Annotated in this window: 40 protein-coding genes and 3 pseudogenes; 21 read left to right on the forward strand and 22 right to left on the reverse strand. The window is 41.3% G+C overall.

Going from position 1 to position 47,961, the window contains the following annotated elements:
• Positions 1-218: pseudogene (locus UYK_RS0114860) on the reverse strand (filamentous hemagglutinin); the annotation flags it as partial.
• Between the two features lie 466 nt (positions 219-684).
• On the opposite strand from UYK_RS0114860, the gene UYK_RS0114865 reads away from it, so the two are divergent.
• The gene (locus tag UYK_RS0114865; RefSeq protein WP_009454550.1) at positions 685-1,032 is read left to right on the forward strand and encodes a helix-turn-helix transcriptional regulator; all 348 of its coding nucleotides are present in this window, start codon (positions 685-687) and stop codon (positions 1,030-1,032) included.
• A gap of 119 nt (positions 1,033-1,151) precedes the next feature.
• Here UYK_RS0114865 and UYK_RS0114870 read toward each other — a convergent pair whose 3' ends face one another.
• Positions 1,152-1,829: a polysaccharide deacetylase family protein gene (locus tag UYK_RS0114870; RefSeq protein WP_009454552.1), complete on the reverse strand. Its 678-nt coding sequence runs from the start codon at positions 1,827-1,829 to the stop codon at positions 1,152-1,154.
• 241 nt (positions 1,830-2,070) lie between these two features.
• Between UYK_RS0114870 and UYK_RS24285 the strand changes: the two are divergent.
• A pseudogene (locus UYK_RS24285) lies at positions 2,071-2,907 on the forward strand (RnfABCDGE type electron transport complex subunit D).
• Between the two features lie 28 nt (positions 2,908-2,935).
• Here UYK_RS24285 and UYK_RS0114880 read toward each other — a convergent pair.
• The 4 genes from UYK_RS0114880 to UYK_RS0114895 form a co-directional block, all read right to left on the reverse strand.
• Entirely contained in the window at positions 2,936-5,323 is a 2,388-nt protein-coding gene (locus UYK_RS0114880; protein WP_009454558.1) for a hypothetical protein, read from the reverse strand.
• 316 nt (positions 5,324-5,639) lie between these two features.
• Complete coding sequence (locus tag UYK_RS0114885; protein ID WP_009454560.1) at positions 5,640-5,879, reverse strand: hypothetical protein; 240 nt, start codon at positions 5,877-5,879, stop codon at positions 5,640-5,642.
• A gap of 215 nt (positions 5,880-6,094) precedes the next feature.
• Positions 6,095-6,937, reverse strand: a complete 843-nt coding sequence (locus UYK_RS0114890) for a carbohydrate ABC transporter permease (RefSeq protein ID WP_373278478.1) — start codon at positions 6,935-6,937, stop codon at positions 6,095-6,097.
• Positions 6,938-7,233: 296 nt separating this feature from the next.
• Positions 7,234-7,650 carry a KGK domain-containing protein gene (locus UYK_RS0114895; protein ID WP_009454564.1) on the reverse strand — a complete coding sequence of 139 codons (417 nt, stop codon included), beginning with the start codon at positions 7,648-7,650 and terminating at the stop codon, positions 7,234-7,236.
• Positions 7,651-7,757: 107 nt separating this feature from the next.
• Here UYK_RS0114895 and UYK_RS0114900 point away from each other — a divergent pair, with 107 nt between their 5' ends.
• Entirely contained in the window at positions 7,758-8,675 is a 918-nt protein-coding gene (locus UYK_RS0114900; RefSeq protein WP_009454567.1) for a glutaminase, read from the forward strand.
• Positions 8,676-8,902: 227 nt separating this feature from the next.
• Here the strand turns inward: UYK_RS0114900 and UYK_RS0114905 are convergent, their stop codons facing one another.
• Positions 8,903-10,093: a hypothetical protein gene (locus UYK_RS0114905; RefSeq protein ID WP_009454569.1), complete on the reverse strand. Its 1,191-nt coding sequence runs from the start codon at positions 10,091-10,093 to the stop codon at positions 8,903-8,905.
• Positions 10,094-10,228: 135 nt separating this feature from the next.
• Between UYK_RS0114905 and UYK_RS26195 the strand changes: the two genes are divergently transcribed.
• The 7 genes from UYK_RS26195 (at position 10,229) to UYK_RS0114935 (ending at position 18,837) form a co-directional block, all read left to right on the forward strand.
• Positions 10,229-10,396, forward strand: coding sequence for a hypothetical protein (locus tag UYK_RS26195; RefSeq protein WP_157221828.1), 168 nt, complete (start codon positions 10,229-10,231; stop codon positions 10,394-10,396).
• A 437-nt stretch (positions 10,397-10,833) separates the two neighbouring features.
• A complete protein-coding gene (gene psaA / locus UYK_RS0114910; RefSeq protein ID WP_009454571.1) occupies positions 10,834-13,092 on the forward strand; it encodes a photosystem I core protein PsaA in 2,259 nt (752 codons plus the stop codon).
• Positions 13,093-13,249: 157 nt separating this feature from the next.
• Positions 13,250-15,475 (forward strand): photosystem I core protein PsaB, encoded by a 2,226-nt coding sequence (psaB, locus tag UYK_RS0114915; protein WP_009454573.1) that lies wholly within the window; start codon positions 13,250-13,252, stop codon positions 15,473-15,475.
• Positions 15,476-15,687: 212 nt separating this feature from the next.
• Positions 15,688-15,909 (forward strand): hypothetical protein, encoded by a 222-nt coding sequence (locus tag UYK_RS0114920; protein ID WP_009454575.1) that lies wholly within the window; start codon positions 15,688-15,690, stop codon positions 15,907-15,909.
• Positions 15,910-15,987: 78 nt separating this feature from the next.
• The gene (gene cynS, locus UYK_RS0114925) at positions 15,988-16,428 is read left to right on the forward strand and encodes a cyanase (RefSeq protein WP_009454577.1); all 441 of its coding nucleotides are present in this window, start codon (positions 15,988-15,990) and stop codon (positions 16,426-16,428) included.
• 160 nt (positions 16,429-16,588) lie between these two features.
• Positions 16,589-17,494, forward strand: coding sequence for a DNA-methyltransferase (locus tag UYK_RS0114930; protein ID WP_009454579.1), 906 nt, complete (start codon positions 16,589-16,591; stop codon positions 17,492-17,494).
• Positions 17,495-17,868: 374 nt separating this feature from the next.
• On the forward strand, positions 17,869-18,837 hold the full coding sequence (locus UYK_RS0114935; protein WP_009454581.1) for an SGNH/GDSL hydrolase family protein: 969 nt from the start codon (positions 17,869-17,871) through the stop codon (positions 18,835-18,837).
• 227 nt (positions 18,838-19,064) lie between these two features.
• On the opposite strand, the gene UYK_RS0114940 is transcribed toward UYK_RS0114935, so the two are convergent.
• Positions 19,065-19,730: a response regulator transcription factor gene (locus tag UYK_RS0114940; RefSeq protein ID WP_016871674.1), complete on the reverse strand. Its 666-nt coding sequence runs from the start codon at positions 19,728-19,730 to the stop codon at positions 19,065-19,067.
• 542 nt (positions 19,731-20,272) lie between these two features.
• Here UYK_RS0114940 and UYK_RS0114945 point away from each other — a divergent pair.
• Positions 20,273-20,989, forward strand: a complete 717-nt coding sequence (locus UYK_RS0114945; protein WP_009454585.1) for a rhomboid family intramembrane serine protease — start codon at positions 20,273-20,275, stop codon at positions 20,987-20,989.
• Between the two features lie 47 nt (positions 20,990-21,036).
• Here UYK_RS0114945 and smpB read toward each other — a convergent pair whose 3' ends face one another.
• Positions 21,037-21,504 (reverse strand): SsrA-binding protein SmpB, encoded by a 468-nt coding sequence (gene smpB, locus UYK_RS0114950; protein ID WP_009454587.1) that lies wholly within the window; start codon positions 21,502-21,504, stop codon positions 21,037-21,039.
• A gap of 256 nt (positions 21,505-21,760) precedes the next feature.
• On the opposite strand from smpB, the gene UYK_RS0114955 reads away from it, so the two are divergent.
• Positions 21,761-22,045 carry a WGxxGxxG family protein gene (locus UYK_RS0114955; protein WP_026086480.1) on the forward strand — a complete coding sequence of 95 codons (285 nt, stop codon included), beginning with the start codon at positions 21,761-21,763 and terminating at the stop codon, positions 22,043-22,045.
• Between the two features lie 122 nt (positions 22,046-22,167).
• Here UYK_RS0114955 and UYK_RS0114960 read toward each other — a convergent pair whose 3' ends face one another.
• A complete protein-coding gene (locus tag UYK_RS0114960; RefSeq protein WP_039990672.1) occupies positions 22,168-23,601 on the reverse strand; it encodes an IctB family putative bicarbonate transporter in 1,434 nt (477 codons plus the stop codon).
• Between the two features lie 148 nt (positions 23,602-23,749).
• The gene (locus tag UYK_RS0114965; protein ID WP_009454592.1) at positions 23,750-25,318 is read right to left on the reverse strand and encodes a GAF domain-containing sensor histidine kinase; all 1,569 of its coding nucleotides are present in this window, start codon (positions 25,316-25,318) and stop codon (positions 23,750-23,752) included.
• A gap of 464 nt (positions 25,319-25,782) precedes the next feature.
• Here UYK_RS0114965 and UYK_RS0114970 point away from each other — a divergent pair, with 464 nt between their 5' ends.
• The 4 genes from UYK_RS0114970 to UYK_RS0114985 all read left to right on the forward strand — a co-directional run bounded on the left by UYK_RS0114970 (position 25,783) and on the right by UYK_RS0114985 (position 30,217).
• Positions 25,783-26,952 carry a DegT/DnrJ/EryC1/StrS family aminotransferase gene (locus tag UYK_RS0114970; RefSeq protein ID WP_016871676.1) on the forward strand — a complete coding sequence of 390 codons (1,170 nt, stop codon included), beginning with the start codon at positions 25,783-25,785 and terminating at the stop codon, positions 26,950-26,952.
• A gap of 121 nt (positions 26,953-27,073) precedes the next feature.
• A complete protein-coding gene (gene crtB / locus UYK_RS0114975) occupies positions 27,074-27,970 on the forward strand; it encodes a cyanoexosortase B (RefSeq protein ID WP_016871678.1) in 897 nt (298 codons plus the stop codon).
• A gap of 55 nt (positions 27,971-28,025) precedes the next feature.
• Entirely contained in the window at positions 28,026-28,682 is a 657-nt protein-coding gene (gene msrA, locus UYK_RS0114980; protein ID WP_016871679.1) for a peptide-methionine (S)-S-oxide reductase MsrA, read from the forward strand.
• 659 nt (positions 28,683-29,341) lie between these two features.
• Positions 29,342-30,217, forward strand: a complete 876-nt coding sequence (locus UYK_RS0114985; RefSeq protein ID WP_009454600.1) for an SDR family NAD(P)-dependent oxidoreductase — start codon at positions 29,342-29,344, stop codon at positions 30,215-30,217.
• Between the two features lie 120 nt (positions 30,218-30,337).
• Here UYK_RS0114985 and UYK_RS26200 read toward each other — a convergent pair whose 3' ends face one another.
• The 4 genes from UYK_RS26200 to UYK_RS0115005 form a co-directional block, all read right to left on the reverse strand.
• On the reverse strand, positions 30,338-30,559 hold the full coding sequence (locus UYK_RS26200; RefSeq protein WP_016871680.1) for a hypothetical protein: 222 nt from the start codon (positions 30,557-30,559) through the stop codon (positions 30,338-30,340).
• A gap of 157 nt (positions 30,560-30,716) precedes the next feature.
• Positions 30,717-31,778, reverse strand: coding sequence for a dTDP-glucose 4,6-dehydratase (rfbB, locus tag UYK_RS0114995; RefSeq protein WP_016871681.1), 1,062 nt, complete (start codon positions 31,776-31,778; stop codon positions 30,717-30,719).
• A gap of 226 nt (positions 31,779-32,004) precedes the next feature.
• Positions 32,005-34,341: a WD40 repeat domain-containing protein gene (locus UYK_RS0115000; protein WP_009454605.1), complete on the reverse strand. Its 2,337-nt coding sequence runs from the start codon at positions 34,339-34,341 to the stop codon at positions 32,005-32,007.
• Positions 34,342-35,028: 687 nt separating this feature from the next.
• Positions 35,029-35,418, reverse strand: coding sequence for a hypothetical protein (locus tag UYK_RS0115005; protein ID WP_009454607.1), 390 nt, complete (start codon positions 35,416-35,418; stop codon positions 35,029-35,031).
• A gap of 310 nt (positions 35,419-35,728) precedes the next feature.
• On the opposite strand from UYK_RS0115005, the pseudogene UYK_RS0115010 reads away from it, so the two are divergent.
• Positions 35,729-36,067, forward strand: a pseudogene (locus UYK_RS0115010) (formate dehydrogenase accessory sulfurtransferase FdhD); the annotation flags it as partial.
• On the opposite strand, the gene UYK_RS27790 reads toward UYK_RS0115010, so the two are convergent.
• Positions 36,030-36,125 carry a potassium-transporting ATPase subunit F gene (locus UYK_RS27790; protein ID WP_200860994.1) on the reverse strand — a complete coding sequence of 32 codons (96 nt, stop codon included), beginning with the start codon at positions 36,123-36,125 and terminating at the stop codon, positions 36,030-36,032. The pseudogene UYK_RS0115010 and the gene UYK_RS27790 sit on opposite strands and share 38 nt — an antisense overlap.
• 205 nt (positions 36,126-36,330) lie before the next feature.
• On the opposite strand from UYK_RS27790, the gene UYK_RS0115015 reads away from it, so the two are divergent.
• On the forward strand, positions 36,331-37,437 hold the full coding sequence (locus UYK_RS0115015) for a DMT family transporter (RefSeq protein ID WP_009454611.1): 1,107 nt from the start codon (positions 36,331-36,333) through the stop codon (positions 37,435-37,437).
• 32 nt (positions 37,438-37,469) lie between these two features.
• On the opposite strand, the gene patD is transcribed toward UYK_RS0115015, so the two are convergent.
• Positions 37,470-37,820, reverse strand: a complete 351-nt coding sequence (gene patD, locus UYK_RS0115020) for a heterocyst frequency control protein PatD (RefSeq protein ID WP_009454613.1) — start codon at positions 37,818-37,820, stop codon at positions 37,470-37,472.
• 315 nt (positions 37,821-38,135) lie between these two features.
• On the opposite strand from patD, the gene UYK_RS0115025 reads away from it, so the two are divergent.
• Positions 38,136-40,409, forward strand: a complete 2,274-nt coding sequence (locus UYK_RS0115025) for a RelA/SpoT family protein (RefSeq protein WP_016871682.1) — start codon at positions 38,136-38,138, stop codon at positions 40,407-40,409.
• A gap of 79 nt (positions 40,410-40,488) precedes the next feature.
• Here UYK_RS0115025 and UYK_RS0115030 read toward each other — a convergent pair whose 3' ends face one another.
• The 5 genes from UYK_RS0115030 to UYK_RS0115050 all read right to left on the reverse strand — a co-directional run bounded on the left by UYK_RS0115030 (position 40,489) and on the right by UYK_RS0115050 (position 44,318).
• Positions 40,489-40,815, reverse strand: coding sequence for a hypothetical protein (locus tag UYK_RS0115030; protein WP_009454618.1), 327 nt, complete (start codon positions 40,813-40,815; stop codon positions 40,489-40,491).
• A 9-nt stretch (positions 40,816-40,824) separates the two neighbouring features.
• Positions 40,825-42,255, reverse strand: a complete 1,431-nt coding sequence (locus tag UYK_RS0115035) for a radical SAM protein (RefSeq protein ID WP_009454620.1) — start codon at positions 42,253-42,255, stop codon at positions 40,825-40,827.
• Positions 42,256-42,385: 130 nt separating this feature from the next.
• Positions 42,386-42,661, reverse strand: coding sequence for a DUF3611 family protein (locus UYK_RS0115040; RefSeq protein ID WP_009454622.1), 276 nt, complete (start codon positions 42,659-42,661; stop codon positions 42,386-42,388).
• Positions 42,662-43,248: 587 nt separating this feature from the next.
• Positions 43,249-43,767 (reverse strand): GNAT family N-acetyltransferase, encoded by a 519-nt coding sequence (locus UYK_RS0115045; protein WP_016871684.1) that lies wholly within the window; start codon positions 43,765-43,767, stop codon positions 43,249-43,251.
• Positions 43,767-44,318, reverse strand: a complete 552-nt coding sequence (locus tag UYK_RS0115050; RefSeq protein ID WP_016871685.1) for a GNAT family N-acetyltransferase — start codon at positions 44,316-44,318, stop codon at positions 43,767-43,769. Before UYK_RS0115050 ends, UYK_RS0115045 begins: the two co-directional genes overlap by 1 nt.
• 78 nt (positions 44,319-44,396) lie before the next feature.
• Between UYK_RS0115050 and UYK_RS0115055 the strand changes: the two genes are divergently transcribed.
• Both UYK_RS0115055 and UYK_RS0115065 read left to right on the forward strand, forming a co-directional pair.
• Entirely contained in the window at positions 44,397-46,277 is a 1,881-nt protein-coding gene (locus UYK_RS0115055; RefSeq protein WP_016871686.1) for an ABC transporter ATP-binding protein, read from the forward strand.
• 112 nt (positions 46,278-46,389) lie between these two features.
• Positions 46,390-47,658 carry a DNA double-strand break repair nuclease NurA gene (locus UYK_RS0115065; RefSeq protein WP_016871688.1) on the forward strand — a complete coding sequence of 423 codons (1,269 nt, stop codon included), beginning with the start codon at positions 46,390-46,392 and terminating at the stop codon, positions 47,656-47,658.
• The last annotated feature ends 303 nt before the right edge of the window (positions 47,659-47,961 follow it).

The following is a 47,961-nucleotide window of genomic DNA, read 5'->3' on the forward strand; positions in this document are numbered from 1 at the left end:
GCGTTGTAGCTACCATGACAAGAAATACCATTTTTGATCTTGGTGATATCTTGGATAGCTGTTTGGTCAGCTTGGTTAACTACTGTGTTACCAACACCGACAGCAGCACCATTTTGAGTTGCATTTTGTTGGCTGCTTTGCACATCAGCCAGAGCCGCACCAGGAGCAATCATCAAACCAGCAGCTAGTAAACCGAAAGCAAAAGACTTCTTCAACATTGTTTTAGACCTCATTTAGTTTTGTGTTGTTTGTGTGTTTTTGGCTAGAGGGTTTACACCTTTGACTCCTTGAGGAGTTGTTTTCGGTGTCTCTGTTGTGTTTTTGTTTTGTTAATGAGAGCTACAAAGTCCAATTTATTCATTCCGGATTAGTCTGAAAGATTTTTGGAAAAAACTTTGTTTTTGTTTTGTCTACCCTCAGATATAAGGAGATAAAGGCTAGGGAATAAGGGCTTTCCAAATTCCTAACGACCTAATTACCGAAGCAAGCTTTCGTCCTTGAACCTCTACCTCATCTCTTGTAAAAATTTTCTTGCAAGAGATTTAGGATGTTAGTACACTTCACACTTAATATTCTTAACCAAAATTCTTAGGTGTAGTCAAGAGCTGGGTTAAGTTTTTAAGGCGCTAATTTTTTTTTGATGCTACGATCTACGACTATAGGTAGATCAAAAGTGCTGTAGCTGTGAAACGGAAGGCAAAACCAAACATCGCTTTTCTGCGTGAAAAAGCAGGGCTAACTCAGCTGGAGTTATCGCGTCTTGTAGGCGTGACAGAAAGCACTATTCAAAATTGGGAAAGTGGCAGGACTGGAACAGAACAAATAGAAAGAATCATTAAGTTTTGCAAAGCACTGAATTGTCAAGTAGAAGACTTAATTGAGTATGTAAACATCCCACAGGAGCCAGCTACAAAACCTAGTTCCCTTAGCGATATACACAATATGTTGGGGACAGACGAACCTTCATCAACTTCCAGCCTTGACACACAAGCTGATACAACACTGCAAGAGTCAAGACTCAAGGGTCGATAGTCAAGGGTTTGTTAGTGGTTGGTTGTTGGTTGTTAGTGGGTAGGAATCAGTGAACAGTACCAGTCGCAGTTAACATTGAGAAATAGAATTTGATAACTGATAACTCAACCACACCCTCCTCATCTCTTCAGACTTTGCTGCCACAGTGTATCTATGGTTACAAAGTAAAAGCCTTGTTGGAGTAATTGGGGTATTAGTATGTTAGTTATTTCAGCTACATCTTCTCCACCACAAGCACCATCATGCAAAACGATAATAGAGCCATTATTTACGTGTTGTAGGACTCGCTGTACAACGGTGGTAACTCCCGGTCTTACCCAATCTTCTGGTACAACACTCCACATGACAGAACGATAATTCCACCGTTGTAATAGGTTTAGAGTTTGAGGTGTAAATAAACCATTAGGTGGTCTGACGTCACGTACTTGCTCTGGTTGCAGTTCGCAGGTATCATAAATTGCAGCTTGGGTTCTTTCTAGGCTGTCTTTGAGTTCGCTAGGGGAGAGCAAAGGAAAATTATGGTGATAGTAACCGTGCAGTCCAATCCAATGTCCACGATCGCACACTTGTTTCGCTAAGCTGGGTGAACGGTTGACACAAGCACCCAACCAAAAGAAATTTGCTGTAATTTGATAATGATCTAAAACTTTTAATAATCTCGGTGTATGTTGCGGATGGGGACCATCGTCAAACGATAAAGCGATCGCTTTAGAATTGCAGTCGCCTCCCCACAAACATGTGGGAAACGTTGGTTTGAGAATTGGGTGTAAAACCGGAAATAAAGGATAAAGCTGCATTATTATTAGACATGCTGTTAATTTCTATTTTACAAAAATTAATTTATCCAAAGATAATGATACGCGTATATTTGCCATATAAAGTATCATCTTCATTTCTCCCTTTTCTCCCTTCCCTTGTCCTTTGTTGTTGATCCCACCTATTTATGTAACAAATTCTGTAACAACGACACAGTTCCAGCCTTTACCCGTTTAGATTAGATTAGAACAAACTTAAGGGAAATCCCTTAATTAACGGGTAATGAAGTTCAAAATTATACGCGATATCCGCGATTATCAAATTCTTTTTCTCTCTTTGTTCCTAATATTAGGAATTGCTACAGTGGATTGCACTCATAATAGTCACCTGTCTATCAACACAATGGTTGTTGTCACAATTGTTGATAGTTGATTGTTGGTGGTTAGTGGGAAAGATTAACAATCAACAACCAACAACCAACAAAACATCAATCTTCGCAGTTCCTTAATTACTGCTTTGGGGCTTAGCTTATTGTTGCGGGCTGACCACTGGACGACAATGGTGTTTGCAGCAGTAATAGCGATCGCCAGTAAATTTGTCTTCAAAATTGGCGACAAACATTTCTTCAATCCTGCCAATTTTGGGATTATCTCTGCTTTAATACTTACCCCTGATGCTTGGGTTTCTCCGGGACAGTGGGGTGAGGACTGGTGGTATGGGCTGTTATTTGCTGGAACTGGTGGGATGATTCTCAAGCGAGTGGGACGTTGGGATACTACAGCTGCCTTTTTGGGGGCATATGCTGCTTTAGAAGCCGTGCGTAATTTTTATCTGGGTTGGACTTGGGATGTTTACTGGCATCGTTTGATGAGTGGATCTTTGCTGCTGTTTGCTTTGTTCATGGTGACTGATCCCCGGTCAATTCCCAATGCTCGCATCGCCCGTGTAGTTTGGGCAGTGTGCATCGCTGTGTTGACTTTTATTTTGCGGAATTATTTCTTTGTTTCCACTGCCGTTTTCTGGGCATTATTTGCTTTAGCCCCATTGACTGTGCTGCTAGATGTGATTTGGCAAGCATCTCGGTTTAGGTGGGAGTTTGGGGAGGTTGGGGATGGATAGGGTCTCCACTCCCACCCTTCCTTGCCTTCTAAATACCCAGTAGTTCATCTAGTTGCAAAGTTGGTAAATCTTCTGGAATTACAGTTCTAACAACAGTGGCTTTGTGGCTTTCTTGTTGGTTGGCTGTATCTACGGCGATCGCTTCTATACGAACTTCTAAACAACCCAAAGGAATATGGATTTGAGTAGTCACCTCTAATCCTGAGGTTGTGGGTAGTAAATTGGTAAGCAAACATGGACCGTCTAGTATCCGACGGGTTTGGCAATCTTCAACCCATAGCTTGATCGCAGTCTTAGGGTGTACACAATCCAACTCCACACGTACTCTTACAAATTTCCCACAGATGAGTTCGCCTTCAGGTACATACAGTTGTGGAGTCGGCAAGGGTTCAGTAATTGCCGATGCGATCGCCACAGGAATTTCTTCTTGCTGTGAGGAACTACCGAGTTCTTCTTGTCCATCAGTATCATCTACGACAATTTCTTGAGCTAACCAAGCTGGTTTGTTAAATTGTCGGATTTTTAATAGAGGAGGTGGGGGAGGAAGGGGAAGTGGGGAAGAAGGGGTGATGGGGTGATGGGGTGATGGGGGGAATGAGAATTCTTGTGTGGTTTCCTGTTCTTTTGTTGCTTCTAATTTTGTTTCTGATTCTAGAGTTTCAGTATCAACGGGGGACGCAGACTGTTGTTGTGATATTTCTTCGTGAGTGGGTAAAGAGGTATCGTAGTCTTCATACTCGACATCGATAGGTTCAGGCAAAGAGTAGCCATGACTGTGCATCCACTTCCTAATCAAAGGTGACATGTTGGAAGCTTCTACTGTTAACAATTCCGAACTGCGTTGAACAACTACTGCTACAGAGTCATTAAAAGAATCATCTGGATTTTGTTTATCATTTGTTATTAGTTGAGGTTGATCAGCTTCTGCCAGCAAAGGCGATTTTAATTTTTCTGGTAGAATGCTTGTGATATTTTCGCGATCGCCTGGTAAGCTTTTGATTCTTCTCAAAAATGGAAAAATACTGTTATTTCTGCCTTTGTGCTTGACAATGGCAAAAGAAATATTTTTGGGCAATGGCTGCAACTGTTTGGGAGTTGCACAAGCAAGGATAATAGCAGTAGTATCCGTAGTTGCCCTTTGCTCAAGATGAGTAACAGGATCTGCTTTTTCCAAAGATTCTATTGGTTTTGGGAGTTCGCAAACAGCAACAGGAGTTTGCTTTTGGGGAAGTTTGGGTAGTTGTGGCGAACGGAGATTAGTAGATTTATAAGAGTGTGTAACTAATGGTGGCAGAATATTTGTAGCAGACTGGGTAAATGAAGACTGAGCTATTTTTTGAGATTTAACAATATTAAAAAGTTCCAAATCCAGCTTGACAGATGGTTTTGGTGCTGGTTCTGGTTCACTGGCTGCTGGAGTATTAATTGCTAGTAATTGAGTAATATCGGCTGTGATTGTGAAAGATTGGCTAGCTAACAGCGTAGTTTCACCAGCAGGTGCAAGTTTACCATGCAAACTCATCTCACCCAAAATTAGTTTCGATTCGCACTCAACAGGAATTTCGATTGAAGAGTTGATTGCAAATGGCAGTAACTTTTCTGACAAGGGTTGGCGTGTTTGGGCTAATATTTCTAAGCTTTGAGGCGATCGCAATTCAAGGCGTAGTTCTCCAGCGACTAACTTTTGGAGAGTGGATGTTTCTGGAGACTGCACGCAGCCGTTAATACTGAGAATTTGCCCCCAACGGGCGATATAAATTTCTTGTTCTAAATTCAGTAACAGCGGTAGTTCTGGGATGTCTAGAGGTAAATCTTCTAAAACTTCATCTTCTGTAAACTTTTCACAAGCAGGTAAGGCTAACTCCACTAAATGTTGTAATATTTGCTCTGCTGTTTCGCCTTGTAGCCAAACTGGGCTGACAGGCTGATCAATAGTTGCATCTTCATCGTCAATTGTACTCGTTTGGGCGATTGTGGAGATTTCTTCGTATTCACTCTCCCCATCCCCAAATTTCCCCATCAACCCATCTGTTCCTTGGGGCAAAACTTGTAGTTGTAAACTACGTAGCCAGGGTTTACCGAAAATATCCGACATTAAATTGCCAGAACATTGTAACTCCCAAAAACCAGGCTTGAGATAAGTGAAAGGAATGACCGCCATTAAGCCTTCAGCATTAGTACGACGCGATCGCTTATAAACACGCCGCTTTTTTGGTCCTTCCAGAGTTGAATAGTGAATTACCCGCACTTCCACATCAATATTAGCAAGGTTGGAGCGAGCTACAACTCTATATCTACCTTCCGATATTTCTACCTTTGGCGATTCTAGGGTATGCCACGAGCGATCGCCCTGTTTCTGTATCAGAAATTGCCAGTGTTCCATTGTCACAGATGCCGAGAACGCAGAGCTACGCATGTAATCATAGCTTTAGTTTGTTTGCCAGTTTACACGATTATCAGGAGATATCCACATGTTCTGGTTGTGGGTGGAGAAAGTATTTTAGCTGTAGATGAGTGCCACAGCTTAATCGAGCTTTTGAAAAGCTTTGAGCGCCGGTAGCCCTGGCTCAAACTTTTTGTTGCGTCCTCTGTTGTGCGTAAGTCCAGTTTCATTTTTCACACTACAACAACTTGCAGGGGCGCAAAGCATTGCGCCCCTAACTAGTTATTTTGTTGAAACTTCCTATAAAAGCCGAAAATTGAAGTTTGAAATTTTAAAAATTTATAAATAACTAGTCTTCATGACGATGCTGCCATGCCACACCAAAAGCTGCCGCTGCTCCAGCAGCTAATCCAGTACCCATTCCTTCTATAGTTTTAGTAATCGGATCTTTAGTTAAACACTCACTAGTGACTGTACTTGCTTGCAAACAGGAATTGCTTTCTGCCCAGCTAGTGGTACCACCTAGAACTACACCAGCTAAACTACAGGAAACAACGAGCAGTAAAAGGCGCTTAGTTTTTCTATCCATAGATAGTTGTTAGAAATTAAATAAGTTGCAAAGATTCCTCACCTACTTTACACAACAGGCGGGTTGTCCAGCAAATTAAATCCGTAGGAAGTGAGTTGAATGATTACACTAGCAAATAGTGTTATTCCTTTAATCCAGCTATATTCCTTTAATTTCAAGTTCGCGCGCGGTGTGATTATGATACTCATCGCCTGAATACAACAGCGTTGATTAAATTATCTTCCCATCTCACTACCGCCAAAAATCCGCCTTTGCACCAACGTAATTATAATGATGACCATTGCTAGCAGAAAAGCGATCGCAGCTCCATACCCCATTTGTAAGTTACGAAATACAGCCTGATATATCAGTAAAACTACGGTCAAAGTAGCATTGTTGGGGCCACCATTACCATTGGAGAATATATAAGATTGATCAAAAAGCTGGAATGTCCCAATTATGCCCATCGCCACCACAAAGAAGGTAACAGGTTTGAGCATAGGAATTGTTACGTAAATAAACTTTTGCCAGTCATTAGCACCATCCAACTCCGCCGCTTCGTAGAGTGATTGGGGGATATCCTGCAACGCTGCCAAATAGATGACCATGTAAAAAGGTGCTGTTGACCAGATATTCATGATCATAATACCTTTGAGTGCTACAGCTGGATCACCTAACCAGTTATAGGTGGGTAGTCCCACAAAAGCAAAAAAATCATTGAGTAACCCATCAGTGTTGTAAATCCACATAAAGATTAGCGTCAACACAGCAGAAGAAGTAACTGTGGGTAAAAAGAAAAGGATACGCCACCAGTTTTTCCCACGAATGCCAGAATTGAGAGTCACAGCCAAGACTAACGCCAAAATAGTTTGTATTGGCACGACAATGGCAACGTATTCCACTGTATTCTTGAGAGCAATCCAAACTCGTTCATCTTCTACTAGGCGCGTAAAGTTCCGAAAACCGATGAACTCATACTTAATCCCACCAAGAAGTTGGACTTTGTGCAGCGATAGAAAAACTGCCCAAACAATTGGCAAGATGACAAAAGTAATTAAAACTAAAATAGCAGGCATCATAAATAGATACCCCGCTAAGTTTTCTGCTATATTCCCTCTGGTTTTGCGCCGCCGCTTTCTGGCTTGCAACACGAGAAAACCTCCACCAATCTCGCACCTAGTTAAATGTAGCGATCGCTGGTGCATGATTACCTATACTACTATCTTCAGTGTAGTACAGGCTAAAACTATATTCATATTTCCTTCTTCGTGTTCTTTGCGTCTTCGTGGTTCAATAATTATTTTTGAACCGCAAAGACGCGAAGATACGAAGGTAAATCAAAAGCGAATCTTAAAAAAGTTACAGATTGATGTAATTAATTTTCAGCGATGATTTTACAAATATCATCTAAAAGTGAGTCATATTCAATAAACTCTTCTGGATAAAATTCCAAGTAAATTTGATTGAGATTTGGGTTAAGAGATAATATGCATACTTCAATATTAAGTTTTCCTTTCTGCCATCCTTCACTACCAATTCTCAATATCTGGCAATTAATAGCATAATTAAATTGAATCTCGCTTAGCTTGATATGATGTTCACCTAAAGATATTAAGTTAAATAGCTCTAGCATGGAAACACCGGGTTCCAGACTATTAGACTCATATACACGTCGCTGTAATCTGTGTCTAATTAGTTTCTCTACTAATTCTTTTAGTCTACTTACTTTAAATGTATCTTTCCCTAAAAGTATAACGTCATCACAATCTAGAGGTATAATTTTATTGTTCATATCAGGTAAATAGACAAAGTTGATTTATGATGGATACCAACCACCATAATTTAAATACAACTTCTAAGATATTCTGCTAATTAGCTGACATCAATTTAGTTAAAGATTTGAGAAAACTAGAAACACTCACTACCAGCGAGTTACTAACTTGGATACAACAAGCCAAAGTCCAAGCATCTCAAGGACAAGTTGCTGAACGTATTCCCAGTTTGGCTGTAGCTAATTCCAGTTGGTTTGCTGTTCAAATTTGTTGTGCATCAGGAGAAACTGTTGCAGGCGATATGGCTTGTGTTTTTCCTTTGATGAGTGCTATTAAGCCGTTTTCACTGCTGTACCTGCTGGAAGATTTGGGAGTAGAAAAGGTTTTTAGCTGGGTTGGGGTTGAACCTTCCCTTGATGCTTTCAATTCTATAGAACAATTAATGGCGGATGGTGGATATCCTCGTAACCCAATGATCAATAGTGGAGCAATTACCATTGCTGATAAACTACCAGGAAACAACGCTAGCGATCGCACTCAAAAATTCTGTCAATGGCTGAATCAAATCGCAGGTTGTCAACTTAAGTTAGATGAAGTTACACTCGCTTCGGTACGTTCAGCAGGTTCTCAAACTAACCGAGACATTACCCACTATTTAGCCGAGGCTGGTTATGTAAATAATCCAGTAATCGCTCTTGACACCTACGAACAAATATGCTGTTTATCTGGGACAGTTACAGACTTAGCCTATCTGGGAAAAATTCTCGCTTTTGCAAGTGAATTAATTTCATCGAAACATAGTCAGATTGTCAATGCTTTGATGTTAACTTGTGGGCTGTACGAAGCTTCTTTTCAATATGCTGTACAGATTGGTTTGCCGATGAAATCAGGCATTAGTGGTACACTTCTAGCGATAGTGCCAGGTGAAGGTGCGATCGCTTGTTACAGTCCCCCATTAGATCATGTAGGTAATCCTGTGGGTGCGATCGCTTTTGTTGAGGTATTATCCCAGCATTTGCAGTTGAGTATTTTTGCAAATTCATAGACGTGCTTTTATCGAGTTTTGGGTCTAAGACCCCGTCCTAGTAGTCGCCATAGGGCATTGGGAGACTCTAAACGGACGTGGAGAGACTGTAAGACTACCTAGTAGCAAGTTTCTGTGAAGCGTCAAGGAATCCTCGCTCCTTTAGGACGAGGAGGTATGTCAACAGAGGTCATAGATCCCCGACTTTTTGAAAAGTCGGGGATCTGAACAACCACAACCTGTCAAAATCAATCGGGTGGACTAGTAGGTTCGACAATCGATGTTGCGGTGGGGATGGGTGTGGGTTCTATTTCAAGAACAGGTGGTTTTTCTTCCTTGGGCTGTATTTCTGGTGTTGGTTCGACAGTCGGTGTTGCGGTGGGGATGGGTGTGGGTTCTATTTCAAGAACAGGTGGTTTTTCTTCCTTGGGCTGTATTTCTGGTGTTGGTTCGACAATCGGTGTTGCGGTGGGGATGGGTGTGGGTTCAACAGTTGGTGGCTTAGTTGTGTAATTAGGATCTACAATTGAGCGAACTTGATCTGCTGATAGTTCTCCTCTAACTATTCTAGAAAGGGTGTCTTTCCCCTTGGGTTCATAGGTTATCAGCCGAACCGTACTGTTAAATTCATTTTTGACGGGACTGCCCTGGTTGTCGAGAAATTCCAGTTTTACCCAGTTTTTACCTGGTTTAAAACCTTTCAGGTAAATTGCTTGCCAGCGGTCAAGCACAAAGCTTTCACCATTAATTGTGCAGCGAATGCGCCAATCTGCAAATGGGTTATCAGGATTGTCTTTAGCTAGCAGATGTAACGGCGCATTGGTTAAATAAAAGTCCAGTAAAATCGGTTCTGCCCCATAGTTACCATCAGGACGGTTGTAGGTTAACAAGGGCAATGCTGGATCAGGCTTATTACTATCGCTCTTAGTGAAAACATGAAATGTTGTTTGGGCGTAAGCACCTTCATTCTTATAGCTTTCGTGCCAAGGACGAGAAGCAAAAACACGGAGAGTATGAGTACCTGGAGGTAAGTCAGATAAAACTAAGGGTTGATTTAGGTCATAAACTTCTATACCTGGTTGATTGTCCAGAATTACCTGGAGATGGGGGCCTAAGTTTAATTTCGAGTCTTTGTAAATAGGAAGATCCTTGACCTGAAAACGGACTGTGACTGTGTTATCTTGAAGGATTTCCTCGGACTTGGGGGAAAGTATTGATACTTGTGGTCTGTATAAGTCAGTAGTTTGCCGTAGTTCTTGGACGGTAATTGGTGGGGCAACTTCTGAGAATTGCTTTGTAGAAATTTCAGGGTTTTGCTGGAAGCTAGCAGATGGTTCTTGACTAACAGCTTTTTCACCACAACTCGTCAGACTTAATATCAGTACTAAAGCGATTAGCGACTTTAGGAGAGTTACAGCTGTCGTCCGTCGCGAGTTCATGTTTTTGACTTAACTCATTAACAACTGAAAGATTATTTTGGCTCAAAGTACCCACTCAAAAACATAACCAAAAGGTGAAATTCCTCGTCCCCTTGTGGGCGAGGAGTTTGGTAATTGGTAATTGGTAATTGGTAATTGGTAATTGGTAATTGGTTTTCCCATTACCGATTACCCATTACCCATTACCACGACGGGGCGACTTTTCTCTACACCCACGAGGCGTATCGCATCCCCGTCGCTTTGGTGAAATCTCCCTTACCTCTAGCAGAAAATCTGAATTTTAATTTACTGATGAAAGCATAAATTAATCTTATGTAATAAAAATAACTATTTTTCTTAATAGTAATTTAACCATATTTTAGTAGCCCATGTAACAGAAATACCTCGATCTGGCAATAAGGTTGTAACTAAAAGATAGAGTAGGTTACTTGAAATTGAACTATAAACTTTGCGAATTGTTTACCTTTGTAAAATATATGGAGAAACTATTGACTTTTTGACAAGTGCTTTGCACTCAAAAAGCAGATTATGCAGTTACTCCAAGGATTTTGAATTATTGTTAAAATGTCTCCAACAATGTGCGAGAGAAGACTTTATAATTCAACAGAAACCACTCTCCACACAAGGTCTTCATCGCAGCTCCAAAAATTAATGGAGAAAGCGACTAAGCTTTACCAAAGCCAGAGAAGACGTCCTGTGGTATCCATAATTCCTCAGTCCTTTTTAAGAGAGGAGGTCGAATGACAATAAGTCCTCCGGAGCGAGAGGAAAAAAAGGCAAGAGTGATAGTCGATAACGACCCGGTTCCTACTTCATTTGAGCGGTGGGCTAAGCCAGGACACTTCGACAGAACTCTAGCCAAAGGACCCAAAACCACTACGTGGATTTGGAACCTGCACGCACTCGCCCACGATTTTGATACACATACAAGCGATTTAGAAGACATTTCCCGCAAGATATTTGCAGCACACTTCGGTCACTTAGCCGTAGTGACTCTGTGGCTGAGCGGGATGATTTTCCACGGCGCTCGTTTTTCCAATTACGAAGCTTGGTTAAGCGACCCTCTCAACGTTAGACCTAGTGCTCAAGTCGTTTGGCCAATCGTTGGTCAAGATATTTTGAATGGGGATGTCGGTGGCGGCTTCCACGGTATTCAGATTACTTCTGGCTTGTTCCAAGTTTGGCGTGGTTGGGGGATCACCAACTCGTTCCAACTGTACTGCACTGCGATCGGTGGTCTAGTACTAGCAGGCTTACTCTTGTTTGCTGGTTGGTTCCACTACCACAAGCGTGCTCCCAAGTTGGAATGGTTCCAGAATGTTGAGTCCATGCTGAATCACCACTTGCAAGTACTGCTAGGTTGTGGTTCTTTGGGCTGGGCTGGTCACATCATCCACGTATCCGCGCCAACAAACAAGCTGTTAGATGCAGGAGTCGCTGTCAAGGATATCCCCTTGCCGCACGAGTTCATCTTGAACTCAGCGAATTTGATCAACCTTTATCCCAGCTTTGCCAAGGGTCTAGCACCATTTTTCACCCTGAACTGGGGTGTATATTCAGACTTCCTCACCTTCAAGGGAGGTCTTAACCCAGTTACAGGCGGCTTGTGGATGACAGACATTGCTCATCACCACTTGGCGATCGCGGTATTGTTCATCATTGCTGGTCACCAATACCGTACCAACTGGGGTATCGGTCACAGCATTAAAGAGATCCTCGAAAACCACAAAGGTCCCTTCACTGGTGATGGTCACAAGGGTCTCTATGAAAATATGACCACATCCTGGCACGCGCAGTTAGGCACTAACCTTGCCATGCTGGGTTCATTGACCATTATCGTGGCACACCACATGTACGCGATGCCTCCGTATCCGTACTTGGCAACAGACTACGCCACCCAACTGTGTATTTTCACTCATCACATGTGGATTGGCGGCTTCTTAATTGTTGGTGGTGCAGCCCACGCTGCCATCTTTATGGTGCGCGATTACGACCCAGTAGTGAACCAAAACAACGTTTTGGATCGCGTAATTCGCCACCGAGATGCAATCATCTCTCACCTGAACTGGGTATGTATCTTCCTCGGCTTCCATAGCTTTGGACTATACGTTCACAACGACACAATGCGTGCCTTGGGCCGTCCCCAAGACATGTTCTCTGACACAGCAATTCAGTTGCAGCCGGTGTTTGCTCAGTGGGTGCAAAACCTACACACCCTAGCTCCTGGTGCAACCGCACCTAATGCACTTGAACCTGTCAGCTATGCCTTCGGCGGTGGTATCCTCGCTGTAGGTGGCAAAGTGGCAATGATGCCGATCGCGTTGGGTACGGCGGACTTCATGATCCACCATATTCACGCATTCCAAATTCATGTCACCACCCTAATTCTTCTCAAAGGATTCCTGTTTGCTCGTAGTTCTCGTCTAATTCCAGACAAAGCAAACCTGGGCTTCCGCTTCCCCTGTGATGGTCCTGGTCGTGGCGGTACCTGCCAAGTATCTGGTTGGGATCACGTATTCCTGGGACTGTTCTGGATGTACAACACCATCTCGATCGCTATTTTCCACTTCAGCTGGAAGATGCAATCTGACGTCTGGGGAACAGTAGACGCAGCTGGTAACGTGTCTCATGTCACTGGTGGTAACTTTGCCCAGAGTGCCATCACCATTAATGGCTGGTTGCGTGATTTCTTATGGGCACAAGCTACACAAGTCATTAATTCCTATGGCAGCGCACTGTCAGCTTATGGATTGATGTTCTTGGGCGCACACTTCATTTGGGCATTCAGCCTAATGTTCCTGTTCAGTGGTCGTGGCTATTGGCAAGAACTGATTGAGTCCATTGTTTGGGCACATAATAAATTGAAGGTAGCACCTGCAATACAGCCCCGTGCTCTGAGTATTATTCAAGGTCGGGCTGTAGGTGTAGCTCACTACCTCTTAGGAGGAATTGCCACAACCTGGGCATTCTTCCACGCACACATCCTTTCAATAGGCTAGTAATCAGCCAGAGGAGTTAGTAGTTAGTAGTTAGGGTTTGTTGGTGGTTGATGGTTGGTTGCAACTAACAACTAACAACAGGCAGCTAACAACTAACAACTAACAACTAACAAAGCTGATACGTGATGGCTAAAAGTCAGAGGACTTATCGAAACCTATGGCAACAAAATTTCCAAAATTTAGCCAGGATCTCGCACAAGACCCGACTACACGTCGGATCTGGTATGCGATGGCTATGGGAAATGATTTTGAAAGCCATGATGGCATGACTGAAGAAAATCTTTACCAAAAGATTTTCGCTACTCACTTCGGTCACCTGGCAATCATTTTCCTGTGGGCTTCCAGCCTTCTCTTCCATGTAGCCTGGCAAGGTAACTTTGAACAGTGGATTAAAGATCCCCTTCATATCCGTCCTATTGCTCACGCGATTTGGGACCCTCACTTTGGTAAACCCGCAATAGAAGCTTTTACTCAAGGTGGTGCTAGCAACCCAGTAAATATTGCCTACTCTGGTGTTTACCACTGGTGGTACACCATCGGTATGCGGACAAATGGTGACCTTTACATGGGTTCTATTTTCCTCCTGGTGTTGTCATCCTTGTTCCTGTTTGCAGGTTGGCTGCACTTACAACCCAAATTCCGCCCAAGCCTGGCTTGGTTCAAGATGGCTGAGTCTCGTCTGAACCACCACTTGGCAGGTCTGTTTGGTGTAAGTTCACTGGCTTGGACTGGTCACTTAGTCCACGTTGCGATCCCTGAATCTCGCGGACAACATGTAGGCTGGGATAACTTCCTCAGCACCTTACCTCACCCAGCTGGCTTACAGCCCTTCTTTACTGGTAACTGGGGTGTTTACGCAGAAAACCCAGACACTGCCAGCCACGTATTTGGTACTTCCCAAGGTGCTGGTACTGCGATTCTCACATTCTTGGGTGGTTTCCATCCCCAGACTGAATCGCTGTGGTTGACTGATATGGCTCACCACCACCTAGCGATCGCAGTTCTGTTCATCGTTGCTGGTCACATGTACCGCACTAACTTTGGCATCGGTCACAGCATCAAAGAAATGATGGATGCCAAAACCTTCTTCGGTAAGCCCGTTGAAGGCCCCTTTAACATGCCTCACCAAGGCATTTATGAAACCTATAACAACTCTTTGCACTTCCAGTTGGGTTGGCACCTAGCTTGTTTGGGTGTAATCACCTCCCTGGTAGCGCAGCACATGTACTCCCTGCCTCCTTACGCATTTATTGCTAAGGACTACACAACTCAGGCAGCGTTGTACACTCACCACCAGTACATTGCTATATTCTTGATGCTCGGTGCTTTCGCTCACGGTGCCATCTTCTGGGTACGTGACTACGACCCCGAACAAAACAAGGGCAACGTACTTGAGCGCGTGCTGAAGCACAAAGAAGCGATCATCTCTCACCTAAGCTGGGTATCCCTATTCTTGGGCTTCCACACCTTGGGTCTGTATGTTCACAACGACGTAGTAGTTGCTTTTGGCACACCTGAAAAGCAAATTTTGATTGAGCCAGTGTTTGCTCAGTTCATCCAAGCTTCTCACGGTAAAGTGCTGTACGGACTCAACGTTCTGTTGTCCAACCCAGATAGCGTTGCTTACACAGCTTATCCCAACTACGGCAACGTTTGGTTGTCTGGTTGGCTGGATGCAATCAACTCTGGCACTAACTCCCTCTTCTTAACTATTGGCCCTGGTGACTTTTTAGTACACCATGCCTTCGCCCTAGCTATCCACACCACCACCTTGGTACTAGTTAAAGGTGCTTTGGATGCTCGTGGTTCTAAGCTGATGCCCGATAAAAAGGACTTCGGCTACGCCTTCCCTTGCGACGGTCCTGGTCGTGGCGGTACTTGCGACATCTCTGCTTGGGACGCCTTTTACCTCGCTACCTTCTGGGCATTGAACACAGTAGGTTGGGTAACTTTCTACTGGCACTGGAAGCATCTAGGTATTTGGCAAGGTAACGTTGCTCAGTTCAACGAATCTTCCACATACCTCATGGGCTGGTTCCGTGATTATCTCTGGGCTAACTCCGCTCAGTTGATCAACGGATACAACCCCTACGGCATGAACAACCTGTCTGTTTGGGCTTGGATGTTCCTCTTCGGACACCTAGTTTGGGCCACCGGCTTCATGTTCCTCATCTCCTGGAGAGGTTACTGGCAAGAGTTGATTGAAACTCTTGTTTGGGCACACGAGCGTACTCCAATTGCGAACCTGGTTCGCTGGAAAGACAAGCCCGTTGCTCTGTCTATTGTTCAAGCTCGTTTGGTTGGTTTAGTTCACTTCTCTGTGGGCTACGTCCTAACCTACGCAGCATTCCTCATTGCCTCGACGGCTGGTAAGTTCGGTTAACCCGGTTGCTAGTTTTGTAGGTAATTAAAAAATCCCCTACCTTTCGGCAGGGGATTTTTTGTGTAAGTATTTAGGGAAAATCTTTTTTGAAGTTCCCAATCAATTCTCAAGCTTTTGGGTTATTATTGTTGAATTTGTGATTCCACCCTACCCCAGTTAGTAGCTGGCGGTCTTGCCAAGGTGATCTAACCTCAAAAAATGAGGAATTCAATATGAAACATGCAACAAGTAAACGTAGTGTTGATTTTGTTGAGTTTCCCTACAATTCATCTCGCAATGTTAGTTGTCCAGAAGATATTGAGAACAATCGTAAAATTCTTTTTGGACACGCACCATTAACATCAGTTTTAAGCCTTCCTACAAACGAAAATGTCCGCGACTATCTTCTAGATGCAGAAGGAAAACAAAGACGTAGACCAACAAGTGTCCACTGAGCTATAGAAGATACCTTAAAAAGCGATCGCAAGATATAATCTTAGACCAGCAGTTGGCTTAGTACAAGGAGTCTGAAAGTGTCTATTCCCGAAATAACTCAAAAACTGTTGGCAGCGAAAAAAGATAAAGGACTAAGCTTTACAGATTTAGAAAAGATTTTGGGACGTGATGAAGTATGGATTGCGGCTGCAATCTATCGTCAAGCTAGTGCTTCTGAGGAAGAGGCAAAACAATTAGTTGAAGCATTAGGACTTGATGAAAGTTATGTGAAAGAATTAACAGAATATCCTGTTAAAGGATTAGGCCCTGTTGTACCAACAGATCCTCTGATTTACCGTTTTTACGAAATTATGCAAGTGTATGGAATGCCGATGAAAGCGGTGATTCACGAAAAGTTTGGCGATGGAATCATGAGCGCAATTGATTTTACTTTAGATATCGAAAAAGAAGAAGACCCCAAAGGCGATCGCGTTAAAGTTATCATGTCTGGTAAATTTCTTCCTTACAAAAAATGGTAGAGTTTTATTTCTACCCTATTTTCCTTTTAACCATCCTTGCGGGAAGTGCCCCAGTGCAGTGAAGTTGAAGCGTCAGAAACCTCGCACGTAGCGTAAGCGGAGTGCGTAGGTAGTTCATATAAGAATTTTATATGAAAATAAATTATAAGTACAAATTCTCTTGACACAAGAAGAAATATCCTCAGAAAAAGCAATAAACTTTACACCCTATTACACCCAAAATCACGGTGCTGCATATTTAGGCGATAGCCAGGAACTAATAAAATTTATTGAAGATAACAGTATTAATCTAATTATTACTTCACCTCCATTCGCGCTCACCCGCAAAAAAAAATACGGCAACGAAAGCGCCGAAAAATATATAGAATGGTTTCTACCTTTTGCCTACGAATTCAAAAGAGTACTTGTAGATGATGGCTCATTTGTACTGGATTTAGGCGGTGCTTACCTACCTGGAAATCCAGTACGCAGTATCTACCAATATGAATTATTAGTCAGGCTGTGCAAAGAAGTCGGCTTTTTTCTTGCCCAAGAATTTTATCACTATAATCCAGCACGACTGCCTACTCCTGCTGAATGGGTGACAATTAGGCGCATTCGCGTTAAAGATTCAGTAAATGTAGTTTGGTGGTTATCGAAAACACCTCACCCGAAAGCTGATAACAGAAAAGTTTTAAAGCCATATAGCCAGAGTATGAAGCAGTTACTCAAAAATGGCTATAAAGCTAAAATGCGTCCTAGCGGACATGATATTTCTGAGAAGTTTCAAAAAAATAATCAGGGTGCAATTCCACCTAACTTACTAGAAATTGCCAATACTGAATCTAATAGTGCATACCTGCGTCGCTGTAAAGCAGCGGGAATACAACCTCATCCTGCACGTTTTCCCCAGGGTTTCGCGGAGTTCTTTATTAAATTTTTAACAGATGAAGGCGATCTGATTTTAGATCCCTTTGCAGGTTCCAATACAACAGGTTTCGTTGCTGAGACTTTGCAAAGGCGGTGGATTTCGTTTGAAATGAGTGAAGATTATATTATCGGCAGTCGTTATCGGTTTGAGGTGTAGGGAGCGTTAGGAAATTAGCATTTAAACACCTATCTTGCCATTAAACCGAAAATTTTTTCTACAGATGCTGAAACCGTACAGTGGTTAGTAATTGATTGCAGAAAACAATTCAGCACTCAAAACATATTGTGATGATAATTGCCAATATAGTAAAAACCCTACTATTTTTGTAAGAATAGTAATTAATTAGACATGAACGACACTAGCTAAATACATTAAAGATATTGTAAAACTAATCTCACAAGCTAGCTAATTACACTTATTCAGTGTAAATACTGTAAAAGGTGATAATTTAGCTAATGAAGAATTTTCCTGATACCAGCCAGAAAACGCTGCTTTTGGGAAAAAGAGCAACTATTGGGAGAAATTAGGATATGAGGGATGTTTATCTGTTGGCAGCAGGCTTGTTAACAGGATTAGTTTTGCCAGCATCGACTTTACCACAACAACCTATTTTTCATACTGATGATCATCAAGTACATGGAAAGAACAAGGAAAACTTACAGCCAGTAGTAACAGAAACATTAATCCCCACGCTGGAAACTTCTTCACCAGAATTTAGCGAACAAAGTTTGCCTGTAGCAACAGAATCATTTTTAACACCAAGCTATAAACCTATTTGGAAGCCTACGTCTGGAAATGAACTTTATTATCATAGGTTAGCTGCTCTCAAAGCTGGTCAAATTTATACACGTATAGCCGATGAACAATTAAAGACATTGTGGGATGGCAATAACCATCAATTAACTTATGAAGATTGGAAAAGTTTGTTGGCTATGGAAGCCAAAGCAATGGCTAAAGGTCAAGGTAAAAATCGTTTGAGCATCCTAGTTGGCGATTCTTTGAGTATGTGGTTTCCGAAAGAAATGCTCAAGCGTGAACAATTATGGTTGAATCAGGGAATTTCTGGAGATACTTCTAGTGGGGTTTTAAAAAGATTATCGGCTTTTGCCAAAACGAAACCAAGTGTTATTTATGTCATGGTTGGGATTAACGACTTACGCAAAGGTAGAAGTGATGAAGTGATTTTAAGCAATCATCGCTTGATTATCCGACGCTTACGACAAAATCATCCAGAGAGTATGATTATTGTTCAATCTATCTTGCCCAGCCGCTTGTCTAATATTTCTAATAACCGCATTCGTACTCTCAATCATCAACTTGCTTTGCTTGCCCAAAAAGAAGGGGTAAATTATCTTAATCTCTACAATTGGTTTGCAGACTTTGAAGGAAACTTGCGAGAAGATTTAACTACAGATGGTTTACATCTCAGCGAATATGGATATGAAGTTTGGCGAGCAGCGATTGATCGAATAGAGTCTCAACTAGCTTTTGGTTCTTAGAGCGATCGCAACAATCGCAACAAAAATAATAAATTTGATAATGATAATTGTTTACCAATTTGCATCAACTTTGCAAGCTATCATAGTAATTGGTTGTTAGTCAATTGTCAATTGTCAATTATTAGTGGTTAGTTATTGGTTGTTTACTCCACCCTTATGGGAAGCCGCTGTTGCGTCTACACACTCCTCATACTCCCCCATCTCCCCACCCCCTCAACCTTTACTCATCATTCCACTAGACCATGTTTTATTGCAAAGCGCACTAATTCAGCTCTGTTGCTAGCGCCTGTTTTTCTCAATAAACTGCTGACGTACTTTTCCACTGTCCGAGGACTTAGGTGCAACTTTTGACCCATGTCAGCATTAGAAAGTCCATGAGTCAAAAGTTCCAGAACTTCTCGTTCTCTGGGAGTCAGCTCTAAGAGCCATTGAGATTTTTGAATGTCATTTAACTGTGAGCCGTTACCATCCAAAGTGTTGGTATTTTCTAGATGAGAAAGACGGTATGCAGATTGAATAATTTGCGATCGCGCCAACAAATTACGAATAGCTGCTCCTAATTCTTCTAATTCAAAAGGCTTGGGTAAATACAAATCACATCCAGATTGATAACCAAGAATTCTTTCTTGCGTTTTTGTTCGTGCTGTCAACAAAATTACTGGCAGCAAACGAAATTCAGATTTTTGGCGGACTTGGCGTACCAGTTCATAACCATTCATTCGTGGCATGACAATATCAGTAACCATCAAATCAGGATGATACTCTTGTACCTTTGCTAAAGCCTCTTGACCGTCATCAGCAACAATTACCGAGTAGCCAGACAGTTCAAGATAATCGCTGATAGACAGACGAGTGCCCGGATCGTCATCCACTACAAGGATCGTCAAGGGCATGGACTGTACACCCCTAGCATTTTTTACTAATAAATTTGCTTTTATGATCACTATCGCTGAATACAAATAATAATAGTACTCTTATGTTTCATACTATGACAGGAGTAATAACTAATCACTCCCCAAAATGTTGAATTACAAAGTTTATCTACCCTCAGTGAGAGCTATGTTTAAATAAAGTAACTCTAGAAAAATCAGACACTTCATAATATATGTCATTAGATGTAATTTTGTTTACAAATTTTCACAAAATATTTATTATGGAAGTAAGACATCAAGTATTTTTTAGAGGTGTACCTACATAAAATATAGTTCAAATCAAAAAATTGAATAAAAAACAATAGGTAAATTAAGACAAATAAACATACTTGTAAATCTGAATTTAGCACACAAGTATCTGTTGTTTATAAGACATTGATGACATTTACCTGTTTTCCAAAAATCTTCGGATCAACTTGCTAAATCTATCCAGAGGAAAGAAGAAAATACTAAACAAATTATGTATTGTGTAGTTTAGTTTTGAAAAATCAAGAAAAAAGTCCGTGGTTCCAATTAGAGATAATAATCCAACAAAAATCACGCCCTATGTGACTTATGGGCTGATTGCCGTTAACGTTCTAGCATTTCTTTATGAATCTAGTCTCCCTCCCCAATATTTAGATGGGTTCTTTCACTTATTTGCAGTAGTCCCGCGAGAACTCACAGCTAGTTTTGCAGGTATTTCTGTAAATCAGCCAGTGCCAGAGTGGGTAACTTTATTTACTGCTCAATTTTTGCATGGTGGTTTGCTACACCTTGGTGGCAACATGTTATTTTTGTGGATTTTTGGTAACAATGTCGAAGACAAATTAGGCCATGTTAAGTATTTATTTTTCTATTTAGCTAGTGGTGTTCTCGCAACATTAGCTCAGTGGTACTTTTCACAAAATTCTGCTATTCCCTCATTAGGAGCAAGTGGTGCGATCGCTGGTGTGTTAGGAGCATACATCATCCGTTTTCCCCAAGCTGAAGTTCTTGGTGTTGTCCCCTTGGGATTTTTCTTCCCTACCTTCCGTGTACCAGCATACTTTTTTCTAGGATTCTGGTTTCTTGAACAAGCTTTCTACGGTCTTGCTAGTCTGGAAGCTCCAACAAACATTGGCATGGAAAATGGAGGTATTGCTTACTGGGCCCATGCTGGTGGTTTTGTGGTTGGAGCGATTCTTGGCCCGATACTGGGATTATTTCAAGATTCAGAGCAAGAAAAATATAATTGGTAGTCATTGGTCAATGGTCAATTGACACTTGACCCTTGACCCTTGACTTTTTAATAATTTTTCATTGCCCGTTGCATTTCGCGCTGGTCTTGACGTTTTTTAATATCCTCTCGTTTGTCATGCAGCTTTTTACCTTTGACAAGGGCTATACTAACTTTTACCCAACCACGTTTGAGATACATCTTTAAAGGAACCAAAGTTAATCCCTGCTGCTCCACCTTACCAACTAGCTTGCGAATTTCTTGGCGATGCAGCAGTAATTTGCGTGTACGACGTGGTTCATGATTAAAATACTGTCCACTGGCAGTGTAAGGGGAAATATGCACGTTTATCAGCCATGCTTCTCCATTGCGGATCAAAGCATAGCCATCTTGGAGATTTACCCTACCTGCACGAATCGATTTTACCTCAGTCCCCGTCAGCTGAATACCAGCTTCGTAGGTTTCAAGAATTTCGTACAAATACCGGGCTTGCCGATTGTCACAAATAACCTTATAACCGTCGCTCTTATCGCTCATTGAAAATTTTACTTGCGTCTAAATAATAACTAAAAAATCCTTGAAGTTGCCTAGTTATTTATAAAAGGCCATTAAACCAATATAATATGCCCAACTGGATGTTAGTCCTATCCTAGCTTTTCTGAGAAGCTTGGGTTTTATATATCTTAAGCAAGAGTATATAAAGTTTTTAGTTTACAGCTGTGGATTGATTTTGTTGCGATCGCAAGTCGGTAGAGTGGTGAATAAATTTGCAACAGATCAGGAAAGCATCATGATGAAAAATAACCTTACCAAAATGGTTGGCGCTAGTGTCCTCACTTTGGGAATGACAATTCTCCCCTTGACTATACCAGCACAAGCACAAACCACGACAGACCCCACAATTAATAATCCGAATCCACCAAATACCGGAGTTTATTATGATAGGGGTTTTGATTGGGGTTGGTTAGGACTACTCGGTTTATTAGGTTTAGCAGGTCTAGCTGGCAGGAAACGTAACGATGAACCAACTCGTTATCGCGATCCAAACGCTGTTGGTAGTAGCACCTATAGAGAATAATTCTACATCCACCATCCAATCACAACGAAACTAAAAACTGTGAGACAAACTAGACTTTTAGGAAAATGATAAAAAATGAAAAGCCTTGAGGGATATTCTACTCAAGGCTTTTTTTACAAACTTTAATTTATTCCAAGTTCTGGATGAAGTGAATTTCCTTGTCGGTTGTGGTCTGACACCACAGGAGTCCAGTAGCTAGCAACTAAAGCAACCAATAGCCACCAGATACTATTGACTACTGGGCGATACCATACAGTGTCTACAAAACCATGACCTAGCATACCTACTAAAGCAGCGATCGCTCCAATCAACCACAAACCGTCTACGCTATTTAATTGTCGGAATCTTTGCAGTTGTAACCAACCTGTATTAAATATTACGACTAATAGCCAAACAAAACTAACCAAACCAACAATTCCTGTTTCCACAGTCACTTCCAACAGAACCGAGTAAGCGCTCAAAGCATTATACCGAGGTAGCTGGTAGAGCGGATAAATATTATTAAAAACATCGTGTCCAGGGCCGATACCAAAAATCGGATAGTCTTGGATCATTCTGAACACCGCAGTCCAAACATTTATGCGGAAGTTATTACTACTATCATTACGGCCTGCAAAAATACTGGTAATGCGTAGGCGAAAAGTTTCTGAAACCCCAAACATGATTGCAAAAAAAGCCACAAAACACCCCAACAGTATGGGTACTAACCAAATACGCCAAAACCGGGGTAAGTAATCAGCGTACCAATACCGTAATAGCAACACAATAGCAACAAGTGCGATCGCCAAACCAATAAAGCCACCACGACTGTCAGCAAAACGAAAACAGGCAAGATTGACAACCAACATAGTGATAGCCAAACCTTTACGCAGCCATCCCCGCCAAGCAAACACCGCCACAAAACTCAAAATCACAGCTGGTAACAAATATCCAGCCAGTAAATTTGGATTACCCAAATAACTATAGACCCTGGTATTTTTAGACAACGGAGATTCAGGGTCAACCCAAGTTGCCAATTGTGCCGCACCAAAAAACTTCTGTCGCACACCATAGATACTGACAACTAAGGACACATGTAAATATAAAACCAGTAAAAAAGCTCGAATCCGGGGCGATTTGAGTATCCTGGCACAGAGGGCAAAAAATACTAAATAAAGTGTAAAATTTATCAATCCTTCTAAAGCTGCCTTTTTTTCTGGTGATAAAGCCGTAGCAACTACACAGACTCCCCAATACAGCAACACCAGCAAGTGAATTGGAGTAGCAAATAAATTATTTGAAGAGCTTACCTCATCAGACAAAGTTAACAGTAGCCAAAATCCTGCACAAGCAGCTAACAGAACCCCAAGCAGGGTTGTATTCGCCGCGGTAAAAGGTGCTAACACTAACACCAAGCTGACTAAAGTAGCCGCTATGATATCTCCCCACTGCATTAAAATACTACTTTGCCGCCAAGAGCGCAGCACCCCTACTAGAGAACCATGCAGGTAGCTGGAGTCCAGATATTCCTTGAGTGGGAAATAGGATAATGTGAATTTTTGCCAGATTAGATTCATAAGATGCTGTAAGCAACTAGCACAGAGCGTAGAACTTGGATTTAATGATAGTTCGGTATTTTTCAAAAATAGAAAAATTTCCAGTCCATAGTCCATGCTAATTGAAGACAGACATCCGATTTTAGATTTTGGATTTTGAATTGGTTTCCTATGGAAAAGAAGGAGTTGTTGAGGAAACATCGCTCAAAGCTTCTGCTTTTCCTTGATTTAGTGGCAAACTCAGGATATAGCGGAATCCTGCCTCTGGTGATCCTTGAATTGAAATATATCCGCCGTGCAGTTCTGCTAAATGACAACTGAGCAGTAAACCCAAACTTTCCCGCGAGAGAGAACCAGAACACTTAGTGGTATTGAGGATACTTGATGTCGAAACTTTCACAGTTTGGGACTTGTCCAAGCCTAATGGTAGACCGCTTGCGTCTTCTTGATCTTCTAAAAGAGTATTAAAATCAGTGGTTTTCTCGTCTGTTAGTTCTAGCAACGGTACTACACTCAAGCGAAAATAAGGATCAACCTCGGTGATTCCATCTCCCAACCAAGGATGGGAAACCCACACCGTAATGTTAAGCGTATTTTCCTTGTGAGAAACATGAATTCGCACAACACTACCTGTAGCAGAAAGTTGAATCACACTGAAAATCAGGTGATAGAGCATCTGTCGCACCTTGTCTTTATCCAAAAGCCAAATGCGATTGCGTCCAGGTTCAAGAGATAGGCGAATATCTTGCTCGCGGCGATTAGCAGCCTCTGCAAGAGTATTAATTGCTTGTTGACACAGCATTTCAATATCTACAGGCGATAGATTCAAAGCTGTCTCAGTTTCATCCATTGCTCCCAGTTCAGAAATTTCATTTACTAGAGAAAGCAGGTATCTACCACTGTGTTGGATAATGTCTAAGTATTCTCTCTGCTTGGTAGTCAAAGGCCCATAAATTTCACGTCCCAAAACACTAGCCATACCCAGTACAGATGTTAAAGGTGTGCGTAACTCTTGGGTTAACTGTTCCAACAGTTCTAACTTTAGTTGACTAGTAGGAACCGAACTTGTTGGCAAAGTAATTGGACTGATTCTAATTTCGCTTTCACTCTTTTTAGGCTCTGGGAGTGACCAGTCAGAAACGCTACGCGCTGTTTTTATTTCTGAAGTTGCTTGCAGGAGTCGGTTACGTTCAAATTCACTCATACTCCAACGAGCGATGATTTGTAAAAACTCAATATCTCGATTGGTAAAATTACGCGGCACTAAATCCATTACTGCCAATGCGCCCAAACAATTTCCACAAGCATCAATTAGTGGCGCTCCCAAATAAGCACGAATGCCATAATCCTCTACTAATTTGCTGGCAACTGTATTGCCTGCATCTACCAGATTTCTGGTATCATTTATAACTATAATTTGCGAATTTTCTACGACCTGGGTGCAAAAAGACTCTTGACGTAGTAATTGGCGATTTTGCGCTAACTGATTCATTAATCCTAATCTAGATAAGCCTACTGCTGATTTGAACCAATGGCGCTCTTGATCGACAAATCCCAAAATGGAAATTGGTGCTTCCAAAAAGTGAGCAGCAGTTTGAGTAGCTTCTTCAAAAACTGGAATCGTTTCTGGTTGTCGTAGCCCTAATTCTGACAATGCCCTGAGACGTTGTTGTTCTCTCGTTTCCGGAGATGCCCAACCATCCTTTAAAGACAACAATTTATTTTCCGACTCTACCATTACCACTGTCACCTTGATAATTCTAGATAATGTAATTTATATAACCACTGTTTATGGGTTATTCGCTATTATTCAGCATTCCCCAATTTTGTGTCTGATCAACAAAGTAGATGTAAAAATTTTCACTCGTCAAAAATTTTGTGCATGGCTAGAACACTAGTTATAAATCAGATATAATGACTGATTTTAGTGCTTTAGCACTACTAAAAACCAGTTTTTCACTCAAATTGAACCTCTAAAGTTACTGAAGTTGTTGTTCTACTTGTTTCTAAGTAGTACAGAACATTTTTCAGCATTTTGCAACCATGTACTGAGCATTGCTGATTCTGATGTTGAAGTTCGTTAGTATCTAATTCTACATGGGTAACATAAAACTAATGGGAATGGGTAATGGGGAATAACAAAAAAATGCCAATTACCAATCACCAATTATTTTGAACAAATTTTTTGCATATTACTGAAAAATGGATATACCAATAACAATCCCTTTTGTAGACTTGAATTTACAACATCTGCCGATTCAAAATCAGTTGCAACAAGCAATCCAAGTAGTATTAGAACAGGGAGATTTTGTTTTAGGAAAAGCACTTTCAGATTTTGAAGCAGCTTTTGCCACGGCTTCTGGTACAAAATACGGAATTGGTGTTGCATCTGGAACTGATGCGATCGCTCTCGGTTTACAAGCTTGTAATATCCATGCTGGAGATGAAGTCATCTTACCAGCTAACACTTTTGTGGCAACGTTGATTGGAGTGTTGCGTACAGGAGCAAAACCAATTTTAGTAGATTGCGATCCCCACACAGCTTTAATTGATTTAGAAGCAGCAGCAAAAGCAATTACAGCAAAAACAAAAGCACTTATTCCCGTACATCTTTATGGTCAGATGGTATCACCGAAACAGCTATTAGACTTGGCTGATACCTACAAAATCCTAATTTTTGAAGACGCCGCCCAAGCACATTTAGCCGAACGGGAAGGATATCGTGCTGGTTCAGTAGGTATAGCAGCGGCTTTTAGTTTTTATCCCAGCAAAAATTTAGGAGCATTTGGAGATGGGGGAATACTCTTAACGCAAAATCAAGATGTAGCTGAAAAAATGGTACGTTTGCGTAACTACGGTGCATCCCGCAAGTATTTTCACACAGAAATAGGAACCAACAGTCGCTTAGATACCATCCAAGCTGCGGTGCTGCACCAAAAATTACCATATCTCCAAAACTGGAATCGCGATCGCCTTACCATTGCCCAACATTATGATACCGAATTAGCACCCCTAGCAACACAAGGTATTATCCCCATCCAAAACCATAGTGCTCAAGGGCATGTATACCACCTGTATGTGATCAGAATTTGTGAATCTTGCCCTGTAAATCGTTCTGTCATTCAAGAAGAACTTACAGCTATGGGAATTCAAACAGGAATTCATTACCCAATTCCTTGCCATCTGCAACCAGGATTTTCGGATTTGGGCTATCAAAAGGGTGATTTTCCTCATGCAGAAATGCTAGCAAACCAAATCTTGTCCTTACCCATGTATCCAGGTTTAAGCCACAGCCAAATTCAGAAAGTTACAGATGCGATCGCTCGTATTCTAAAAGTTAACTCTCCCACTGAAAGCCTTTTGTTTGCTTAAAGGGAAGATGGGGAGACAAGGGAAGGGGGACGACTTGGGGGACAAACCAGACAAGGAAGAAAACAAACAACAAATAACCATTAACAATTGACCATTGACTAATGACCAATGACCAAAATCTATGCTTAATCAACGTTCATTTCAAAATATAATTTCACCAAAGTTTCTTAGCTTAGTAATTCTAGCTATTTTAGGGCTGCTTTATGCCCCTCTTTTACTGCATTGGCTCGATGGTTGGTTACATAAAAATATCAGCACAGAACACGAATATTTTAGTCACGGTATTATTGGTTTACCTTTTGCTGCATATACAGCTTGGCTAAAGCGGAAAATTTGGCAAAGACTACCAGACCGTCAACATCCCTTTGGTGCTGTCCTCTTATTAATAGGAGGAATTTTTTATCTAAGTGGGGTCAGCGAATGGGTTAATCTTTCCTTCCCCGCCATACTTGCAGGATTGTGCTTATGGTTCAAAGGCATCCCTGGCTTAAAATTACAAAAGTTTTCCTTGCTGTTAGTTTTTCTGGCAACACCAACACTACTTCCGTATTTGATAGCACCCTACACCTTTCCTTTGCAGAGTTTCATTGCTGGCACAGCAGGCTTTATCTTAAATCAGTTTGGCATGACAGTCATCGTCGATGAAATCAATATATATGTGGGGGGAAGAATTGTAGAAGTAGCTCCCTACTGTGCAGGTTTAAAAATGTTATTTACTACTCTCTATGTTGGCTTGATGCTACTTTATTGGACTGGTAAATTATCATCTCGACGCAAGACCATTTCATTTTTATTGATCGCAATGTTGATTAGTATCAGCGGTAATATCATTCGTAATACTTTATTAACCTATTTTCATGGTACGGGTAATGAAGGAGCGTTCCATTGGTTACATGACAGTTGGGGCGGCGATATGTTTTCTGCCGTCATGTTAATGCTATTGATACCCGTGCTGAATAATATTGATAATTTCTTCTCCGGATCTGTAGAAATTCAGCAAAAACAAGTTAGTGGTTAGTGGTTAAAATGTTAAGTAAAGTAAAAATAATTCTCATATGTGAGAGTAAAAGTCAATGGTGCTATTTGGATTTGGTAAAAAATTAACCCTGCCTAGTCCTGAGGAAGCTTTGCCAGGACGAGCAGAATCTATGCCAGTTACTAACCGTCATTATGTGCTAGGTAATCCAATCCAGCCTCCGTTTCCAGAAGGGACGGAAATGGCTATTTTTGGTATGGGATGTTTTTGGGGTGCAGAACGCAAGTTCTGGGAACTGTCAGGTGTTTATACTACTGCTGTTGGTTACGCTGCTGGCATCACTCCTAACCCCACCTATAGAGAAGTTTGTACCGGTATGACTGGTCACAACGAAGTAGTGTTAGTTGTGTATGATCCCAAAGTGATTAGTTACACCGATTTACTCAAAGTCTTTTGGGAAAATCATGATCCCACCCAAGGAATGCGTCAGGGTAATGATGTTGGTACACAGTATCGTTCCGGAATTTACGTATATTCTGAAGAACAAAAAAAACTAGCTGAAGCTTCGCGGGATACATATCAAGAAGCTCTCAATAAAGCAGGTTACGGCAAGATCACTACAGAAATCCTTAATGCGCCGGAATTTTATTACGCCGAAGACTACCATCAACAATACCTGGCCAAAAACCCTGGTGGTTATTGCGGTTTAGGAGGGACAAATGTTGCTTGTCCTGTGGGATTAGTTGAATCTTAGTTACATGGCAATACGGTTCAGTTAAGAATTTTTAGTGAGATTTGATGATGTGTAGAGACGTGCCATGGCATATCTCTACATTGTTTTACGTAAATTCGTAGCGGGGCGAAGCATTTGTGTTGGAAGATGGTAATTTTGGGTTGATTGTTAGAAAAATATGATACTAATCAACAAGTATTAAGAATTACTTATAAGTGGTATAAACATTCATTTTTAGATATTAATCACCAAAAAATTGCTCATATTAGGCTTTTTCCTCGTTTATTGTACTTACGCAAAAAACCTCTCAAACTCTTATTTCTCTGTGTCCTCTGTGGTTTGTTTTTTCGTTACCCATGCCTAAGTCCTGATATAGTTGCTGGATATTTTGTTTGTTGTTAACAACTATTCAGAAATTCTTATTAAAAAATATTGCCACTACTTGAAGTAATTGCTAAAGTGTGTATTGGCAACAAGACTAGTAATCCTAGTAAAAATTACAGGAGTAAACTATGGGCCAGATCCATTCTGCCGATCGCGTAAAGTGTTAATTTTCGGCTTTGGATTTTGAGTGAAATTCGATAGTTCATTTGTCTTACCTGATACCGTGATTCCTAAAAGTCGTGATGGTGATTGTATAGCAAAGGTGGGGTAAGACTAGAATTTGGAGGTTAAAATCCATGAATATTCAAGGCAAGGTAGCTCTGATTACCGGGGCTTCCCGTGGTATTGGACGTGCCATAGCTCTAAAACTAGCGCAACAAGGTATGAAACGCTTGATCCTAGTGGCACGCGATCGCCACAAGTTGGCAGAGGTAGCTAAAGAAATCGAGGCAATAGGCGCACAAACTACAATTTTGGCATTAGATTTAACTAAACCAATCTTTGTACATGTTGCTGTTGCTCAACTTTGGCGTAGTTATGGCCCGATTCACTTGCTGGTAAATTGTGCAGGTGTAGCCTACCAAAACTCCTTCTTGCAATCTAAACTACCCCAAGTTCAAGAGGAACTTTCTCTCAATTTATTAGGGACTTATACCCTAACTCATATGATGGCTCGACGCATGGCAAGCCGCAGCGAAGGAACAATAGTGAATGTCTCTAGCCTCATGGGGAAAGTGGCTGCACCGACTATGGCGACTTACTCGGCTACTAAATTTGCACTTTTAGGGTTTACGCAAGCTTTACGCCGCGAACTTGCTCCATACAACATCAAAGTCATAGCATTATTACCAGCTCTGACAGATACCGATATGGTACGCGACTTAGAGTTATTTCGCTGGGTGATACCAATGACTCCCGAACAAGTAGCTCAAGCATTTGTATGTGGATTACAAAAAGACTCATCAGAAATTTTAGTTGGATGGCAAAGCCATTTAGCAGTTTGGTGTCAACGTTTTGCTCCTTGGTTGTTGGAGAAAATTTTACAAATGGCAACTCCCAAAGTTCAAGAATCCAGAAGACACAAAACTGACAAGCAAAATATGTTCAGGACAAGGATGCATTCATCACCAGACTTTTCACATTTTGCCAATAGTTTTGTAAAGCTTAGATAGATAATAATTAAGGCGATCGCTCAAACTACATCTATCTTAAAAATAGGGATCGGGGAAGGTGGTCCCCTGGTGGGGATTGATCAAGAGGTTTTCATCCCCTCATTGTGAGCATGAAAATTCTTACCCCTTCTGCCACGGCGCTCCTTGTTCGCCCACAGGTGGCGAACCCGCGCCTCCTCTGTCCTCTGCCTTCATCACAAAAAAGATGTGAGAAATGCGATCGCAGCCATCCATTGTGACAAATTGCTGAACCAAAATAGGGCTAGTTTTTTTATTGCTAAAATATCTTCCTAAAGCAGGAGTTAAATGTTGAGAAAATTGCAGTGAGAGTTGCAATAGCAACGAGGGAATGAAAATTTAACTCCTCCTACACCCCAACACCCATTTTCAAGCTAGACCCCCACGGGCTATTTATCCCACAATGAGGTGATGAAAACCTCTTCCCCGCTCTTCGCCCGCTCCCTGCTCCCCGATCCCTATTTTCAAGACAGATTATGACTTACGCATAAACCTTGTTGTAATATGCCTGATATTCTTCCGATAGCAGAGGTTTCCACCAGTTCTCATGGGTAAGATACCATGCAACTGTTAGACGCAAACCTTCTGTAACAGTCACTGAAGGTATCCAACCTAACTGAGTTTTAATCTTGGTGGCATCAATGGTGTATCTGCGATCGTGTCCGAGTCTATCTTTAACAAAAGTAATTAAGTTCGCTGCTGGACGTACTGGTAAATTCGGTGCTAATTCATCCATGAGTTGACATAACATTTGCACTAAATTGATATTTTCTACTTCATTGTTACCGCCGATATTGTAAGTTTCGCCTGGTATACCACGATGAATTACTACATCTAAAGCACTACAATGATCGCCTACATACAGCCAATCTCGCACATTTTTACCGTCACCGTATACTGGTAATTCCTTGCCCATCAATGTATTAATACACACCAGGGGAATGAGTTTTTCGGGAAACTGATAGGGGCCGTAATTATTAGAGCAATTAGTGATAATTGTTGGTAGTCCATAAGTATGGTAATAAGCACGAACTAGGTGATCGCTACCTGCTTTTGATGCCGAATAGGGACTATTGGGAGCATAGGGAGTAGTTTCACTAAAAGGGGGATCATCGGGGTTTAGACTACCGTAAACTTCATCAGTAGAAACGTGTAGAAATCGATAATTTGTAGGTTGAGAATTTGCTTGCCAATGTTGACGAAAAGCCTCTAACAGAGTGTATGTACCCACTACATTAGTTTCTACAAAAGCACCAGGCCCCAAAATCGACCGATCAACATGAGATTCTGCGGCAAAGTGGGCAATAGTATCAATATTCTCGGTTTGTAGTAGTTTGTCAACCAATGAGCGATCGCATATATTTCCTTGCACAAAACGAAAATTCTCTTGCTTCTCCAATCCTGCTAAGTTGGCAATATTTCCCGCATAAGTCAAGGCATCTAAAACTACTACCCGGTCATGAGGATAATTTTGACACCAGTGATGCACAAAATTTGACCCAATAAATCCTGCACCACCAGTTACCAATAACTGACGACTCATTACTCACTCCTCTGTTTTGGCTACACTGCCGCAATATAATACTAGCCGCTTGAGAGGAGAGGTGGGGAATTCGGGATTCCCTCTGGGGATTAGGGGTTGTGGGGAGAAAACAATTCAAAATTCACGCAATAGGAAGAGAGTAGGAAGTGTGAGGAGTAGTAAGCAATCAACTACTAACCACTAACCACTAACCACTAACTACTAACAATTGACAATTGACCATTGATTAACTTATCTGCCAAATTTTAATAGTTTTATCTGAACTGCCACTGACGATCAACTGACTATCAGGGCTAACAGCAATAGTATTTACTGCTGCGGTATGTCCGTTGAGAGTGCGTAGAAGTTCTCTGGTATACAAACACCAAATTTTGATGGTTTTATCAGCACTACCACTAAAAAGAAGTTGTCCATCTGGACTAACAGCGACTGATTTTACTTCATCTGCATGACCAGTGAAGGTATGCAGCATCTTCCCGCTTTCAAGTTCCCAAATTTTGATGGTTTTGTCAGCACTACCGCTAAATAAAAGTTGTCCATCTGGACTAATGGCAACTGAGTATACTTCACCTCCATGTCCGTTGAGAGTGCGTAGTGGTTCGCCTGTGCGCGGGTTCCATAAGCGAATTTTTTGATCGCTGCTGGCACTGGCTAGGATTTTACCATCAGGACTGATGGCGGCACCATGAACAGCAGAGGAATGCCATAGAGTACAAATGCGATCGCCTTTTTGTAGGTTCCAAATCTTGATTTTGTTACTACCGCTAGCCAGAATTTCTCCATCAGGACTAATCACTACGAAATTCACGGGTTTTTGGTGTCCCAAAAGTTTGTGCAGTAGTTTTCCAGTGGATAGATGCCAAACTTTGACATTACTTCTAGGATGTTCGCAACTACCAACAGCAAGAAAATTCCCATCTGAACTAACAGCAACCGATGAAACTTCTCCCAAATCATCTTTAAGGGTGCGAATCACTTTACCTGTGTTTAAATTCCAGACTTTAATGGTTTTGTCTGTACTCCCACTGACTAAAATCTGTCCGTCTGGAGTGATGGCGACAGATGAAATTTTGCCTGTATGTCCGCTGAAGGTGTGACTAACAGAAGCATTTCCCAGTTTGTGTGTGTGTTTGGAGTTGGCGATCGCATATAAAATTTCTTCTACATTGTTGATACTCTGACTATCGCCAACTGCTGAAAAATATTCTCTAAGCTTTTGCAAATATGGTGTATCTGCTATTGTTGCGGCGCTACGCATCGCCGCAAATAGATTATGAGTTTGCACTTGTGGTACTTCGTGCAATTGTAACCATGTGTCAATAGAGTATTGCAATTGTTCGTCCGCCAAAGAGCGATCGCTCAAATGTGATAAACTCTGGGCTAATTGCAGAGCTAATTCAGGAATCCAATAACGATGTTTTTCTTCTAAAGCTTGGTAGACTTGTTTGTATCCTGAGGCGATCGCTTGCAGTGATTGCAAGTCAATGGGACTGTTGAGCAAACTCGGCAGTAAATCTGGTAGCAGAGGTGGGACATCGTGATGAACCAGATGATAAATATCAGCTATCCAACCAGCAACTAGACAGTGACAGGTAATTAAAACTTGGCAAAGTTGCTCCAAATCTTGACGATTGATTTGATATCGTAGGGATAATTTACTAACATCTACTCCCTTCGCTCTCCATTTTTCTTCTTTCTCCAAAATTGCTAAATTACTGGCATTTTCTTTACCTAAGTAATTAATTTCCTCTACATTTTCTCCTAGTGCTATTAATTCATCTCGTATGCTTCTCCACTCATAGGCGCGGTTTTTTGCCGACTGTTCCACAATTTCTCTGTAAGATATCCGAGAAATAGTTTTATAGTAATAACGCTCTTGCCCCAGCCCCCAATAACCAATCCGAAAATTGAGGTAATCTCCATCTGCTTCCGACTCTAAAATCAAAATTGGCTCTGTTTTCAACATTCCAAACAGAGCCTTAATACTAGATTCGCTGTGAAAACGCTTACTATCCCATGCTCCTGCTAAAAACTCTGTTGGTCTAATTGGATCTTGTAAGGAATAATATTCACTGAGAAAATCTCGTAATCCTTCCGCCAACATTAACTCGATGTCAGCAGCGAATTCCTCTTGTCGCAAATCAAACTGATCAAACCCCACTTTTGGAGGTGCTAGGAAAATTTTTAGAGGTCGGCGTTCATAATTAGTATTAGACTCTAAAATCTGCGAAGGATACAACCGCAAAGGCCAACTATCAAATAGTTTATTAACCTCTGGAATCTTTAGTGCTGTTTCCTGTTCTTGAGTTGCAATTTGTAACTGCGTCTGATGGTAGTAAACTGCTAGCTGCTGTTCCTCTGGCTTTTGTTGTTCATCATATCTTCCCAAATAGCTAAGTTTCTCACTAGCACTGCTGACAGTTTGGATAATTTCTTGAATTTGGGCGGGATAATCGTTCTTAGTTTCATCAGGACGTGCATCATTACTTTTTTGTACTAAAGTTGCAATTACAGGCGCAAATTCTAGCACTAATTGAAGTAGTAACTTTAAGCCTTGCTCCATACACAAGATGCCTGCTAAATAAACTTAAAAGCTTTCAGTATCATCAACGCTATAGCCTCATTCAATCAGGTATGACTGCCATCCGGCAAATTACCATAATATGGCGATTTTACTACTTTTTTACATCCAAATTTGCAGGAAAATGAGCAAATGAGCAATAATTTATCGTAGACTCTGCTATCACAAAGCTGAGTGTTGATTACCATAAAAATTTAGCGATAATTCCGTCAAAAACCCACAAAATCTCATAAAAATCAAAATGCGGATTGTGTGATTTGCTTTCCTCCTCAACACCGGAATTAAAAATAGCAAGGGAAGCCTTTAATCCGCAGCATAACTATGGAAACAGACTGAACTTCATCACTTCCATATAATCGTTATACTACACCCATTTAAACCAAAAAAATGTTAAGTAACTTAGATGATGGAGTGATTATAGTCCAACATTTATTTCTACGGTCACAAATAAATACAGTGGATACCTCAATTTCCTTAATAACTTGAACTGATATGATGTCCGATTAATTGCTTAGAATATAAAGCTTGGGCATTGAGCATAGTGAAAAAATAACCAATGATCACCAATCACCAATTACCGACCCCGACGGATAATATATCTTGATAAGACCCTGAACAATCAAGGTCTTAGGTTAACAAAAAATTATTAAATTAAAACTCTAAAATTATCTAAAATCTTGCTCCCAATTGGCCGTTGATGCCGCGCACAGAGTTGTAACCTGCACCCAAGAATAGATTATCACCAGCGCCCACCTGAACCCCGCCTGAAACTGCAAGTCCTTTATCTTCTGAATAGTATCCTAAGCCTACATATGGTGAAACCACTGGTAAACTGATAAATTTTAATACATCTACCCCTGTAGCACTGTCGGGGCCAATTCCCAATTCAGCACCCCAATTCAAAGCCCTTGCACCCACAGAGTAAGTTACATCACCATCTTTGCTACCAACTGATACCCAAGGTTGTGGTACTAATTGAGCATGAGTGATTTGTGGAGTAAATAACACTAAAAAACCAACTGATGTAATGATTTTTCTAAAAATGGTTGCTGTTTTCACCTTTTTCTCCTATTAGTCTTTAGCTAATAGTGACGGATTTTACCTGTTTATGTGCCAATCTTAAAAATAGGGTTTAAAGATTAGAGGTTAAGCATTGCCATTCCAGGAATGATAAATTACGAAAAGTGCTAGAGCAAGTCATTCGCTCTCATACTTAAGGCCAATAGCTAATCATTAATAGGAATAGAAAAACACTTTTTTCTCAATGTGAGCCATTAGCAACTAACAATTAAAAATTCTCATGAGCGAACCTAAAGGCAGTAAAACTCAAGCTAGAGTTTGGGTGGTGGAAAATGGCAAAATGCGATCGCGAGGAGGTCTGCACGCTGCTGCTTTATTTGATGCTCAAGGGCAGTTGTTAACAGTAACAGAGGATGTAGGACGTCACAATGCCTTGGATAAACTCATTGGTTCAGCTTTATTAAGCGATCGCTTACCTTTGCATAATCACATTGTGATGGTCAGTGGACGCTCTAGCTTTGAGATTTTACAAAAGTGTATAGTTGCTGGAATTCCAATTATTTGTGCTGTTTCTGCTCCTAGTAGTTTAGCAGTTTCTGTAGCTAAGGAGTTTGGCATCACTTTAATCGGATTTTTGTGCGAACAAAAGTTCAATGTTTATTCTGGACGGGAAAGAATAAATATATAGCCATCACAAAAAATAAATATATAGAAAGAGCAACCGTGACTATTCCTAATAGTCCCAAATAGTCCCAACGCCCAAGCCTGAGTCCGCGATCGCACTCAAGCAGGTTTGATCCAGTGACCCTTTTGGCAAAGGAAAGAATTATTGTCTATAACCTTCTGCCTTTCTTCGGTCAGTAAGTATTCTTTCCTTCACAAAAAGACATAATTCGGTAAAATTAGGTAAAGCAATTTATGCAGTTGTAAAACAAAGGCGTCAGCAATCTCATGCAGCTGAAATTCAGTGCATCTCGGCTTTCCTTAACTCCCCTAATTCCAATCGCACCCTTTTTTCTTTGGGGCACAGCGATGGTGGCGATGAAAGGAGTAATTTCCCACACCACACCATTGTTTATGGCCGGGGTGCGGATAATCCCAGCAGGGGTACTGATTTTAATTGCAGGTGCTTTTATGGGTAGACCCCAGCCTAAGGGTTGGACTGCTTGGCTGTGGATTGCTTTATTTGCTTTGGTAGATGGGGCATTATTTCAAGGCTTTTTGGCTGAGGGATTAGTGAGAACTGGTGCTGGCTTGGGATCAGTGATGATTGACTCCCAACCTTTGGCGGTGGCTTTGATGTCTTCTTGGTTGTTTCAAGAAAGAATTGGTTTGTGGGGATGGTTAGGACTTTTGTTGGGTGTCACGGGGATCAGTTTAATTGGCTTACCGGATGAGTTGATTTTAGGTCTTTTGTCTCACAACACTCCTGAAATTTTGCTTTCTCCCACTCTCCCGTTCCTAAATTCTCTGTTTACTAGTGGCGAATGGTTAATGCTATTGGCAGCATTGAGTATGGCTGTGGGAACGGTGATGATCCGCTTTGTCAGCCGTCATGCTGATCCCGTCACTGCTACAGGATGGCATATGGTTATAGGTGGTTTACCCCTGTGGGGGATTTCATCGGTTGTCGAATCTCAACAATGGCAGAATCTCGTACCATCTGACTGGGCAGCTTTGGGGTATGCTACGGTATTTGGCAGCGCAATTTCCTATGCCTTGTTTTTCTATTTTGCTTCTAGCGGTAATCTGACTAGTCTCAGTTCTCTGACTTTTCTCACGCCTGTATTTGCCTTATTATTCGGCAATTTATTGCTGCAAGAAGTCCTCAGCCCGTTACAGTGGATAGGAGTTGGTTTGACTTTAATTAGTATTTACCTGATTAATCAACGCGATGTTTTAGCTGGTGTAGAGGAGATCGGGGATCGGGGATCAGGTACAAGGGAAGAGGGAGAAGGAGGACAAGAGGAATACTTAACACCCAACCAGCAGCCAGCAACCACTAACCAATGTAGAGACGTGCCATGGCACGTCTCTACAACAACCACCAACCACTAACTTTGACAATTGACAATTGACAATTGACCACATCACTTTTCTGGTGCTTCTGATTGCAGAATAGTTTGACAGTATTCGATGATAATTGTCAGGCGATCGCTAATTGTTTTGAGTCGATCAACAGCAGTTGCAGCTTGTCGCGCACCTTGAAGAAACATCACGTCAATTTCCAACAGTCGCAGTTGCTTACTCATCTCTGTCTTGTAGGATAGTTCCCGTATTTTTTCCTCTGCTAAAGGTAAAATCTGCTGCCGAAAAAATTCTTGTAAAGACAAAAGATGCTGTCGCAGTTGCTGGGCATCTGTTTGGTGAGTTGCTGCTTGCGAGCGGAGTTGCTCTAATAGTATTACGAAGGTGTGATATCTCTCTTGATTGACAGACATTCAGTGCTAATTGAGATACTATTAATGTCAAGTAATTTTTCTTATACAATACTCTTCTCTAACCTTTTGTTAAGGTTTAGGACTCCAAAATATTAAATTTGGAGTCTGATTTGCCATCATTAGATTCTGATGACTATTATGCTTGACACCCAATACAGGATAATTTGCCCAAGCTTCTTGTTTAAGCAATTATCCTGCGATCGCTTTTTCCTCCGCCGTGTCAGCAGCAAATAGTTTTTCGACGACATTCAAAGTCAAGTGTGTTCACTCCTCCGTCTAACCACCGAATCATCTCCAGCCCCGCTATATTTTATGATGAGCAGCACAATTGTCAACCACCCTATTGATATAACTCTTCCAGAATGGCTAGAAAGTTGTTTGCGTACACCGCCTGTAGACGGTGCTGCAACGGAAGAAGATCGGAAATATTATGATACAAGTTTGATTTGTCGAGCCTTTGAGTTTGCTTATCAGCTGCATCAAGGTCAGTACCGCAAATCAGGAGAACCATACATCTGTCATCCGATTGCTGTAGCTGGAATGCTACGTGATTTAGGTGGTAGTGCAGCTATGATAGCAGCTGGATTTCTTCATGATGTAGTAGAAGATACAGATGTTACAATAGAAGAAATAGAACAGCGTTTTGGGTCAGAAGTTAGATGCTTAGTTGAAGGCGTCACCAAGCTATCTAAAATCAATTTCAAAAGCAAAACTGAAAGTCAAGCCGAAAATTTTCGGCGGATGTTTTTAGCAATGGCGCAAGATATTCGCGTGATTGTAGTGAAGTTGGCAGATCGCTTACACAACATGCGGACATTAGAATATATGCCAGAAGAGAAACGCCGTCGTACCGCCACAGAAACACGAGAAATTTTTGCTCCCCTAGCAAATCGCTTGGGGATTTGGCGTTTTAAATGGGAATTGGAAGACTTAGCATTTAAATATTTGGAACCAGAAGCTTTTCGACAAATTCAGCAGCTTGTTTCGGAAAAACGTACAGATCGAGAAGAGAGATTGAAAAAAATCTCAGAGACATTAAGAACTCGACTTGCAGAAGCAGGAATTCGCTGTCTTGATATCAGTGGACGTCCCAAGCATCTTTATAGCATCTATCAAAAGATGCAACGGCAAAATAAAGAATTTCATGAAATTTATGATTTAGCAGCACTGCGAATTATTGTACAAACGAACGAGGAATGTTATCGCGCTTTAGCGGTCGTTCATGATGTCTTCCGCCCGATTCCCGGTAGATTTAAAGATTATATTGGATTGCCCAAGCCCAACCGTTACCAATCATTACATACCGGGGTAATAGGTCCTTGGGGACGACCTTTAGAAGTGCAAATTCGGACAATGGAAATGCACCATGTGGCAGAATATGGTATTGCTGCTCATTGGAAGTATAAAGAAACTGGTGGTTCTCACACTGGCTTAACTGCATCAGATGAAAAATTTACTTGGTTGCGGCAGTTATTAGAATGGCAAAGTGATTTAAAAGATGCCCAAGAATATTTAGAAAGCATCAAAGATAATCTTTTTGAAGAAGACATTTATGTCTTTACTCCCAAAGGGGATTTAGTTGCTTTAAAACCCGGTTCTACGACAGTAGATTTTGCTTATCGCATTCACACAGAAGTAGGGAATCGCTGTACGGGAGTGCGGGTAAATGGTAGGATGGTGCCACTTTCAACACGCTTACAAAACGGCGATATCGTTGAGATTATTACTCAAAAAAATGGTCATCCTAGTCTGGATTGGTTGAACTTTGTTCGGACTAGTGCAGCAAAAAACCGGATTAAACAATGGTACAAGCGATCGCGCCGGGAAGAAAATATTGCTCGTGGACGCGAATTATTAGAAAAAGAACTTGGGAAAACAGGTTTTGATAATGTGCTGAAATCAGAAGCAATGCAGGCGGTAGCAGAAAGATGTAATTACCACTCTACAGAGGATTTACTCGCTGGTTTGGGTTATGGGGAAGTTACACTCAACTTGGTGCTGAACCGTTGGCGAGAAATCGTCAAAGCACAGCAGCCTGCTACTAACGAGCCAGATAATACCACACACCTACCTACCACAGCTAAGGCGGCGTTGTTACGAGAGGCGACGCCCATAACTTCCCGTGCTAGTGATTCGCCTATCGTCGGCGTAGAAGGGTTATTGTATCACTTAGCTGGGTGTTGTACCCCTATTCCCGGCGAAGCAATTATCGGTGTAGTAACACGGGGCAAAGGAATTTCGATTCATCGCCAAGGGTGTCATAATCTGGAAAAAGTAGAATGCGATCGCCTTGTACCTGTAAGTTGGAACCAAGCAGTAGAACACAGTGGTCGTCCCGTAACTTACGCGGTGAATTTGCAAATTGAAGCACTAGACCGAGTAGGAGTATTAAAAGATATTTTGTCACGACTCAGTGACCAAGGAATCAACGTCCGTCATGCAAATGTCAAAACATCGTTTGGTCAACCAGCATTGATTGATTTGGGGATTGAAATTCGCGATCGACCTCAATTAGAACAGTTGTTTACTCAAATTAAGAAAATGAGTGATATTCTTAATATCCGTCGCGTTGGTCAAATTGACGAATAATATCATGTTTGATTGGATATCTTAGTCATGGGAAATAGGTAATAACAGTGCGGTTTACCTATTTCCCAACCATTGATTATTAAGATGTTAAATTTATAACCCAAATCCAACAGCCACCATTGAGTAAAGCAGTGAAAATCGCACCAATAATAACCCCCTTCATCAAGGCAAATTTTTCTTGCCTTTTCAGTCGCAAAAGCACAGGAATGATATATACAACTTGCGTTATACCAATTCCAAAAAAATAGACTAAAAAAATTGTCTGAAAAAATCTGATGCTATATTGAGAAGCAATTATTAATTCTATATAAGCAAGAATGCCCAAAATCAAAGTTGCGATGATATGCATTCCCAGGACGAGAAAAATTCCGCCGATCACATAATAAAATTCATTCCTTCTCGACATGTAGCTTCCTTAATTGGCAAAATTAAGTCTTTGATTATTAATCAAATCATACCCTGTACTACCTTGGCGATAAAATATATTAAAAGTATCAAAGGGAATGATTCTGCCATCTGGGTGGACAATATGAATACACGATCGCTTCACTGAACGCACATCAAAGTTATAGGGATCAAGAAACTGGACAATCATCACCCGAAAAATATTGGCGTAGGTAATTCCTTCGGGAACGGGAAGCATTGGCAAACAACACAAAAGCTGCTTTAATGATGTGGCGGCAGAAGTAGGTGAATGACTGGTGGAAAATAACTCAAAAATGTGGCGTTTGAGTTCTGGGTTTTGTTCATAAAGTACACTGTTGGGCATAATTTCCACAAACTTTTCAGGATTAATTAACCCAGTTAGAGGTATAACTTTACCATTTAATTTGAGTGCATAAGCCATTGCCAAACAATCGGGATGGCAAGGAACAGGTAGAATATCTTCTGGTTTAAAATAAGGACTTTGTTGTAATATTGACCTGCGTACTTCAGTAAGAGTGTACCTGTCTCGCTTGGGATCAAAGCCTTGCAAACGTCCAGCAGCTTGGATTGGTTGAAACGTCACGCCGCGTACGCAAGGCTGTTGCAAAGCATACTCAATTATTTTGCCGATTTCGTGGTCATTCAGCCCTTTTTTGAGGGTAACAACTAAAGTTGTAGAGATATTATACTCATTGAGGTGAGCGATCGCCATTTTCCTAACGCTACGCAAATCTACACCCCGCAAATCTTTTAGCGCTTCTGCCTCCAAGCTATCAAATTGCAGATATACTTCTATACCAGGCATATATTGACTCAGGCGACTGCAAAAAGTTTTATCTTTCGCAATTCGCACGCCATTAGTATTAATCATTAAATGTTTAATTGGCTTGCTTTTGGCAAGATCCATAATTTCAAAAAACTCTGGGTGGATTGTTGGTTCACCACCACTCAACTGCACAATTTGCGGTTCTCCCTCATTCGTCACTACCGCATCAATCATGCTTGCAATTTCTGCTAAACTGCGGTGTCGTCTGGATTGATGAGAAACTTGTGAAAATTCTTCCGCACCGGAATCAGCATAACAAATTGGGCAAGAAAGATTGCATCTATCTGTAACTTCTATTAAAGTTAAACAACTATGCTGTTCATGATCTGGGCAGAGCCCACAATCATAAGGACAACCATATTTAATTGGTGTATTAAACTTGAGTGGCATATCTCCTGGTTTGATAAATTCCAGGGATTTTTTGTAATATCCAACATCATCAGCAATTAAAACTTCTTCTCGTCCGTGGGTGGGACAATGTTTAATTAAGTAAACGCGATCATCTTGAAAAATGATTTTTGCTTCGACTTTGCTGAGACACTTGGAACAAATACTATTTGTCAAAGCGTAAAATACGTAATTGCGAGTAGGCATAGTGCAGAAGTTTGTTTTTAAAACCACGATAAAATTTATCTTTTGGAAATCGCACACAGTGCAAGGCGATAAACACCGATGTACACAGATAGATTATTTACCGGAATGCATTTATGTTTTGAAGTGCTGTTTATTCACCAGGCTGTGGTATGAGCCTATACAATAGCCACAGAGCAACAATTACTCCCACCAATTCCGCAGCGATCGCACAGCTAACTGCTTGCATAGAGATAATTTGCAGGGGAGTAATTGGTAAATTTGAAGTTGTGATCGCCGCACCAGGTAAGGGTGTATATAGGGGGATACTTCCCAACACTAACTGTAGCCAGAAACCAATCCAACCTAGTATGCGAAATTTGCTGGCAATTCTACGAACGTTGGTTGATGGCGAGTGTGATGTATGCATACATATATAGAGTGATAGGGTAGATGCTAAAATTTCTTGGTGTCTTAGTGTCTTTGTGGTAAAAAATTAACTTTTGAACCACCAAGCCACTAAGACACAAAGGTAAAAATACTAAAATTCGGGAAATTTTTTGAGGATTTTTACCCACCACCAAAGGGCTGATGCTAAAACGTCATGGGAGCAACTGCGGAAATATCTGGCTCACAACCACCTACTTGACTGGTAATAAGTATCCATAAATACTGCGATAATTCTCTGTTCTATCTCTGTGTTCTCTGTGCCTAGTGCGGTTTATTAATGCACAAATTTAGCTGTGCCACGCCACTACTGGCTGAAGATTTACTGGTGATAATACTGTGTTATGCCTCCTCTCAGGTATTTTCGCCTACAATAAGGGGATGAAAAATCGACCACCGATGCACACTGATGCACACCGATGGACACAGATGTATTTTGCGTTGGTGACTAATACCAAGTTGTGTTTAAAAACCTCACCCCTATCCCCTCTCCTTGGTAAGGAGAGGGGATAGGGGTGAGGTAATATCTATGAATGCAACTTGGTATAACACAAGATTACGTGCGATCGCTCATTCTCCATTACCTCTATCAGCAGCATAAATCTCGTAGTAAAGTAAGGGTTTTTCGTTCACTATCGCTCTTTTTGTCCAAGACATGCCTATTTTTTCCAACACCCGAATTGAGCGATCGTTTGGCTCATCGACGTCTGCAACTATATATTTAATACCCAGGTCTGCAAATGCATAATCAAGCACAGCTAAAGTTGCTTCGGTTGCATAACCACGTCCCCAAAACTGGGGTCGGACACCAAAAATTAAACTTGGTGCTGTTTCGGTAAACTGGAGTAAACCTGCAAACCCTGCTATCTGGTTGTTTTGCTGAGCAAACAACAACCAAATTCCGTAACTGTGATTGCGGAAACTGGCAATACTAGCTTCAATGAAAGATTGGGCTTCTTCACGGGAGATTTGGCGATCATCGAAGAGAAATCGCCGTATATCCGCATCACACCATAAATTGTGTAGAATGTCAAGATCCTCAAGTTGGCATGGTCGTAGGTGCAGACGGTCAGTATGTAGTAAATTCATTACAATAACAGAGTATAACTAGATTCGTCCGGTTGCCAAGCTGCTCGTGTCAAAGCATAATACACTACATCTAAATTATAGAAATGAGCATCTTTTTCATACTTTAACCCTGCTTTTTCCATCACACGACGGGAAGCATTATGCTCTGGTAAGGTGATGGCAACAATTTTATCTAAGTTGACTTCCTCAAAACCATACCTCAAACTGGCTTTTGTCGCTTCTGTGGCGATACCTTGATTCCAATAAGCTTGATCCAAACGATAAAGAACTTCTACTTCTGGACTATTTGGTAAGAAATTTAAACCGCAATGACCGAATAATTTATTTGTAGCTTTGTCTACTACAGCCCAAACACCAAAACTGTGCTGTTTCCAATGCTGAATAAAAAATTCTAAAATCTGTTGTGTTGCTTCTTTGACTTGGTCTTGGGGAATAGGCTCTCTGGGTGAGTATTTCATTGCTTCTGGATTACTCAAAATTACTGCTGTTTCATCCACATCATCAAGGGTGTAGGGTCTGAGTCGTAATCGCGCGGTTTCAATCTCTGGCATGGTGACGAGTAGGAATGCAAACACTATATTAAAAAAATTTGCTTATAGTATTGTAAAAATTAATATAATTTTCCTATTATGAGTATCTCTATCCCTCGAAAAAAATCTCACTCAGGATACCGTCGGCGTGAAAATGACTGGCGGTTATTTTTGCGATTGCTACCCTATGCTCGTCGTCATGTGCGATCGCTGACGTTATCAATAATATTACTTGTACCAGTAGCTGTATCTAATGCTGTCCAACCATTGTTGATTGGACAGGTTATTTCCCTGATTCGTAAAGAACCGAGTACCTACGAATTTCTACGTAATATACCGTTCTGGCAAGCCTTACAATTTCTGGAAGTGTTGTTAGTAATAACGGTGATTATCCGCCTTATATTCACAGGCTTTCAGGGTTATTTGGTACAGAAGGTAGGACAACAAATCACTGCTGACATTCGCCAAGATTTATTTCATCACGTTACATCTTTGGCAGTGCGCTTTTTTGACCGCACACCTGTAGGTAAAATAATTACTAGACTTACCAGCGATGTGGAAGTGTTAGGAGATGTCTTTGCCACTGGCGCCATTGGCATTGTCTCTGATTTATTCTCTATGCTGATGATAGTCGGTTTTATGTTTTCGATCCAGTGGCAGCTTGCTTTGCTGTTGCTGGTGATGCTTATCCCTGTATCGGCTTTAATAATTTATTTTCAACAGCAATACCGTAAAGCTAATTACAAAGCCAGAGAAGAACTTTCAATATTAAATTCCCAACTGCAAGAAAATATTGTTGGTATTAATGTTGTGCAACTCTTCCGCCGGGAAAAATTTAATGCTGAGTTGTTTCGCAAAACCAATACACGTTATGTCAAAGAGGTAGATAAAACGATTTTTCATGATACAGCGGTATCTGCAACATTAGAATGGGTTTCCTTGGTGGCGATCGCAGCTGTTTTGTGGATTGGTGGTTATTTACTTTTGCAAAATAACTTGACTTTTGGAACCTTGTCTTCATTTGTATTGTATGCTGAAAGGCTATTCCAGCCATTACAGCAATTTGCGGAAAAGTTTACGGTGATTCAATCAGGTTTCACCGCCATCGAACGTGTTTCTGATGTTTTAGATGAACCCATCGAAATACGCGATCGCGCCAACCCCAGGGTATCAGTTTTTGATGTTCAATTTGGCTATATTGATGAAATAGTGGAACATCTTGAATCTGAAGCTGAACATTCCAAACCACAATTAGGAGAAATCAAATTTGAACACGTTTGGTTTGGATATAAAGAAGATGATTACGTCATTAAAGATTTAGATTTCACGATTCATCCCGGAGAGAAAGTAGCATTAGTCGGTCCCACCGGTGCGGGTAAAACTACTATCATCCGTCTTTTGTGTCGTCTCTATGAACCCAGCCAAGGACGCATTTTAGTTGATGGTATAGATATCCGAGAATTACCCCAAGCCGAACTCAGGCGCTACATGGCGGTAATTTTGCAAGAAGGTTTTTTATTTGCTGGCGATGTGAAAAGCAATATTACCTTAGCAGATGGCTACTCTTTTGAGGAAGTGCAACAAGCAGCAGAGAAAACTAACATTGCCCAATTTATTGAACAACTTCCTCAAGGATATAATACCCAACTGCGGGAGAGGGGTACAAATCTTTCTAGCGGTCAAAAGCAACTATTAGCCTTTGCTCGTGCAGCAATTCGCAACCCCCAAATTCTAGTATTAGATGAAGCTACAGCTAGCCTAGATGTAGGAACAGAAGCATTAATTCAAGAAGCTTTAAACAAGCTATTGATCGGAAGGACTGCAATTATTATTGCTCACCGTCTATCTACAATTCGCAACGTAGACCGGATTTTTGTACTCAAGCGTGGAGAATTAATAGAACAGGGAAATCATGAACAGTTATTGCAACTAGGGGGACTTTACGCTACCCTACACAACCTACAGATGTTAGGAAGTTAATTTTTTTGTTGGTTGTTGGTTGTTGGTTGTTGGTTGTTAGTGGTTATTTCCATACTCCCCACACTCCCCACCTCCCCACCTATCATGTAATTTAAAATCCCAAAATTCTCCTATGCTTGACCTGACCAAACTAACACGACAAATGCAAGGTTTGAGTCAGCATCTTACACAAGAAGCTGCTGCTAGTCGCCAACGTTTAGAATTAGCTCAACAACATTTTCTTAACGCTTGCGATCGCCAAGAAGAATTTATACAGAAGCAGGAAAAATGGCGCGATCGCATTCTGTTTGCTAGTGCGACTCCTGTTGAACCACTCAACACTTGTATTGAAATCCCTGTTCCCCCCAAAGTTCATACTGTGATCGCCACTGATGGTTCCCAAATAGCGCCTAACCATCATGAAATAGCCTACTGCTATCTACTCAATATTGGCAGAGTCGTTTTGCACTACGGTCAAAATAAACACCCGCTTCTAGATAGTTTACCGGAGATATTTTATCGTCCAGAAGACTTATACATTTCCCGTCAGTGGGGAATTAAAACCGAAGAATGGATGAGTTATTGTCGTACCGCCAGCGAAGCCACAGTCTTAGCAGAATTAGCCTGTAGTGTTGTCTCAAAAAATACAGAAACATCTCCTCCCCACACTTCCAGACGCGATGAATCGCGTCTCTACATTACTTCCCACACTCCCCACACTCCCCCCACTCCCAAAATCCCCACCCTCGCAATGGTCGATGGTTCGTTAATATACTGGTTTTTAGAACAATTACCCTTTGATGCACGCGATCGCATTTTACCCCCAATCCTGCAAGCTTGGCGACAAATGCGGGATGCTCAAATTCCCCTGATGGGTTATCTCAGCGCATCTCGTAACATCGAAGCAATGAACTTCTTGCGTCTTTTGGCTTGTCCCCATCCTGTGCCTGATTGTATGAGTTTTTGCCCCAATCAACTGGAAAAAGTTCCCTGTAAGGTGTTTGAACCGCTACGAGATACAACACTTTGGACAACGCAACTTCAACCAGGACAACGTGGTCCCCTGTGGCGTAGTAATGCCCGTATCCTAGACTTATACGAAGACTTACAGATTTACTTTTGTTATGTCCACGTAGGAGCCGAAATTGCCCGGATAGAAATACCTGCGTGGGTAGCAGAAAATACATCTTTATTTGAGGAATCACTAGGATTGATGTTGGCACAAGTGCAAAAAGGATATGGCTACCCCGTAGCCATAGCTGAAGCACACAATCAAGCAGTAGTACGTGGTGGGGATAAAGCGCGTTTCTTTGCTCTTTTAGAACGACAAATGATCAAAGCTGGTTTGAGAAACGTGGGAACATCTTATAAAGAAGCAAGAAAACGGGGAAGTATTGCATAGTAGAGTTTTAGGACTTACGCACACTCTACGAATCCTTGGCGTTTTAGCGGTTCAATATAAAATTTTCATTCTAAACCCCAACAGAACGCAGAGTAAGACAGGAAAGAGGTTAATATCATGTCCGGTGAAACACTTATCATATTTGTGAAGGACTGTAGGTAATGGAAAAAACCAATTACCAATTACCAATTACCAATTACCAATTACCAATTACCAATTACCAATTACCAATTACCAATTACCAATTACCAATTACCAATTACCAATTACCAATTACCAATTACCAATTACCAATTACCAATT

This window comes from Fischerella thermalis PCC 7521, from assembly GCF_000317225.1.
In the GTDB taxonomy this organism is placed as follows: domain Bacteria; phylum Cyanobacteriota; class Cyanobacteriia; order Cyanobacteriales; family Nostocaceae; genus Fischerella; species Fischerella thermalis.

Bases quoted from the DNA above. Each gene is read 5' to 3' on its own strand.
- UYK_RS0114870 (WP_009454552.1), bottom strand. From the start codon at position 1,829: ATGCAGCTTTATCCTTTATTTCCGGTTTTACACCCAATTCTCAAACCA.
- UYK_RS0114880 (WP_009454558.1), bottom strand. From the start codon at position 5,323: ATGCGTAGCTCTGCGTTCTCGGCATCTGTGACAATGGAACACTGGCAA.
- UYK_RS0114885 (WP_009454560.1), bottom strand. From the start codon at position 5,879: ATGGATAGAAAAACTAAGCGCCTTTTACTGCTCGTTGTTTCCTGTAGT.
- UYK_RS0114890 (WP_373278478.1), bottom strand. From the start codon at position 6,937: ATGATGCCTGCTATTTTAGTTTTAATTACTTTTGTCATCTTGCCAATT.
- UYK_RS0114895 (WP_009454564.1), bottom strand. From the start codon at position 7,650: ATGAACAATAAAATTATACCTCTAGATTGTGATGACGTTATACTTTTA.
- UYK_RS0114905 (WP_009454569.1), bottom strand. From the start codon at position 10,093: ATGAACTCGCGACGGACGACAGCTGTAACTCTCCTAAAGTCGCTAATC.
- psaA (WP_009454571.1), top strand. From the start codon at position 10,834: ATGACAATAAGTCCTCCGGAGCGAGAGGAAAAAAAGGCAAGAGTGATA.
- psaB (WP_009454573.1), top strand. From the start codon at position 13,250: ATGGCAACAAAATTTCCAAAATTTAGCCAGGATCTCGCACAAGACCCG.
- UYK_RS0114920 (WP_009454575.1), top strand. From the start codon at position 15,688: ATGAAACATGCAACAAGTAAACGTAGTGTTGATTTTGTTGAGTTTCCC.
- UYK_RS0114935 (WP_009454581.1), top strand. From the start codon at position 17,869: ATGAGGGATGTTTATCTGTTGGCAGCAGGCTTGTTAACAGGATTAGTT.
- UYK_RS0114940 (WP_016871674.1), bottom strand. From the start codon at position 19,730: ATGCCCTTGACGATCCTTGTAGTGGATGACGATCCGGGCACTCGTCTG.
- smpB (WP_009454587.1), bottom strand. From the start codon at position 21,504: ATGAGCGATAAGAGCGACGGTTATAAGGTTATTTGTGACAATCGGCAA.
- UYK_RS0114955 (WP_026086480.1), top strand. From the start codon at position 21,761: ATGAAAAATAACCTTACCAAAATGGTTGGCGCTAGTGTCCTCACTTTG.
- UYK_RS0114960 (WP_039990672.1), bottom strand. From the start codon at position 23,601: ATGAATCTAATCTGGCAAAAATTCACATTATCCTATTTCCCACTCAAG.
- UYK_RS0114965 (WP_009454592.1), bottom strand. From the start codon at position 25,318: ATGGTAGAGTCGGAAAATAAATTGTTGTCTTTAAAGGATGGTTGGGCA.
- UYK_RS0114970 (WP_016871676.1), top strand. From the start codon at position 25,783: ATGGATATACCAATAACAATCCCTTTTGTAGACTTGAATTTACAACAT.
- crtB (WP_016871678.1), top strand. From the start codon at position 27,074: ATGCTTAATCAACGTTCATTTCAAAATATAATTTCACCAAAGTTTCTT.
- msrA (WP_016871679.1), top strand. From the start codon at position 28,026: ATGGTGCTATTTGGATTTGGTAAAAAATTAACCCTGCCTAGTCCTGAG.
- UYK_RS0114985 (WP_009454600.1), top strand. From the start codon at position 29,342: ATGAATATTCAAGGCAAGGTAGCTCTGATTACCGGGGCTTCCCGTGGT.
- rfbB (WP_016871681.1), bottom strand. From the start codon at position 31,778: ATGAGTCGTCAGTTATTGGTAACTGGTGGTGCAGGATTTATTGGGTCA.
- UYK_RS0115000 (WP_009454605.1), bottom strand. From the start codon at position 34,341: ATGGAGCAAGGCTTAAAGTTACTACTTCAATTAGTGCTAGAATTTGCG.
- UYK_RS0115015 (WP_009454611.1), top strand. From the start codon at position 36,331: ATGCAGCTGAAATTCAGTGCATCTCGGCTTTCCTTAACTCCCCTAATT.
- patD (WP_009454613.1), bottom strand. From the start codon at position 37,820: ATGTCTGTCAATCAAGAGAGATATCACACCTTCGTAATACTATTAGAG.
- UYK_RS0115025 (WP_016871682.1), top strand. From the start codon at position 38,136: ATGAGCAGCACAATTGTCAACCACCCTATTGATATAACTCTTCCAGAA.
- UYK_RS0115030 (WP_009454618.1), bottom strand. From the start codon at position 40,815: ATGTCGAGAAGGAATGAATTTTATTATGTGATCGGCGGAATTTTTCTC.
- UYK_RS0115035 (WP_009454620.1), bottom strand. From the start codon at position 42,255: ATGCCTACTCGCAATTACGTATTTTACGCTTTGACAAATAGTATTTGT.
- UYK_RS0115040 (WP_009454622.1), bottom strand. From the start codon at position 42,661: ATGCATACATCACACTCGCCATCAACCAACGTTCGTAGAATTGCCAGC.
- UYK_RS0115045 (WP_016871684.1), bottom strand. From the start codon at position 43,767: ATGAATTTACTACATACTGACCGTCTGCACCTACGACCATGCCAACTT.
- UYK_RS0115050 (WP_016871685.1), bottom strand. From the start codon at position 44,318: ATGCCAGAGATTGAAACCGCGCGATTACGACTCAGACCCTACACCCTT.
- UYK_RS0115055 (WP_016871686.1), top strand. From the start codon at position 44,397: ATGAGTATCTCTATCCCTCGAAAAAAATCTCACTCAGGATACCGTCGG.
- UYK_RS0115065 (WP_016871688.1), top strand. From the start codon at position 46,390: ATGCTTGACCTGACCAAACTAACACGACAAATGCAAGGTTTGAGTCAG.